This window comes from Rhodococcus sp. IEGM 1354 (assembly GCF_030056855.1).
Lineage (GTDB): Bacteria > Actinomycetota > Actinomycetes > Mycobacteriales > Mycobacteriaceae > Rhodococcoides.
In genome coordinates this window covers 1-57,378 of record NZ_JASHKT010000015.1, presented here as the reverse complement: position 1 = coordinate 57,378, position 57,378 = coordinate 1, and the positions used below count along the sequence as shown (strand labels likewise).

Annotated in this window: 58 protein-coding genes and 1 tRNA gene (1 of these 59 only partly in view); 31 read left to right on the top strand and 28 right to left on the bottom strand. The window is 65.1% G+C overall.

Translation table 11 applies throughout. The annotated features are described in order from the left end of the window. Both QM588_RS23160 and QM588_RS23155 read right to left on the bottom strand, forming a co-directional pair. Positions 1–663 carry the 5' portion of a class I SAM-dependent methyltransferase gene (locus QM588_RS23160; RefSeq protein WP_283316879.1) on the bottom strand. It extends 654 nt beyond the left edge of the window, so the window shows 663 of its 1,317 coding nt (coding positions 1–663); the start codon lies at positions 661–663; its stop codon lies off the left edge, out of view. Further along, on the bottom strand, positions 660–2,105 hold the full coding sequence (locus tag QM588_RS23155) for an FAD-binding oxidoreductase (protein ID WP_442972968.1): 1,446 nt from the start codon (positions 2,103–2,105) through the stop codon (positions 660–662). Before QM588_RS23155 ends, QM588_RS23160 begins: the two co-directional genes overlap by 4 nt. A gap of 258 nt (positions 2,106–2,363) precedes the next feature. Between QM588_RS23155 and QM588_RS23150 the strand changes: the two genes are divergently transcribed. After that, a complete protein-coding gene (locus QM588_RS23150) occupies positions 2,364–2,798 on the top strand; it encodes an SRPBCC family protein (protein ID WP_283316876.1) in 435 nt (144 codons plus the stop codon). Here QM588_RS23150 and QM588_RS23145 read toward each other — a convergent pair. Then, positions 2,795–3,445 carry a TetR/AcrR family transcriptional regulator gene (locus QM588_RS23145; protein ID WP_283316874.1) on the bottom strand — a complete coding sequence of 217 codons (651 nt, stop codon included), beginning with the start codon at positions 3,443–3,445 and terminating at the stop codon, positions 2,795–2,797. The genes QM588_RS23150 and QM588_RS23145 overlap by 4 nt on opposite strands. A gap of 132 nt (positions 3,446–3,577) precedes the next feature. Between QM588_RS23145 and QM588_RS23140 the strand changes: the two genes are divergently transcribed. From QM588_RS23140 to QM588_RS23130, 3 genes are all read left to right on the top strand, one after another. Further along, positions 3,578–3,916 carry a YbaB/EbfC family nucleoid-associated protein gene (locus tag QM588_RS23140; protein ID WP_283316872.1) on the top strand — a complete coding sequence of 113 codons (339 nt, stop codon included), beginning with the start codon at positions 3,578–3,580 and terminating at the stop codon, positions 3,914–3,916. A 9-nt stretch (positions 3,917–3,925) separates the two neighbouring features. Further along, positions 3,926–4,534 carry a recombination mediator RecR gene (gene recR, locus QM588_RS23135; protein WP_283316870.1) on the top strand — a complete coding sequence of 203 codons (609 nt, stop codon included), beginning with the start codon at positions 3,926–3,928 and terminating at the stop codon, positions 4,532–4,534. 126 nt (positions 4,535–4,660) lie between these two features. After that, positions 4,661–5,668: a type IV toxin-antitoxin system AbiEi family antitoxin domain-containing protein gene (locus tag QM588_RS23130; RefSeq protein ID WP_283316867.1), complete on the top strand. Its 1,008-nt coding sequence runs from the start codon at positions 4,661–4,663 to the stop codon at positions 5,666–5,668. Between the two features lie 32 nt (positions 5,669–5,700). Here the strand turns inward: QM588_RS23130 and QM588_RS23125 are convergent, their stop codons facing one another. The 3 genes from QM588_RS23125 to QM588_RS23115 form a co-directional block, all read right to left on the bottom strand. Next, a complete protein-coding gene (locus tag QM588_RS23125; RefSeq protein ID WP_283316865.1) occupies positions 5,701–6,411 on the bottom strand; it encodes a type 1 glutamine amidotransferase in 711 nt (236 codons plus the stop codon). Further along, positions 6,404–7,666, bottom strand: a complete 1,263-nt coding sequence (locus QM588_RS23120) for a Mur ligase family protein (protein WP_283316863.1) — start codon at positions 7,664–7,666, stop codon at positions 6,404–6,406. The genes QM588_RS23125 and QM588_RS23120 overlap by 8 nt, the downstream gene beginning before the upstream one ends. A 119-nt stretch (positions 7,667–7,785) precedes the next feature. After that, positions 7,786–8,682 (bottom strand): EamA family transporter, encoded by an 897-nt coding sequence (locus tag QM588_RS23115; RefSeq protein WP_283316862.1) that lies wholly within the window; start codon positions 8,680–8,682, stop codon positions 7,786–7,788. Between the two features lie 72 nt (positions 8,683–8,754). Here QM588_RS23115 and QM588_RS23110 point away from each other — a divergent pair, with 72 nt between their 5' ends. Beyond that, entirely contained in the window at positions 8,755–9,666 is a 912-nt protein-coding gene (locus tag QM588_RS23110; RefSeq protein WP_283316860.1) for a LysR family transcriptional regulator, read from the top strand. Here the strand turns inward: QM588_RS23110 and QM588_RS23105 are convergent. The 3 genes from QM588_RS23105 to QM588_RS23095 form a co-directional block, all read right to left on the bottom strand. Next, positions 9,635–10,012 carry an SHOCT domain-containing protein gene (locus tag QM588_RS23105; RefSeq protein ID WP_283316858.1) on the bottom strand — a complete coding sequence of 126 codons (378 nt, stop codon included), beginning with the start codon at positions 10,010–10,012 and terminating at the stop codon, positions 9,635–9,637. The two genes, QM588_RS23110 and QM588_RS23105, sit on opposite strands and share 32 nt — an antisense overlap. A gap of 208 nt (positions 10,013–10,220) precedes the next feature. Further along, the gene (leuA, locus tag QM588_RS23100; RefSeq protein ID WP_283316857.1) at positions 10,221–12,032 is read right to left on the bottom strand and encodes a 2-isopropylmalate synthase; all 1,812 of its coding nucleotides are present in this window, start codon (positions 12,030–12,032) and stop codon (positions 10,221–10,223) included. Positions 12,033–12,183: 151 nt separating this feature from the next. Further along, positions 12,184–13,905, bottom strand: a complete 1,722-nt coding sequence (locus tag QM588_RS23095) for an FUSC family protein (RefSeq protein ID WP_283316855.1) — start codon at positions 13,903–13,905, stop codon at positions 12,184–12,186. 136 nt (positions 13,906–14,041) lie between these two features. Between QM588_RS23095 and QM588_RS23090 the strand changes: the two genes are divergently transcribed. Together QM588_RS23090 and QM588_RS23085 are read left to right on the top strand one after the other, a co-directional pair. Continuing rightward, positions 14,042–15,307 (top strand): aspartate kinase, encoded by a 1,266-nt coding sequence (locus tag QM588_RS23090; RefSeq protein WP_283316854.1) that lies wholly within the window; start codon positions 14,042–14,044, stop codon positions 15,305–15,307. Positions 15,308–15,309: 2 nt separating this feature from the next. Further along, a complete protein-coding gene (locus tag QM588_RS23085) occupies positions 15,310–16,332 on the top strand; it encodes an aspartate-semialdehyde dehydrogenase (RefSeq protein ID WP_283316853.1) in 1,023 nt (340 codons plus the stop codon). Between the two features lie 51 nt (positions 16,333–16,383). Here the strand turns inward: QM588_RS23085 and QM588_RS23080 are convergent, their stop codons facing one another. Beyond that, positions 16,384–17,454, bottom strand: a complete 1,071-nt coding sequence (locus tag QM588_RS23080; RefSeq protein ID WP_283316852.1) for an ABC transporter ATP-binding protein — start codon at positions 17,452–17,454, stop codon at positions 16,384–16,386. 117 nt (positions 17,455–17,571) lie between these two features. Here QM588_RS23080 and QM588_RS23075 point away from each other — a divergent pair, with 117 nt between their 5' ends. From QM588_RS23075 to QM588_RS23065, 3 genes are all read left to right on the top strand, one after another. Further along, the gene (locus tag QM588_RS23075) at positions 17,572–19,389 is read left to right on the top strand and encodes a multicopper oxidase family protein (protein WP_283316851.1); all 1,818 of its coding nucleotides are present in this window, start codon (positions 17,572–17,574) and stop codon (positions 19,387–19,389) included. 148 nt (positions 19,390–19,537) lie between these two features. Further along, the gene (locus QM588_RS23070) at positions 19,538–19,942 is read left to right on the top strand and encodes a DUF6855 family protein (protein ID WP_283316850.1); all 405 of its coding nucleotides are present in this window, start codon (positions 19,538–19,540) and stop codon (positions 19,940–19,942) included. A gap of 48 nt (positions 19,943–19,990) precedes the next feature. After that, complete coding sequence (locus QM588_RS23065; RefSeq protein ID WP_283316849.1) at positions 19,991–21,739, top strand: HNH endonuclease signature motif containing protein; 1,749 nt, start codon at positions 19,991–19,993, stop codon at positions 21,737–21,739. A gap of 27 nt (positions 21,740–21,766) precedes the next feature. Here the strand turns inward: QM588_RS23065 and QM588_RS23060 are convergent, their stop codons facing one another. Continuing rightward, positions 21,767–22,654: a polysaccharide deacetylase family protein gene (locus tag QM588_RS23060; RefSeq protein WP_032400326.1), complete on the bottom strand. Its 888-nt coding sequence runs from the start codon at positions 22,652–22,654 to the stop codon at positions 21,767–21,769. A 41-nt stretch (positions 22,655–22,695) separates the two neighbouring features. After that, positions 22,696–22,974, bottom strand: a complete 279-nt coding sequence (locus tag QM588_RS23055) for a hypothetical protein (RefSeq protein ID WP_032400325.1) — start codon at positions 22,972–22,974, stop codon at positions 22,696–22,698. Between the two features lie 189 nt (positions 22,975–23,163). Here QM588_RS23055 and QM588_RS23050 point away from each other — a divergent pair, with 189 nt between their 5' ends. The 10 genes from QM588_RS23050 to QM588_RS23005 all read left to right on the top strand — a co-directional run bounded on the left by QM588_RS23050 (position 23,164) and on the right by QM588_RS23005 (position 34,299). Next, on the top strand, positions 23,164–23,769 hold the full coding sequence (locus tag QM588_RS23050) for a TetR/AcrR family transcriptional regulator (protein ID WP_371832586.1): 606 nt from the start codon (positions 23,164–23,166) through the stop codon (positions 23,767–23,769). Then, on the top strand, positions 23,766–25,274 hold the full coding sequence (locus QM588_RS23045; protein WP_283316847.1) for a flavin-containing monooxygenase: 1,509 nt from the start codon (positions 23,766–23,768) through the stop codon (positions 25,272–25,274). The genes QM588_RS23050 and QM588_RS23045 overlap by 4 nt, the downstream gene beginning before the upstream one ends. Beyond that, the gene (locus tag QM588_RS23040) at positions 25,271–26,962 is read left to right on the top strand and encodes a GMC oxidoreductase (RefSeq protein ID WP_032373786.1); all 1,692 of its coding nucleotides are present in this window, start codon (positions 25,271–25,273) and stop codon (positions 26,960–26,962) included. The genes QM588_RS23045 and QM588_RS23040 overlap by 4 nt, the downstream gene beginning before the upstream one ends. Further along, positions 26,962–27,597 (top strand): acetoacetate decarboxylase family protein, encoded by a 636-nt coding sequence (locus QM588_RS23035; protein ID WP_283316846.1) that lies wholly within the window; start codon positions 26,962–26,964, stop codon positions 27,595–27,597. Before QM588_RS23040 ends, QM588_RS23035 begins: the two co-directional genes overlap by 1 nt. Positions 27,598–27,771: 174 nt before the next feature. Continuing rightward, the gene (locus tag QM588_RS23030) at positions 27,772–29,304 is read left to right on the top strand and encodes a catalase (protein ID WP_283316844.1); all 1,533 of its coding nucleotides are present in this window, start codon (positions 27,772–27,774) and stop codon (positions 29,302–29,304) included. 140 nt (positions 29,305–29,444) lie between these two features. Then, positions 29,445–29,918 carry a Dps family protein gene (locus QM588_RS23025; protein ID WP_027494510.1) on the top strand — a complete coding sequence of 158 codons (474 nt, stop codon included), beginning with the start codon at positions 29,445–29,447 and terminating at the stop codon, positions 29,916–29,918. A gap of 83 nt (positions 29,919–30,001) precedes the next feature. Beyond that, complete coding sequence (locus QM588_RS23020; RefSeq protein ID WP_283316842.1) at positions 30,002–30,691, top strand: HAD family hydrolase; 690 nt, start codon at positions 30,002–30,004, stop codon at positions 30,689–30,691. Continuing rightward, entirely contained in the window at positions 30,688–32,487 is a 1,800-nt protein-coding gene (locus QM588_RS23015; RefSeq protein ID WP_283316840.1) for a glycoside hydrolase family 15 protein, read from the top strand. The genes QM588_RS23020 and QM588_RS23015 overlap by 4 nt, the downstream gene beginning before the upstream one ends. Before the next feature lie 30 nt (positions 32,488–32,517). Continuing rightward, positions 32,518–33,318, top strand: coding sequence for an SDR family NAD(P)-dependent oxidoreductase (locus QM588_RS23010; RefSeq protein ID WP_027494507.1), 801 nt, complete (start codon positions 32,518–32,520; stop codon positions 33,316–33,318). 9 nt (positions 33,319–33,327) lie between these two features. After that, positions 33,328–34,299: an LLM class F420-dependent oxidoreductase gene (locus QM588_RS23005; protein WP_027494506.1), complete on the top strand. Its 972-nt coding sequence runs from the start codon at positions 33,328–33,330 to the stop codon at positions 34,297–34,299. Positions 34,300–34,349: 50 nt separating this feature from the next. On the opposite strand, the gene QM588_RS23000 is transcribed toward QM588_RS23005, so the two are convergent. The 6 genes from QM588_RS23000 to QM588_RS22975 form a co-directional block, all read right to left on the bottom strand. Further along, positions 34,350–35,105: an ABC transporter permease gene (locus tag QM588_RS23000; protein ID WP_283316837.1), complete on the bottom strand. Its 756-nt coding sequence runs from the start codon at positions 35,103–35,105 to the stop codon at positions 34,350–34,352. Next, positions 35,102–35,848, bottom strand: coding sequence for an ABC transporter permease (locus tag QM588_RS22995; RefSeq protein ID WP_283316835.1), 747 nt, complete (start codon positions 35,846–35,848; stop codon positions 35,102–35,104). The genes QM588_RS23000 and QM588_RS22995 overlap by 4 nt, the downstream gene beginning before the upstream one ends. Continuing rightward, complete coding sequence (locus tag QM588_RS22990) at positions 35,845–36,747, bottom strand: ABC transporter ATP-binding protein (RefSeq protein ID WP_283316833.1); 903 nt, start codon at positions 36,745–36,747, stop codon at positions 35,845–35,847. The genes QM588_RS22995 and QM588_RS22990 overlap by 4 nt, the downstream gene beginning before the upstream one ends. A gap of 86 nt (positions 36,748–36,833) precedes the next feature. Then, entirely contained in the window at positions 36,834–37,259 is a 426-nt protein-coding gene (locus QM588_RS22985) for an SRPBCC family protein (protein ID WP_283316831.1), read from the bottom strand. A gap of 115 nt (positions 37,260–37,374) precedes the next feature. Beyond that, positions 37,375–37,448: transfer RNA gene (locus tag QM588_RS22980), tRNA-Pro, on the bottom strand. A 17-nt stretch (positions 37,449–37,465) separates the two neighbouring features. Continuing rightward, positions 37,466–38,392 (bottom strand): metallophosphoesterase, encoded by a 927-nt coding sequence (locus tag QM588_RS22975; RefSeq protein WP_283316931.1) that lies wholly within the window; start codon positions 38,390–38,392, stop codon positions 37,466–37,468. 197 nt (positions 38,393–38,589) lie between these two features. Here QM588_RS22975 and QM588_RS22970 point away from each other — a divergent pair, with 197 nt between their 5' ends. Beyond that, the gene (locus tag QM588_RS22970; RefSeq protein WP_027494503.1) at positions 38,590–39,054 is read left to right on the top strand and encodes a GatB/YqeY domain-containing protein; all 465 of its coding nucleotides are present in this window, start codon (positions 38,590–38,592) and stop codon (positions 39,052–39,054) included. A 66-nt stretch (positions 39,055–39,120) separates the two neighbouring features. On the opposite strand, the gene QM588_RS22965 is transcribed toward QM588_RS22970, so the two are convergent. Continuing rightward, positions 39,121–41,472, bottom strand: coding sequence for a penicillin-binding protein (locus QM588_RS22965; RefSeq protein WP_283316929.1), 2,352 nt, complete (start codon positions 41,470–41,472; stop codon positions 39,121–39,123). Positions 41,473–41,765: 293 nt separating this feature from the next. Between QM588_RS22965 and QM588_RS22960 the strand changes: the two genes are divergently transcribed. Beyond that, positions 41,766–42,089 (top strand): WhiB family transcriptional regulator, encoded by a 324-nt coding sequence (locus QM588_RS22960; protein ID WP_008712729.1) that lies wholly within the window; start codon positions 41,766–41,768, stop codon positions 42,087–42,089. Between the two features lie 21 nt (positions 42,090–42,110). Here the strand turns inward: QM588_RS22960 and QM588_RS22955 are convergent, their stop codons facing one another. Continuing rightward, positions 42,111–43,241: an ArsA family ATPase gene (locus QM588_RS22955; RefSeq protein WP_283316828.1), complete on the bottom strand. Its 1,131-nt coding sequence runs from the start codon at positions 43,239–43,241 to the stop codon at positions 42,111–42,113. Then, on the bottom strand, positions 43,238–44,245 hold the full coding sequence (locus QM588_RS22950; RefSeq protein WP_027494499.1) for an ArsA-related P-loop ATPase: 1,008 nt from the start codon (positions 44,243–44,245) through the stop codon (positions 43,238–43,240). The genes QM588_RS22955 and QM588_RS22950 overlap by 4 nt, the downstream gene beginning before the upstream one ends. A gap of 105 nt (positions 44,246–44,350) precedes the next feature. Between QM588_RS22950 and QM588_RS22945 the strand changes: the two genes are divergently transcribed. Further along, positions 44,351–44,518, top strand: a complete 168-nt coding sequence (locus QM588_RS22945; RefSeq protein WP_072691993.1) for a DUF4177 domain-containing protein — start codon at positions 44,351–44,353, stop codon at positions 44,516–44,518. A 34-nt stretch (positions 44,519–44,552) separates the two neighbouring features. Beyond that, complete coding sequence (locus tag QM588_RS22940; RefSeq protein ID WP_283316926.1) at positions 44,553–44,981, top strand: RidA family protein; 429 nt, start codon at positions 44,553–44,555, stop codon at positions 44,979–44,981. On the opposite strand, the gene QM588_RS22935 is transcribed toward QM588_RS22940, so the two are convergent. Further along, entirely contained in the window at positions 44,962–45,429 is a 468-nt protein-coding gene (locus tag QM588_RS22935) for a hypothetical protein (protein WP_283316826.1), read from the bottom strand. The genes QM588_RS22940 and QM588_RS22935 overlap by 20 nt on opposite strands. Before the next feature lie 4 nt (positions 45,430–45,433). Continuing rightward, entirely contained in the window at positions 45,434–46,294 is an 861-nt protein-coding gene (locus QM588_RS22930) for a Gfo/Idh/MocA family protein (RefSeq protein ID WP_283316825.1), read from the bottom strand. A 71-nt stretch (positions 46,295–46,365) separates the two neighbouring features. Here QM588_RS22930 and QM588_RS22925 point away from each other — a divergent pair, with 71 nt between their 5' ends. Continuing rightward, a complete protein-coding gene (locus QM588_RS22925; RefSeq protein WP_283316824.1) occupies positions 46,366–47,157 on the top strand; it encodes an MBL fold metallo-hydrolase in 792 nt (263 codons plus the stop codon). Here QM588_RS22925 and QM588_RS22920 read toward each other — a convergent pair whose 3' ends face one another. Next, the gene (locus QM588_RS22920; protein WP_027494494.1) at positions 47,158–47,832 is read right to left on the bottom strand and encodes a Crp/Fnr family transcriptional regulator; all 675 of its coding nucleotides are present in this window, start codon (positions 47,830–47,832) and stop codon (positions 47,158–47,160) included. 257 nt (positions 47,833–48,089) lie between these two features. Next, complete coding sequence (locus tag QM588_RS22915; RefSeq protein ID WP_283316823.1) at positions 48,090–48,359, bottom strand: hypothetical protein; 270 nt, start codon at positions 48,357–48,359, stop codon at positions 48,090–48,092. 92 nt (positions 48,360–48,451) lie between these two features. Between QM588_RS22915 and nth the strand changes: the two genes are divergently transcribed. From nth to marP, 4 genes are read left to right on the top strand one after another with little or no spacing between them, the layout of a single operon-like run. Beyond that, positions 48,452–49,219, top strand: coding sequence for an endonuclease III (nth, locus tag QM588_RS22910; RefSeq protein WP_442972967.1), 768 nt, complete (start codon positions 48,452–48,454; stop codon positions 49,217–49,219). Between the two features lie 50 nt (positions 49,220–49,269). Next, positions 49,270–49,878 carry a TlpA family protein disulfide reductase gene (locus QM588_RS22905; protein WP_283316923.1) on the top strand — a complete coding sequence of 203 codons (609 nt, stop codon included), beginning with the start codon at positions 49,270–49,272 and terminating at the stop codon, positions 49,876–49,878. Between the two features lie 23 nt (positions 49,879–49,901). After that, the gene (locus QM588_RS22900) at positions 49,902–50,588 is read left to right on the top strand and encodes an NUDIX hydrolase (RefSeq protein WP_283316921.1); all 687 of its coding nucleotides are present in this window, start codon (positions 49,902–49,904) and stop codon (positions 50,586–50,588) included. Next, the gene (gene marP, locus QM588_RS22895) at positions 50,585–51,775 is read left to right on the top strand and encodes an acid resistance serine protease MarP (RefSeq protein ID WP_283316821.1); all 1,191 of its coding nucleotides are present in this window, start codon (positions 50,585–50,587) and stop codon (positions 51,773–51,775) included. Before QM588_RS22900 ends, marP begins: the two co-directional genes overlap by 4 nt. Before the next feature lie 10 nt (positions 51,776–51,785). Here the strand turns inward: marP and QM588_RS22890 are convergent, their stop codons facing one another. Together QM588_RS22890 and QM588_RS22885 are read right to left on the bottom strand one after the other, a co-directional pair. After that, positions 51,786–52,718 (bottom strand): alpha/beta fold hydrolase, encoded by a 933-nt coding sequence (locus QM588_RS22890; protein ID WP_283316818.1) that lies wholly within the window; start codon positions 52,716–52,718, stop codon positions 51,786–51,788. A gap of 24 nt (positions 52,719–52,742) precedes the next feature. Then, positions 52,743–53,237 (bottom strand): phage holin family protein, encoded by a 495-nt coding sequence (locus QM588_RS22885; RefSeq protein WP_283316816.1) that lies wholly within the window; start codon positions 53,235–53,237, stop codon positions 52,743–52,745. 267 nt (positions 53,238–53,504) lie between these two features. Here QM588_RS22885 and QM588_RS22880 point away from each other — a divergent pair, with 267 nt between their 5' ends. Both QM588_RS22880 and QM588_RS22875 read left to right on the top strand, forming a co-directional pair. Beyond that, complete coding sequence (locus QM588_RS22880) at positions 53,505–54,875, top strand: MFS transporter (RefSeq protein ID WP_027494486.1); 1,371 nt, start codon at positions 53,505–53,507, stop codon at positions 54,873–54,875. Positions 54,876–55,041: 166 nt separating this feature from the next. After that, on the top strand, positions 55,042–56,961 hold the full coding sequence (locus QM588_RS22875) for a glycosyltransferase family 39 protein (protein WP_283316815.1): 1,920 nt from the start codon (positions 55,042–55,044) through the stop codon (positions 56,959–56,961). 31 nt (positions 56,962–56,992) lie between these two features. Here QM588_RS22875 and QM588_RS22870 read toward each other — a convergent pair. Next, positions 56,993–57,378 (bottom strand): AMP-binding enzyme (locus tag QM588_RS22870; RefSeq protein ID WP_442972966.1); only part of this gene is annotated, 386 nt, incomplete at its 5' end.

The window sequence follows — 57,378 nt, the reverse complement described above, 5'->3', positions numbered from 1 at the left end:
ACCCCAGCCGCATCCGATGTCGAGCAGGCGATCACCGGGCTGCAGACCCAGTTTGTCGAACACCAGCCGATACTTGTTCTCCTGCGCTGCCTCCAGAGACTGCTCGACGTTATCGAATGCTGCACAGGTGTACGTCATCGAGGGACCGAGGACCATCTCGTAGAACCTGTTGGACACGTCGTAGTGGTGGTGAATCGCTTCGGCATCGCGCGTCTTGGAATGCCGCAGACCCTCGGCGATGCGACGCCACCGCGGAATAGCCTCCTGGGGCGGAGGAGCGATGGGACGCAGCACGTCCCAGCCGAGCGACCGGGCGATCGAGGTCAAGGTCATGGCCGACGGGCGACGGAAGTGGAGCTCGTCGCCCATCAGCGCGAGCAGTTCGTACGGATCGCCGGGATGAACACCGGTGGCCTCGAGATCGCCGGACACATAAGCGCGGGCCATGCCGAGATCACCGGGAGCTGTTGCGAGATAGGTTGTTCCGCGTGGGCTCTTGAGGTTCAGGCCGATCTTGGCATCCTCGGGGCCGGCCACGCTGCCGTCGTACGCGGTGAAACGCAAAGGAATGTTGCCGTCGGAGATCAGCTCGAGGATCTCGGAGATCTTGAGCTTCTGTGGTCCGTTCACCGTGCGATTGCCGGAGTCCTTGAACGTCGTCATTTGCGCTGCACCGCCTTCGAGTACAAATCCAGCAATCGGGATTCGGGATCGTATTTCTTCTTCAATTCGCGATATTTCTCGCCGCCGTAGAGAACGGCGAACTCATCCTCGGTGTAGTAAGCATCCGAGTACAGCGATTTATGCCCCTCGAACTCGGTGACCTTGTTCTCGATGGCACGGTTCGCGGCACCCTCGGGTCGACCGGGCACGATCGGCACCGACGACCAGAAGCCGATGTTGACGTAAGTGCGCTTGGGCTCGAGCGGGTACAGCGGCCACGGCCTGGAGGGATCGGCTCCGGGGGCGGCCGGTTCGCGAAGACGCAAGGGACACAACCACAACGGCTCGATCGGAATCTCGTCGAGAAACCAGCGTACGAAGCCGGCGGTGTGTTCGATCGGAACCTCGACGTCCTGTACGACGCGTTCGCGCGGCGGATTTCCCTTGCGCTTCTCGAGCCGGTCCGCGATGTCGTACTTGCGATCGAGGCCGATCAACTTCCAATAGAAGCTGCTGCGCCGGTACTTGCGCGGCCAGAAGCGTCGAATCCGGGGGTTCTGGGTTCCGAACGCACGCGAGCACCAGAACCAGTCGGTGTCCCAGCGCCACAGGTAATCGTGGATGGTGAGACGATCGGTCTTCGGAGTGTCCGACGAATGCTGGATCGAGCGGTAGAAGATGTCGGCACCGGTGTAGTCGCTGACGGGGCCGGGCTCGTCGGTCTGGACCCCGAGAGTGAGGTAGCTTTCGTCGGCGCTGAACACGACGCCGTCCAGGTACTGAACCTCGATGCCGTCGTACTCACGTCGAGCCACGATGGTGTCCATCGTCGCTTGCAGCGTGTCCAGATCGTGGAATCGCACGTGGCGCAACGCAACGAACGGAAGTACCGGCTCGAGTTCGATCTTCAGTCGCGTCGAATAGCCGAGCGTGCCGTACGAGTTGGGAAAGCCCCAGTACAGGTCCGAGTGCTCGCCCCCGGGTGTCGCCGTGAGGATCTCACCGCTGCCGGTGAGGACGTCGATCTCGAGCACCGACTCGTGCGGAAGCCCGCTGCGGAACGACGTCGACTCGATGCCGAGTCCGGTGACCGCGCCGCCGAGGGTGATCGTCTTGAGCTGCGGAACGACAAGGGGGACGAGGCCGTAGGGGAGCGTCGCGTCGACCAGATCCTCGTACGTGCACATCCCCGCTACGTCGGCCGTGCGAGCCGCGGCATCGACGGTGACGACCTTGCTCAATCCCGAGACGTCGAGTCCCGGCGTCTTCGATGTCGTCCTGGCCCTAAACAGGTTGGACGTCTTCTTGGCCAGACGCACCGTCGCGTCGGTCGGTATTGCGCGATAGCTGCGAAGCAACCTCTCGACACCCGACCGATGCTCTGCGTAACCGCTCTCCCTCGGTTCCGGCCGTCGTCCGAGAAGAGCATTCACTGAAGCCACGGGTAGACGCTATATCTCGTACTGCTCGGTATCCACCGAAGCTGCCGTCGGTCCGGTGAAACTTCACGCAACTGTTGTCGAATCGGACGGCTCAAACAGAACTATTCGGACAAATGGTTGCAGCATGCATGTGTTTTTCGATGACGACATAATGTATGTGAACCACCTCACACCCCCTCGGCGGCGGTGCCGACATCCAGTGCGGCGCGAGGCAGGATGGAGAACGCAACCCCAATCGACTCGAAGGAGAACGTTCTCGTGGCTCAGGTCAGCGCATCCAGTTCAGCCACCATCGCCACCGCACCCGATCAGGTGCTCGCCGCGCTCGCCGACTACGAAACCGTGCGGCCCCGCATCCTTCCCGCGCAGTATCGGGACTACCGGGTGGTGCAGGGCGGACAAGGCGACGGCACCGTGGCCGAATGGACCCTGCAGGCGACCGAGAAGCGAGTGCGCAACGTGAGCGCATCCGTCACGGTCTCCGGCTCGACCATCACCGAACGCGACGCCAACTCCTCCATGGTCACCACCTGGACCGTCGCCCCCGAAGGCAACGGCACCGTCGTCACCACGACGACCGAGTGGACGGGTGCCGGAGGAATCGGCGGATTCTTCGAGAAGACGTTCGCGCCCCTCGGACTGAAGAAGATCCAGGCCGCGACCCTCGACAACCTGCGCCGCGAGTTGATCTAGACCCGCTCGAAATCCGGCTCTTCGATCAACGCCAACGTGCCGACCACCACGGTGCGCATCGACCACAGAAACATCCCGTCGGGTCCACGGTCGACCGTGTCGTAGGCCCCGGGCAGGGTGTCGAGGTCGGTGCGCGCCGCGATCGCGGCATCGATTTCGGGCGGCCGCCCGCCGGAGTGATGAACCATCGCCCCCAGCGCGAGCGCGTGTTCGGCGACATTGGTGACGGACCACGTTGCTTGCTTGGGGGTAAGGCCGTATCGAAGCCGGTAGCCGGTTTGCACCGCATCGATCATCCGAATTGTGTCGATCGCGCTGGGAACCAAGCCGACCAGATAGTCCGCGATGCCGGGATTTTTCTGCACCAGATCGCGCATTGCGATGCTGAACCTCAGTAACGCGTCTTGCATGGACTCGTCGTCACCGGGCATGGGAGGCGACCACCGGCGCAGAATTTCCTCCGCCACCAGGGCTTTGAGTGCGTACAGATCGTCGATGTTGTTGTAAATCGCGACGATCGACACGCCCAGAGCGTCGGCGACCGACTTCACCGTCACCTTGGGCAGCGTCAGGGTTATGCCCGCCTCGGCCATCGTTTCGGGAGTCACTCGACGCTTGCGAGGGGTCGGGCTCGCCGGCGCGTTCATGCCCTCAGGCTACGTCGGCTCAGAACTGACGGAACGTCAGCCGAGGTTCGAGCCCGATCGTGCGGCCGAACGTCGTCCGACACCGTGCGACTACGCTGGACTTCGCTTCGACCCACGCGAGAGGACGGCACAGTGCAACCCGGTGAACAGCCCGACATGGCCTCGATTCTGCAGCAGGCTCAGCAGATGCAGCAGCAACTGATGGCGGCACAGGCGGAGATCGCGGAAACCGAGGTCACCGGTCAGGCCGGCGGCGGACTCGTCGTCGCGACCGTCAAAGGAACGGGTGAAGTGGTCGGCCTGACTATCGACCCCAAGGTCGTCGACCCCGACGACGTCGAGACGCTGCAGGATCTGGTGATCGGTGCCATCGCCGACGCGTCGAAGGCAGCGCAGAACGTCGCGAGCGAGAAGCTCGGCCCCCTCGCAGGTGGTCTCGGCGGCGGCTCCCTCGGGCTACCCAGCTTCTAGGCGAGACGAGTGTACGAAGGTCCCGTACAGGATCTGATCGACGAGCTGGGAAAGTTCCCCGGGGTCGGTCCGAAGAGCGCTCAGCGCATAGCGTTCCACCTCCTGGCCGTCGAGCCACCCGAGGTCGATCGCCTCATGCGCGCGCTGCAGCGCATCCGCGACGGCGTGCAGTTCTGCATCGTCTGCGGGACCGTATCGGACAAGGATCTGTGCCGAATCTGCGCCGACTCCCGACGCGACAGGTCCATGATCTGCGTCGTCGAAGAGCCCAAAGACGTTCAGGCCGTGGAACGTACGCGCGAATTCAAAGGCCGGTACCACGTGCTCGGCGGAGCGCTCGACCCACTCAACGGAGTGGGCCCCGACCAGCTGCGCATCCGAGAGTTGTTGACCCGCGTGGGAACTCAGGACGACGGCGTCGACGTCACCGAGGTCATCATCGCCACCGACCCCAACACCGAGGGCGAAGCAACGGCTACGTATTTGGTGCGGATGATGCGCGATTTCCCCGGTCTCGCCATCACCCGTCTCGCCTCCGGCCTACCGATGGGCGGAGACCTCGAATTCGCCGACGAACTGACACTCGGCCGTGCTCTGACCGGCCGGCGCCGTATGTGAGAGCGGCTTCGCCGCACGTGCATGGAAGTTCGTAGCAGGGGTCGAGTTTCCACTCACGACCTCGTCTATCCACAGCCTGTGGATAGATCCTGACGCGGTCACCGTAAACCGGCCATCCTGGGGTACATGAGGACGAGACCGGCGGGTGCCTGGCAGCGACTACTGGACGATCAGCACGGAATCATCACCACGAAGCAAATGCACGAGAACGGGGTCAACAAGGACTCGATCGACCACTGCGTGGAAACCGGGCAGTGGCTCAGGGTGTTTCGCGGAGTCCTATCGGTGACCAACGGACCGCTGACTCGTGAGATGCATCTGTCGGCGGCATTGTTGTTCGCGGGCCGGGGAGCGTTGCTCAGCCACACCACCGCCGCTGAGGAGTGGGGGTGGCGGCGAGTCAGTTCTGGGCCGGTTCATCTCACCGTTCCCTACGGGTGCTCGGCAATCAGCAGGCCGCCGACAATGCGACACGCCAAGCAGAACTTCACGTCAGAGAGCAACGAACAAATTCATCCCGGCGTGATCGTGCACCGTTCCCGAGCCATGAGCCACATCGGCGTCGAGACGAATCCGGCGCGAACGAGCGCCGCCGACACGGTGCTGGATCTGGCAGTCGCGGAACCGTCGTCGAGGCAGGCCGTGATCACGTTGGTTTCAGCGATGTCGTCGGGCGGCGTGAACGTCGCGGCAATGACACGCAAGGTCGAAGTCCGACGGCCGATGCGCTACCTGAAGGCAATTCTGCACACATTGGCTCTCATGCGCGACGGGGTCCATTCTGCGCTCGAGCATCGCTACGTGCTCGATGTCGAACAGGCGCACGGACTTCCGGCCGGGAAGCGACAGGCACCGGTCTTCGTCGACGGGCGGCAACTCTTCGAGGACATTCGTTACGAAATATGCGACCTGATCGTCAGGCTGGACGGCCAGGCCTTCCACTCTGCCAAGCAGCGTCGTTTTCGCGATCGACGACGCGACAATGCCGCTGAGCTACGGAACCTGCCGCGGTTGATGTACGGCTGGCACGAAGTGGCCGAGGACCCGTGCGGTGTGTACCGCGAAGTCCGCGAGGTGCTGGTCAGAGAGGGATGGAACGACGCTTCGTACCCTTGTGAACGGTGCTCGTCGTGAGTGGGAAATCGTAGTGGGCTACGAAGTTTCACTCACGTGCGGCGGAGCCGCTCCCTGCGGAGTTGCGCAACCTCGGGGAGGTCGAGGGGAGCGAGAGTGGTGCCCAAAGCCCGTTCGAGTAGGTAGTCCGCCAACTCCGGGTTTCGGGCGAGTACCGGCCCGTGCATGTAGGTGCCCAACACCGAACCCTGCACGACGCCTTCACGCCCGTCGCCGACACCGTTGCCCACCCCGTGGGTGACCTTGGCGAGCGGTGCGGCATCAGGCCCGAGTGTCGTTCCGCCGCGGTGGTTCTCGAATCCGCTGAGCTTCTGGGTGAGACCGCCGAGCGTGGGTTCGGTGACGACTTCACCGATGGATCGAGTGGCCTGAGGCGCGGTGGTCACGTCGAAGAGGGAGATGCCGTCGACACGTTCGCCTGCGGAGGTCTCGTACCAGTGCCCGAGCACCTGGATCGCGGCGCAGATGGCGAGTACCGGCACACCGCGAGCAGCTGCGTTCTGCAGGCCCGGGTATCGGGTGAGGTGACGCGTCGCGAGGCGCTGAGCCGAATCCTCTGCTCCACCAAGGGTGTACACGTCCAGCGAATCCGGGACCGGGTCGTTGAGGGTGATGTGCACGACCTCGGCGTCGATGTCTCGCATCCGCAGTCGCTGGCGGAGAACGAGGGCGTTGCCGTTGTCGCCGTATGTGCCCATGACGTCGGGCAGAACGAGGCCGATGCGAACGGTGGACTCAGACATCCTTGCTCTCCCGTGCGAGTGCGCGACCGAGATCGCGAAACGCGGTGTAGTTGGCCAGCACTTCGACGCGTCCCGGAGGGCAGGATGCGATGGCTTGCAACGGATCTGCGATGGTGGTGTGTTGCGATCCGGCGTAGAGCAGGCGAACACCCAGATCGGTCGCCCGCTCGCCGGCGGCGACCACGGCGACGTTCTCGAAGTGCTCGAAGCGCACGTCCCACAGCCACGACAGGTCTTCACCGTCCGGCACCTGACCGTTGACGGCGATGACGAGGCCGTCGCAGGTGGGGTCGATCATCGACAACGCTTCTTGCCAGCCGGCGGGATTCTTGGCAAGAAGCATTCGGACGGAATGGGATCCGTACTGGACGGTGGAGTAGCGTCCGGCCACCTCGTCGACGCCCGACGCGGCCGCGACAGCATCTTCTGCACTGGTACCGAGGGTTACTGCAGCGGCGACAGCCTGGGCTGCGTTGCCACGGTTGGCTTTTCCGGGGAGCGCGAGCTTCATCGGCAGAACGAGCCCGTCGGGGCCGTAGAGATTCTCGTCGTCGAGCCACCAATCCGGCGTCGGACGCTTGAAGTCGCTGCCGGTGCTGTACCAGTGCTCGCCGTCCCAGACTATGGGTTCGCCTGTACGCGGGCAGCTGACGGAGTCGCCGGCCCAGCCGCCGCCCGCGGCGACCCACACGACGTTCGGAGCATCGAATGCCGCCGAGGTGACGAGGACGTCGTCGCAGTTCGCAATGACGACGGTGTCGGGATGACGGGCCAACCCGGCGCGCAGGGCTCGCTCGATCATGTTGATCTCGCCGACACGGTCGAGCTGGTCGCGACTGAGATTCAGGAGAACGATCGCCGCGGGATCGACCGCGTCGGAAACGTGGGGGACGTGGAGTTCGTCGACCTCGAGGGCGGCCAGCTCGGCGTCGAAATGAGCGTGCAGTGCCGCGACGATGCCGGCATCCATGTTCGCTCCGTCGGCCTGAGTAGCGACGTCGCCGAGAGTGGCCAATGCTGCCGCCGTCATCCGCGTCGTGGTGGATTTGCCGTTGGTGCCGGTGACGATGACGGTGCGCCGCCCACGACCAAGGCCGCCCAGAATGGTCGGATCGATCTTGAGCGCGACCAGACCACCGATCATCGAGCCCTTGCCTCGGCCCGCCTTGCGGGACGCCCACGTCGCCAGCTCCGCCGCGCGTAGTGCCACGCGGCCGCGGGCGCCGATACGTCTGCGCTCACCCAGTTCAGCCATCCGCCGAGTCTGGCACAGAACAGGGCGGCGTTTCATATCGGCGGCTCGCTACCGCATGGTCATTCCGCAGGTTCCACTCCCGTCACACTGGGTCATTCCGCAGGCTCCACACCCGTCACTCACACCGGTACTTTCTCCAGAACTTGCGCAGGCTTCCTGGCAGCCATTCCGCCCAGGCAGCCGCCGATGACGATGGCTCCGCCGAGCAGGGCCAACAGCGACGGGGTTTCGTCGAGAAACGCCCAGGCACCGGCGATACCGACGACGGGGACCAGTAGCGAGAACGGCGCGACGAGACCGGCCGGGTTGCGGCTCATCAGGATGCTCCACAGGCCGCTGCCCACGATCGTGGCGGGAATCACGATGTACGCCAACGCGACCAGACCGGGCCAGCCCTGCGATCCGAACGAGTCGGCCAGCGCATGCCAGCCCGTGCTCGGGCCCTCGACGACGGCCGACAGTGCCAACATGGGCACCGGCGGTACGACGGTCATCCAGAGCATCAGTGTCATCGGGGAGTCGGATTTGGCCAGTCGGTTTCCGAGATTGCCGAAGGCCCAGCCCAGACCGGCGAGCAGGGTGAGGACAACAGGGAGCAGGGTGGCGTTCTGGGCGCGATCCCACCCGATGAGGACCATGCCGAGGACGGCCACGCCGATGCCGATGGCCTGCCTGCGGCTAACGTGTTCGCGTAGCAAAAGCGCGCCGAGAACGACGGTGAACGGGGCCGACGACTGCAGCACGAGCGACGCCAATCCAGTGGGCATGCCTGCCGCCATCGCCGCGAACAGGAAGGCGAACTGCAGGAAGCCGAAGCCGAAACCGTAGAGCAGCAACCATTTCAGGGGCACCTTCGGTCGCGGGACGAACATCACGACCGGAACGGCGATGACCAGGAAACGCAGTGCCGCGAAGAAGAAGGGCGGAAAGTGGTCGAGCCCGACGCGGATGGCGAGGAAGTTCAGGCCCCACAGAACGGCGACAGTCAGTCCGAGGAGGCGGTCGCGAGTGGTCATGCCCATTATCGTGACGGGTGCAAAAGATCAGCACAATCGAATATATCCGCACCAACAGTTAAGATTTTCTGTATGAACGTGGAGCGGCTCCGGATCCTCGCCGAGCTTGCCGACCGCGGAACCGTCGCATCGGTTGCCGACGCGATGTCGATGACCCCGTCGGCGGTGTCTCAGCAGCTCAAATTGCTGGCTCGAGAGGCCGGCGTGACGCTGCTCGAACCCGACGGGCGTCGGCTACGACTCACCGACGCCGGACGGGCCCTGGTACTCAGAACCGACGATGTTCTCGCTGCACTCGCCCGCGCCACAGCAGAAATGGATCGTTATCGAGCGTCTCCGCGGGGACGCGTCCGAGTTGCCCTGTTCCCGTCGGGCGCGGCGCTGCTCCTACCCGGAGTCCTGACGCGGCTGGCGGATTCGGACGTCGACATCGATGCGCGCGACGAAGACCTGCCCGCCTCCTCGGTGCCCGAGCTACTCGCCGATTACGACGTGGTGCTCACCCACCGAGACGACCGAGCTCCGTCGACGGCGGGTCCACGGATCGAGGTGACGACCCTGATGCGCGAGCCCATCGATCTGGTGTTGCCTCTCGATCACGCACTGGCGCAGCAAGGCTCGATCGATCTGCGAGACCTGATCGACGAGCGGTGGATCAGCGTTCGCGGTGGTTTTCCGGTCGACGACGTATTGCTCTCCGTAGCTTCGGTGACCGGAGTGCAGCCGCGAGTTGTCCAACGTATCAACGACTTTCGGGTGACAGAAACCCTGGTCGCCGCCGGGCACGGAGTGGCGCTGATGCCGCGCTACGCCGTTGTGCATCCGGGCCTGGTGCGTCGAGAGCTCGCCGGTGTGCGAGCCGGGCGAATCTACGAACTCGCGACGAGGCCCGATGCGCGTCGACTACCCGCGATCGCCGCTGTGCTCGACGCGTTCGAAGCGGAGGCTACGTTCAGGACAGCGCTTTGGCCTTCAGCGTCGTGAACTCGTCCTGATCGATGGTTCCGTTGTCCAGCAACGCCTTTGCGTGTGCGATCTCTTCGGACGCAGATCGACCGGCGACGTGCTTGATGTAGTCCTCCTGCTGGTCCTGTGCGTGCTGCAGGGCAGCAACCTGACGCTTGGCCATGTTGCTGCCGTTCACGATGAGGTAGACCAGCGCGGTGAGGAACGGCGCAACGATGAGGAAGAGCACCCACAGGGCTTTGACGAACCCGGATGTCTTGTGGTCCCGGAAAAGATCTCCGATGATCGAGAACATCACCATCAGGTAGGCCACGAAGGCGAAACCGACGATGAGAAGCCAAAGAAAATCCCAGAAAGAATCCATCACGAACTTCCATTCTCTGAGGTGCCCCAACGGCTGATTCAGTGTGGCATTCACGGCACCCCGTGCACACGGGTCTTTGGTCCCTTTCGTCGACCGGAAATCCGCGTGAGCCACACGTCGACCGCGCCCGCTTCGTTTCGTGAGGGCTCCACAACGCAACACGCCGCCCACCCCTAAAGGTGAGCGGCGTGTCGTCGTGCAGAGAAAACTATTTCAGCGCGCGGTTCACGGCAGAAACCACAGCACGCAGTGACGCGGTGGTGATCGACGTCGCGATGCCGACGCCCCAGACCGTGGTGGCGACCCCCGTAGGCGAGGTGACCGAGGCTTCGACGTAGGCCGCGGCCTGGGCGTCGTCGCCTGCGGACAGTGCGTGCTCGGAGTAGTCGAGGACGCTGACGTCGTAACCGATGGTCGACAGCGCGTCGACGAACGAGGCGAGTGGCCCGTTGCCGGAGCCGGAGATCTCCTGCTCGACGCCGTCGACCTTGACAGTGGCGGTGATGGTGTCGGTTCCGCCGTCGACCTCGGCGGCCTGTACCGACTGCTTGATGCGCTCGAGCGGACGGATCGGCGTCAGGTACTCCTCGGCGAAGACGTCCCACATCTCCTTGGGCGAGACCTCGCCGCCCTCACCGTCGGTGATGCGTTGGACGGCCTGGGAGAACTCGATCTGCAGGCGCCGCGGCAGGTTCAGTCCGTGATCGGACTTCATGATGTACGCGACGCCGCCCTTGCCGGACTGCGAGTTGACGCGGATGACGGCCTCGTAGGTGCGTCCGACGTCCTTGGGGTCGATGGGCAGGTACGGCACCTGCCAGGTGATGTCACCGATGTCCGAACCCTGTTCGTCTGCGGTGACTTTCATGGCATCGAGGCCCTTGTTGATCGCGTCCTGATGGCTGCCCGAGAACGCGGTGTACACCAGATCTCCGCCGTAGGGGTGGCGTTCGGCGACGGGCAACTGGTTGCAGTACTCGACCGTGCGGCGAATCTCGTCGATGTTGGAGAAATCGATCTGCGGATCGACGCCGCGGGTGAACAGATTGAGGCCGAGCGTGACGAGGCAGACGTTGCCGGTGCGCTCACCGTTGCCGAACAGGCATCCCTCGATGCGATCGGCACCGGCCTGGTAGCCCAGTTCGGCTGCGGCAACACCGGTTCCGCGGTCGTTGTGCGGGTGCAGAGACAGCACGATGCTGTCGCGGCGATCGAGGTTGCGGCTCATCCACTCGATCGAGTCGGCGTAGACGTTCGGCGTCGCCATCTCGACGGTGGCCGGCAGGTTCAGGATCAGAGGCTTCTCGGGCGTCGGATCGATGACGGCGGTGACTGCGTCGCACACCTCTTTTGCGTAGCTGAGTTCGGTGCCGGTGTAGGACTCGGGCGAGTACTCGTAGCGCCAGTCGGTATCGGGGAACTTGGCTGCTTCTTCGAGTACCTTGCGAGCACCGTCGGTCGCGATCTTCTTGATCACATCACGATCGGCCCGGAACACCACTTTGCGCTGCAGGATCGACGTCGAGTTGTAGAAGTGCACGATGACGCTGCGAGCGCCCTCGCACGCGACGAACGTGCGCTCGATCAGCTCCGGGCGGCACTGCGTCAGAACCTGGATGGTGACGTCGTCGGGAATCGCGCCGTCCTCGATGATCTCGCGGACGAAGTCGAAGTCGGTCTGGCTGGCCGACGGGAAGCCGACCTCGATCTGCTTGTAGCCCATCCGGACCAGCAGGTCGAACATGCGGCGCTTGCGCGCAGGGCTCATCGGATCGATCAGCGCCTGGTTGCCGTCGCGCAGATCGACTGCACACCACTGCGGCGTCCGGTCGATGATCTTGTCCGGCCAGGTGCGGTCGGGGAGGGTGATGGGCTCCACTTCCTCGGCGAACGGCCGATAACGGAACGTGGGCATCGAAGAGTTCTTCTGGGTGTTCCACGCAGGCTGGTCGCTGGGCGCGGGCCGTGAGGGCGGGGTGATGGTGCGAGATCCCGAGGTGAATGCGTCGGCTGGTGACATGGTCTTCGTCTCTCCGTACAGATCAAAACAATGTGTTCGACCGGCGCAACGAACCCCGCGACGGGAAGCCAGTCTGGTCTCAGACCCCGTCGCGGCTGTTAAGAAGGAGAGCTCGCAGCATGGGGTGAGTGTACTACCGCAGACCGACCGCCTACCCCAGGGTTCGGGAGTCGACTTTGTCGGCGACGGTGTCGTGCCTGCGCTGCCACTCGTCGATGTCGTTCAGTCGTCCGACATCGGCCGCGGACCAACACCGTGCGAGCAGTTCGTATCCGAGGTGATCGACCTCCGCATGCCGGTCCCATACTCGATGCGCCCAGCGGCGATCGTTGTGCGCGGCTTCGGCTCCCGCGAGCGCTGCGCCGACCAACTCGAACTGCACGTCTCGTCGAAGCGTCAGAGTGGCTGCCGCAGTGACCTTTTCGGTTCGCAGAGTCGTCAACAATCGGTCGGTCAGGTCGAGAACCCGCCGATCGGACCACAGCAGCGCCCGCCGAAAAGCGCCCGGTAACAACAACCACAGCGCCGCGAAGGCAAGGGCGACACCCACCGCGGTCTCCACCACCCGATCGACGACGATACCGCCGAGCGGAGCACCCGGATGCGAGATGGTGCCCATCAGCAACGCGAGTGGGGTGATGAACGTGACGGCGAGACCGTAATTGCGCGCAACACTGATCTCGATCGCGAACTGCAGCACCATCAACACCACGATTACCGCGAGACCGGTCAGCGGCGAGAGATAGATCGCCGAGAACAACACCACCCCGGCCAGAGTGCCGCCGAGTCGCTGCATGCCGCGATACGTCCCATGGACGCGATCGGGCCCCTGTTGGAGCACCAGGACCGCGCCGAGGATCGCCCAATCCGGCCTGCTCAGCCCCAGTGCCACACTGATGCCGCCGGCGGCTGCCGCCGCGCAGAACACCCGGATTGCCGTGGACGCCGCGTGTGAATCTCGATGCAACGAGCGCGTCAACCGATAGCCGATGCTCGGACGCGCCAGCGGCAGCTGGTCGCGCAGGAGTGCAGCCTGCGGAATGACCCAATCGGACGGCGATTCGACTTCATTCTCGGGATCCGGCACGGTGCCGGCGCGCGCCGACGTAGCGGCCGCAAACGCGAGATGGGCGTCGAACAGTGTCTGTACCAGCGCTGTGCGCGAGGTTGGTTTCACCGATCCGGCCTCGTACACCGCGGCCCATGCCGCATGCAGACGAGCGCCGGCGGTGTGCCGATCGGCGACGGACGCCGTCGGCGATGTCGTGTATCTCTCGATTGCGGCCACGGCCGCACCGACGGCCGCCCGTTCGGGACCACTCGCGTCGCCAACCACCCCGGACATCGCGACCACCAGCGCCGACGCCACCCCGATGGCCGCGCACACGGCACCGCGGGTCGCGCTGATGTCGGCGGCAGGGAGGTACGACGCCACCGCGCACACCAGCACGAAGAAGAAGGCTCCAGGCGGGCCGAGTCGCAGCGCCGCCACGACGTAGACCGCGACGAGAGCGAGAACCGACAACACGGCCACCGGGATCATCCGCGCCCACCCGGTCTCGCCGAAGTCGAGGGCGAGCCGGCCGGCCGTCGCGCCCAGCCACACCGACGCCACCAGGGCGGCACCTGCCGTCAGCACCACCCACCAGCGCGATCGATAGGGACGGCCCTCGCCATAGATCACCGCGAAACTGCCCGAGACCACCAGCAGCGCCTCGGTGTGGAATCCGAGCAGCCACGCCAGGATCGCCGGAACACCGAACGCCAGCGCCGAACGCAGTCCACCGGGCCAACGCCGGCCGACAGCGGGGAGCCCGAAGAGCACTTTCAGACCTCGTGCCGGCGGTGGTGGGCGATGTTCTGGAACGGTCACTCGAACATGTTAAGGCAGGCGAGAGGCCCTAAAGTCCCAGCTCGGAGCTACCCGGCCCACTGCTCGGGGCATTCGCTCGGTAAGGTGACCCGCGGACAATCGAACGATTGTCGGCTATCCAGCGGAGGTAAAACGCGTGGCTCTCATCGTCCAGAAGTACGGTGGATCGTCGGTGGGGACCGCCGAACGTATCCGACGCGTCGCTGAACGAATCGTCGAGACCAAGAAGGCGGGCAACGACGTTGTCGTCGTCGTATCGGCGATGGGCGACACCACCGACGAACTGCTCGACCTGGCACAGCAGGTGTGCCCGGCCCCGCCTGCTCGCGAGATGGACATGCTGCTCACCTCGGGTGAACGCATCTCCAACGCACTGGTTGCGATGGCCATCCACTCGCTCGGCGCCGAGGCGCGGTCGTTCACGGGTTCCCAGGCAGGCGTCGTCACCACCAGCGTGCACGGCAACGCCAAGATCATCGACGTCACCCCGGGCCGCGTCCGCAGTGCACTCGACGAGGGTTCGATCGTGCTCGTCGCCGGCTTCCAGGGCGTCAGCCAGGACAGCAAGGACGTCACGACGCTCGGTCGTGGTGGGTCCGACACCACCGCCGTCGCGCTCGCCGCAGCGCTGAACGCCGACGTCTGCGAGATCTACACCGACGTCGACGGCATCTTCACCGCAGACCCGCGCATCGTCCCCAACGCACGCCACCTCGAGACCGTCTCGTTCGAGGAGATGCTCGAAATGGCAGCCTGCGGCGCGAAGGTGCTCATGCTGCGGTGCGTCGAATATGCCCGTCGTTACAACGTTCCCGTTCACGTGCGCTCGTCGTACACCACCAAACCCGGAACGATCGTCTCCGGATCTATGGAGGACATTCCAGTGGAAGAAGCAATTCTCACCGGCGTCGCACACGATCGCAGCGAGGCGAAGGTCACCGTCGTCGGTCTGCCCGACACACCGGGCTACGCCGCCAAGGTCTTTCGCGCCGTGGCCGACTCCGAGATCAACATCGACATGGTGTTGCAGAACGTCTCCAAGATCGACACCGGCAAGACCGACATCACCTTCACCTGCCCCAAGGCCGACGGCCCGACGGCAGTGGAGAAGCTTACCAAGCTGCAGGCCGAGATCGGCTTCGCGCAGGTGCTCTACGACGACCACATCGGCAAGGTTTCGCTCGTCGGTGCCGGTATGAAGAGCCACCCCGGCGTCACCGCGACGTTCTGTGAGGCCCTCGCCGACGCCGGCATCAACATCGATCTCATCAGCACCTCCGAGATCCGTATCTCGGTGCTGTGCAGCGACACTCAGCTCGACGACGCCGTGCGCGCGCTGCACGCCGCCTTCGATCTCGGCGGCGACGAAGAAGCCGTCGTACACGCAGGAACAGGACGATAGTCATGACCACAGTTGCAGTCGTAGGAGCCACCGGCCAGGTCGGTGCCGTCATGCGAACCCTGTTGGAGGAGCGCAACTTTCCCGCCGACACGGTTCGATTCTTCGCCTCCGCACGCTCGGCGGGCAAGAAGCTGCCGTTCCGCGGCGAGGAGATCATCGTCGAGGACGCGTCCACCGCGGACCTCACCGGTATCGACATCGCTCTGTTCTCGGCCGGTGCCACGCTCTCGCGTGAGCAGGCACCGCGATTCGCTGCCGCAGGTGCCACCGTCATCGACAACTCGTCGGCGTTCCGCAAGGACTCCGATGTGCCGCTGGTGGTCAGCGAGGTCAACCCCGAGGCAGCGAAGAACCCGCCCCGCGGCATCATCGCCAACCCCAACTGCACCACGATGGCCGCCATGCCGGTGCTCAAGGTGCTGCACGACGAAGCAGGCCTGCAGCGCTTGATCGTCTCGAGTTACCAGGCGGTGTCCGGTAGCGGACTCGCCGGCGTCGACGAGCTCGCCACGCAGGCACGCGCCGTCATCGACGACGTCGAAAAGCTGGTGCACGACGGTTCGTCGGTGGATTTCCCGGCTCCGAACAAGTACGTCGCGCCTATCGCCTTCAACGTTCTTCCGCTGGCAGGCGCTCTGGTCGACGACGGATCCGGCGAAACGGACGAGGACCAGAAGCTGCGCAACGAATCGCGCAAGATCCTCGGCCTGCCGGACCTGCTGGTGAGCGGAACGTGCGTGCGCGTGCCCGTGTTCACCGGTCACTCGCTGTCGATCAATGCCGAGTTCGCCAACCCGCTGTCGGTGGAACGCGCTCGTGAGCTGCTGGCCTCCGCCCCCGGCGTCTCGTTGGTCGACGTGCCGACCCCGCTGGAAGCCGCAGGCAAGGACGACTCCCTCGTCGGCCGCATCCGCCAGGATCCGGGCGTCCCCGAGGGTCGCGGACTCGCCCTGTTCGTCTCGGGCGATAACCTGCGTAAGGGTGCGGCGCTCAACACGATTCAGATCGCCGAGCTGCTGGTCTGACCTCGTGCGCGTTTTGCGTATCTGGAGGTACGCAAAACGCGCACGAGGGGGTCAGTTGAGGCGGCGACCCTCGGCGGAGGCGTCGAAGATATGCGCATGGGCCTCGTCGATGCGGACGTGAACGCGGTCGCCCTTCTCGGGTGGGCTGCGCCAATCTGCCCGAGCGACAATGGTTTCGGTCCGGCCGTTGATGTCCGCGCGGCCGAACACGAAGGCCTCGGAACCGAGTTCTTCGACGACGTCGATCTCGAGTGCGATACCGCTGTTGGCAATCTCGATGTGCTCGGGCCGAATACCGAACATCACCTCGGTCGCGGAACCGAGGGTCTGACGCGGCACCGGAATCACCTGATCGGCCAGGCGGACGCCGCCGTCGGTGACCGGAGCGCGGAACAGGTTCATCGACGGTGAGCCCATGAACCCGGCGACGAACGCATTGACCGGGGTGCGGTAGAGCTCACGCGGTGTGGCGCACTGTTGCAGCACACCACCTTTCAGGACGGCGACGCGATCACCCATAGTCATGGCCTCGACCTGATCGTGGGTGACGTAGACGGTGGTGGTGCCGAGCCGACGCTGCAACTGCGCGATCTGCGTTCGCGTCTGGACCCTCAGTTTGGCGTCGAGGTTGCTCAGTGGCTCGTCCATCAGGAACACCTGGGGCTGACGAACGATGGCGCGGCCCATGGCAACTCGCTGCCGCTGGCCGCCGGAGAGCGCCTTCGGCTTGCGGTCGAGGTACGGCTCGAGGTCGAGCAGCTTGGCGGCTTCCTCGACGCGAGTGCGAATGTCTTCCTTGTTCGCCTTCGCCAGCTTGAGGGCGAACCCCATGTTCTCGGCGACGGTCATGTGGGGGTACAGCGCGTAGTTCTGGAACACCATCGCGATGTCGCGATCCTTGGGTTCGGAATTGGTGACGTCCTTGCCGCCGATGAGGATGCGGCCCGAGTTGACCTCTTCGAGGCCTGCGAGCATCCGGAGCGACGTCGACTTGCCGCAGCCGGACGGGCCGACCAGAACGAGGAACTCACCGTCCTCGATGTGCAGGTCGAGCTCGTTCACCGCGGGGGTGTCGGAGCCGGGAAAAAGCCTGGTCGTGCGCTCGAACGAGATTGTTGCCATGACGAAATAGATCCCTCCACCGGCAGGAACGTGCCGGACGATCCGAGTGTGGGGTGTCGGCGGGAGCCGACCAGCACATAGTATGGGCCCCATCACAACCAGGAGGAAGGTGGCCGGGTGAGCGGCTCCGTGTCCAGACGAACCGCCCTACGTGGGCTGGCGGCGGCCGCAGTGGCAGCCGGAGCAGCGGCGATACCCGTGGCGTCGACGACTCGTCGAGCGCTGGCCGACGACTTCTTCCGCGGGCAGAGTCCATTGCTGTTCCATTCGCCGCCGCTGACGCCGTTCCGCGACGAGCTACCGCGCTTGCCGCTGATCAGCGGAACCGAGGTGAGCCTGGACGCGCACAGCGCCACCCACGCATTCCACGCCGATCTCAGGCCCGCGCCTACGTTCGGTTACGGACAGTGCGACTACCTCGGGCCCACCATCGAATCGCAGCAGGGCCAGCCGTGGACGCTGAAGTACTCGAACACCACCGCGGGGAATCCGCTCGCCGCCGACATCGACACCTCGCTGCACGGCATGAGCGAGATGGATCGCACGATGACGCCGACAGCACTACACCTGCACGGTGCCGTCACCGAACCGGCGAGCGACGGGCACTCCGAGATGCTGGTGCGCCCGGGTGAGTCCATGACGCACAACTTTTCCGGGCTCAACGACGCTGCCGGGCTGTGGTACCACGACCACGCCATGTCGATGACGCGCATCAACGTCTACGCTGGCCTGCTCGGGATGAACCTCGTCCGTGATCGTTGGGACACCGGCACTTCCGATAATGCGCTCGGCCTGCCCTCGGGCGAATTCGAGTTGCCGCTGGTGCTGCAGGAAAAGATCATGAACCCCGACGGCAGCATGAGCATCCGCTCCAATATCACCGTGCCGCAGGGTAAATGGGAAGGCGGCGGCACCGGAGACGTCGGCGTCGTCAACGGCAAGATCTGGCCGACGATGGAAGTCGCACGGGGTATGTACCGGCTGCGGCTCGTCAACGCCGGGTCGTACAGCGTGTGGAACCTGTTCTTCACCAACAAGTTACGATTCTGGGTCATCGGAAACGACGGCGGACTGCTCGATGCGCCGGTGGAAACCACCAGTATTCGACTCGCACCCGCCGAACGCGCCGACATTCTCGTCGACTTCGCCGCAGTCGAGTCGGGTGCTCTCGTCGAGCTCCTCAACGACGAGCCGCCGCCGGCGCAGGCCGCATCGCTCGGAGCCGTCCCGATGCCGATGTTCTGTCAGTTCCGCGTAGCGTCCGCGGCGGGCTTCCGGGGCGGCATGCCGTCGTTGCTGCGCGGAGGTAAGGGGCAGCCGGATCTGTTGCCCGCGTTGCCGACCCCCACCTTCACCCGCACCGTCACCGTGAACCAGCCATCCGGCGGGTTGAACCTCGACATGACGCTGATGAACCTGAACAACCTGCGGTACTCCGACCCGGACATCGAGATGCCCAAGCAGGGCACCGTGGAGATGTGGAACATCGTCAACACGACGGTCGAGCCACACCCGATTCACCTGCACCTGGCGCACTTTCGGACGTTGGGACGCATCCCCATCGACCTCGCGGCGTACCAACGCGACTTCCCGCGGCCGACGTTCGGCACCAAATGGGCTCCGCCGGTGGAGAAGTTCCTCACCGGACCCTCGTTGCCGCCGGCCACCTGGGAAGCCGGGTGGAAGGACACCGTCAACACGTACCCGGGCACCGTCACCCAGATCCTCGTCCGATTCCCGACGGCCGACGAACTCGGCTTCGATCCCGACGCCACGTTCGCGGGACCGGCCGCCCACCACGGCGGTCACGATATGAGTGGTCACGACATGCCGGCTCCGGGGCCGACCGAACTGCAGGGGTACATGTGGCACTGCCACATGCTCGACCACGAGGACCACGAAATGATGCTGCGGTACCGCACCGTCGCTCCGTGACGCACATACCCGGACCCCTGCGGGGTCGGGAGCGGGGTTGCGCTCATGGTCCGGCCGGTCCACACTGACCGAGCCTGTACGGCAATCCCCGCAGGCGGCCGACATTCCTGCCTGTCGGCTGACTGCGACAACGGAACGGACACCGCCCATGACCAGCAGCGGAACCAGATCCGACCCCTGGGCTCTCACCACCGCCCCCGGCACCTCGGCGTACACCATGCACCGCGATCCCGACCACGAGCCACCTGCCCTCGTGTGCCAGGTGGGGTCGACGACCTTGCGATACCGCATCGAGGCAATCGAAGACCTGCACGGTTGGCTCACCGAACGCGCCGACTGGGTATTGCTCGGTGCTGCGGACGAAAAGAAGCCGGCTGCGCCGGACACGGTCGAAGCGTGGGGGCGTTCGCCCGACAATCCGGTCGGCGGTTGGTACGGACTCAGGAACGGATACCGCGGCCGCTTCGGAATGTACTTGCCGCCGCTACTCGAAGAGCTCGGCCTGGCCGAGCTGACCCACAATGCGCGCAACAACAGCGTGCGTGCGTTGTAAGGGGCTCGTCGAAAAAGTCTGTCGGTGGGTGGGTATAGCTTTCGTGGTGTGAAGACATGGGGGGATGTGTTCGGGCTCGGGGACCAGGAGTTGGTCTCCGAGCTCGCCGACGTGGCTTCACTTGAAAATTCCCTCGCCGCAACCAGATTGACGTTGCTCGCCGAGATCGACCGCCGCGGCTTGGCAATGAAACTCGGGCACTCGTCCGTCACCCGCTGGTACGCGAAGTCGGTTCGGATCACCGACGGGTCAGCCGCCCGCCAGAACGCACTGGGGTACTGGCTGTTCGATCACCCCACCGTGCTCGACGCCCTCGCCGACGGCCGGATCCATGCCGCGCATGCCGCCGCCATCGCCGAGGGATACGACGTCGTGCTGGTGGCCGACCCGACGTTGAATCAGGACCGGCGCGACGGAATAGTCGCCGAATTGCTCGACACCGCGATGCGCAACACCGCCGGCCAAGTGACCTCCCACGCGCAGGCTTTGGCGCATGCTGCCGCCGACGACGCCCGAGCACGACACGCGAAAGCCGAGAAACAACGCCGAGAGCAGGAACAGCAGGAACAGGAACGCCACGATCAGGAGCGGCGGAAAGACGATACAGCGACCACTAACGGCACGCCTCCCGATCCGAAACCACCTGCGCCCGAGCCTGTTCCGCCGACACCCGCACCGCGACCGGTGTCGGAGAACCCGGACCTGAACCGATTCGACCTGCATGCTCTGGCCAACGGCCGCTTCCAGGTCGGCGGCAACATCGACCGACTCCTCGCCGAGAAGCTTCTCACCGCTCTGTCGCCGTTGACGGCACCGCGACCCGGTCCCGGCGGTGAACGCGATCCACGTAGCCCGTCGAAGCGCCGGGCAGATGCACTAGATCAGATCCTCGACCGGCACCTCCGCGGCGGCACCCGCGGGTCGGCGGGCGGGTCGCGGGCGTCGGTGCACCTGATCGTTCCCCTGCGGGACTTGCTCGCCCACGGCGGTGACAAGCAATCAGATAGCGGTGCAACGGATTCGGGTGACAAGGGTTCGGTCTCGAATGGTTCCTCGAGCGGCAGCGATAGCAACGCCTCGCGTCCGGATGGATCTGCTCGAGGGGATATCGCTGCTCACGGCGATGCGGCATCCAGTCGTGATGGTGTCGGTGGCAGTAGCGCCGGGCATGGGACTGCCCCCAACCCAGGGAGTATGGCTGCTCGCGGCGCAGCAGCGTCCGGTGGTGACGGTGGCGATGTCGGCCGTGCCGGGCAGGAGTCTGCGTCCGCCCCGGACGACGCTGGTCCTCGCGGCGATGCCGCGGCCGGTCGTGGCGGTGGCAGTCACGCCGGGCAGAAGTCTGTGCCCGAGCCGGGTGACGCTGACTGGCCGTTCCATTTCGACTGGACCGGCCCGATCAGTCGATCCCTCGCCGAGCTGGTCACCTGCGACGCCGACTTGGCCCCCGTCATCGTCGACGACCACGGCGTACCACTCGCGCTCGGACGAACCACCAGACTCGCCAGCGACGACCAACGCATCGCCCTGACCATCCGCGACACCTGCTGCGTCATGTGCGGCCGCCCAGCCCAGTGGTGCCAAGCCCACCACATCGAATTCTGGGAACACGGCGGCCACACCGACCTGATCAACCTTGCGCTGGTCTGCGGAGAATGCCACCGCCTCGTCCACCACGGCGACTGGCAACTGATCATGGGCGACGACGGACACCCCTACGCCATCCCACCCGAATCCGTCGACCCCAGACAGCACCCCCTCCCGAGCTACCACCGACGAAAACAGCGAGCCGCCTGACTCCAGGTCGGTTGTGATCCTGCCGATCTATCGGACGGGAGGTGCAACCGTGCGGTAATGCGCCGCGATGTCGCCGGGGGTGGTGAACCAGACGCCGTCGCTGTTGTCGGTCAGGTGCTGCAGCGCTGCGCGGAACCGTCGCAGCCGGTAGGGCTGACCCGTCAGGAAGGTGTGCACGGAGACGGCGAGCACCACCGGTTGCCTCGCCGAGTTCTCCTTCAGTTCGTCGAAGCTGCCGATGATGTTGTGCTCGAACGCTTCTGCGGTCTGATGGTGATGGACGAACATCGGCAGATCGTTGATCTCGTGCGGATACGGGACGCTGAGCAGCGGGCCGCCGCGGGTTTGTAGCCACACCGGTTGGTCGTCGACGGGCCAGTCCAAGGTGTACTGGTAACCGCGCTCCGCGAGGAGGTCCTCGGTGACGCGGCTCGGATTCGCGCCGGGGCTCATCCATCCTCGGGGCGGTGTTCCCTCGTGTCGTTCGATCGTGGCGGTGACATCCTCGATGGAGCGGCGTTCGGTGTCTTCATCTTGATCGTTCGGTTGCACCGCGTTCGTTCGGCCGTGCGCGACGACCTCGGCGTCGAGGGCTCGGAACGCCGCAGTCAGCTGCGGGGCGTGCTCGTACACCTCGGTGTTGACCAGCAATGTCGGCCGAATCCCGGACTGCTGCAGTGTCTCTGCGATCCGGAAGCCACCGACGCGATTGCCGTATTCACGCCAGCCCCAGTTGTACGTGTTGGGCTGGTCCATCGCGGGTGTGTAACCCAACCCGGGCTGCCCGTCGTCGTACGGAAAGTGCTCGCAGTTGACCGCGACGTACACCGCGAGCCGCGCCCCGCCCGGCCACTCGAACTGAGGCCGATCGACGATGGGGGAGTACTCGAAGCGGCCGTGCGAGGGGAGAGCCATGGCCGGGGTATTGCCCGCGGCGAGTCGGCACAAACTGTCGGTCAGTCGGTCTGAGTCGCGGCGTCCACCAGGTGGGCGATCTGCGGGTCCCGTGGCTCGAACACCTCGAACACTCCGATGGCTGCCAGCTGCGGTGCCAGCTCTTTCAGCGTCGCGATCAGTTCGTCGTGGGCCGCGGTTCCAGGTTCCACGTCGCGGAGCGCTTGCGCATTCGCGATGAACGCCGCCACCGTGCCTTTCCGTATCGGGTGACCGTCGAACGTGGCTCTCTCGGCTCCGTCGGGAAGTACGTCCTCGGGACGTACCGAATGGCTCGTCATGTTGATCCTTTCCGTCGAACAACGCGCTTTCTGCGCGCGAAGGCCAGTGTGCCCACGACGGCGCGACAGGGTGGTGCGACGGTCGGCGGTCGGGCTGAGCAAACGCCTGTCGGCGGTCTCGAAGGCGGATGAGCGGGGTTGTGACAAAACTTAAAGTCAGGCTGGACTGTTTGTTGTTTTGACGCTACTGTGCAAAGTGTGACTACCGACACAGAGCTCAGCGACGGCGCACCGACCCCGCGCCGCACGCAGGCGGAACGCACCGCGGGGACTCGCGCGAAGTTGCTCGATGCAGCCATCGAGTGCCTCGTCGAGTTGGGTTTCGCGAAGACCAGCACGCAGGAGATCGCGCGGCGTGCCGGTGTGTCCCGCGGAGCGCAGCTGCACCACTTCCCGACCAAGGAGACGTTGGTGACCGCTGCCGTCGAGCATCTCGTGGACCGCCGCCTCTCCGAGATTCTGGAAGCCGAGCCCGACCCGGAACGCGGACCGGAGATCCTCGTCGACGCGTTCTCGGGCCCGCTGTTCTATGCCGCACTCGAGCTGTGGGTCGCGGCCCGTACCGATCCGGCTCTGCACGAGGCAATGGTTCCGCTCGAACGACGCGTCGCCGAGGCGATTCAGAGCGGCGCTCAGATCGTCATGGGTAGCCGCATGTCCACGGAGTCCATCGAGCTCAGCGTCGAGCTGGCACGCGGGCTCGCTGTCTCTGCTCTGTTCCGTACCCCCGAAGCCGACGCGCAGCTGCGCGGACGGCTCCTCCCTGTCTGGTCCGAAAAGGTGATGGACTCGTGAATTCTGCACTGCCCCAACAACTGGACGTGCTCGTCGTCGGGGCCGGTTTCGCCGGCCTCGCCGCGGTGGCGAAGATCATCGCCGCCGATCCGAGTGCCGACGTGACCGTCATCGAGCGAGCGTCGGAGGTGGGCGGCACGTGGCGGGACAACACCTACCCCGGGTGTGCGTGCGATGTCCCGACGTCGCTGTACTCGTTCTCGTTCGCGCCGAGCCCCAAGTGGAGCCACACCTTCGCGCGCCAACCGGAGCTGTTCGACTACCTCCGCTCCGTAGTCGACCGCCTGAACCTGCGGGACCGCATCGTCACCGATTGTGAACTCCTGTCGGCCGATTGGAGCGACACGGACCAGCGGTGGACCGTGCAGACCTCCCAGGGTGCGACGAGCGCCAGAGTTCTCGTAGCGGCGACCGGCGCACTGTCGACGCCCAAGATCCCGGACGTCCCGGGCATCGACACATTCCAGGGAACTGTGTTCCACTCCGCGACGTGGAACCACGAGCACGATCTGACCGGAGAGCGCGTCGCCGTGATCGGCACCGGTGCGTCGGCGGTGCAGTTCGTGCCAGAGATAGTGGACAAAGCTCAGCGGCTCACCGTCTTTCAGCGCACACCGGCGTGGGTCATCCCGCGTCTGGACCGCACCATCGGCCGGGTCGAGCGGGCTCTGTACGAGAAGGTTCCCGCGGCCCACCGCGCGGTTCGCGGCATCATCTACGGGTACCGCGAGGCGTACGTGACCGTGCTGGCCGACAACCCGTGGATGCTGCCCGCGGTGAAGGTGTTCGCCAAAGCGAACCTGAAGCGTCAGGTCAAGAACCCGACGAAGCGGGCGGCTCTGACCCCCGACTACGCACCCGGCTGCAAACGTCTTCTGCTGTCCAACGATTGGCTGCGAACACTGGACCGACCCGACGTCGACCTGGTGACATCGGGCCTCACGTCGGTGACCGAGAACGGCGTCGTCGACGCATCGGGTCGCAACCACGAGGTGGACACCATCATCTTCGCGACGGGGTTCACCCCCACCGAACCGCCGGTGTCACATCTGTTGCACGGCAGCGACGGCCGGACTCTCGCGCAGCACTGGGGCGGTAGCCCGCAGGCGCACCTGGGTACCACCGTCGCCGGCTTCCCGAACCTCTTCCTGATGTACGGCCCCAACACCAACCTCGGGCACAGTTCGATCGTCTACATGCTCGAATCGCAGGCCAATTACGTCGTCTCGGCGCTCAGTGAGATGCGGGACCATCGGGCAACTGCCGTCGAGGTGTCCGAATCCGCTCAGCAGCAGCATAACTCGTGGGTCGACTCGTCTCTCGACGGCACCGTCTGGAATGCCGGCGGTTGCTCGAGTTGGTACCTCGACGCCAACGGACGTAACTCGACGATGTGGCCCACGTACACATTCCGGTTCCGCAACAAGACGCGAACGTTCGACACCTCGAATTATCGACTCGTCTCCGACACCCGTGAATCAGACAAGAAGGCGGTTTCCGCATGAGCGACTACGACGTACTGATCATCGGCTCCGGTTTCGGCGGCAGCGTCGCCGCGCTGCGGGCCGTGGAGAAGGGCTACCGGGTGGCGGTGCTGGAATCCGGCCGACGGTTCGCCGATCACGAATTGCCCAAGACCAGTTGGCGTTTGCGCAAGTACCTGTGGGCTCCGGCGCTCGGCTGCTACGGCGTCCAACGTATCCACCTGTTGCCCGACGTGCTGGTGATGGCGGGTGCAGGCGTCGGCGGAGGCTCGCTCAATTACGCCAACACGCTGTATCAGCCACCGACGAAGTTCTTCGAGGATCCGCAGTGGGGCGCCATCACGGACTGGAAGCGTGAGCTGAATCCGTATTACGACCAGGCTCGTCGGATGCTCGGTGTCGAGACCAACCCGACGATCACCGCCTCGGACAAGGTCATGAAGGAGGTCGCCGAGGACATGGGCGTGGGCGACACGTTCACCTCGACTCCGGTCGGCGTGTACTTCGGTGACCGTGGCAAGACTGCACCCGACCCGTTCTTCGGTGGTGCCGGCCCCGAGCGGACCGGGTGCACCGAGTGTGGTTCGTGCATGACGGGTTGCCGCGTCGGCGCGAAGAACACCCTCGTCAAGAATTACCTCTACCTGGCCGAACGTGCAGGTGCGCACATACTTCCGCTGACGACCGTCGTGGACGTCCGCCCGAACGGCAGCGGCTACGACGTCGTGACGCGCAGGACCGGGGGCAAGCTGCGGCGCAAGGAGAAGACGATCACCGCCGATCAGGTGGTCTTCTCGGCGGGCACCTACGGAACACAGAAGCTCATGCTCGCCGCCAAGGAGAAGGGTTCGTTGCCGCGGCTGTCGAACAAGATCGGTTCGTTGGTACGTACCAACTCCGAGGCCGTGCTGGCCGCAACGGCGCGCGGACGCGAGGTGGACTACCACGAGGGAGTGGCGATCACGTCGTCGTTCCACCCGGACGATCACACGCACATCGAACCGGTGCGATACGGCAAGGGCAGCAACGCGATCGGCCTGTTGCAGACCGTTCTCAGCGACGGCGGCGGCAAGGTGCCGCGGATTCTCAAGACGCTGGGAGTGGCGCTGCGTCACCCCGGCGCGGCGGCCCGCAGCCTGTCGGTCCATCGGTGGTCCGAACGCACCGTCATCGCTCTGGTGATGCAGACCGACGACAACTCTCTCGAGCTGGGCTCGAAGAAGGGGCCGTTCGGGCGTCGTCTGACGAGTCGGCCCGGGGCGGGCGATCCGCCGCCGCAGTGGATTCCGCAGGGGCACACGGCCATCAGGTTGCTCGCCGACAAGATCGGCGGCGACCCGGGCGGGTCGATCGCGGAGATAGTCAACATCCCGATGACCGCGCACTTCCTCGGCGGCTGCGCCATCGGCGATTCACCGAATACCGGCGTGATCGACGGCTATCAGCGGGTGTACGGCTACGAGGGCCTGCATGTGCTCGACGGGTCTGCCGTGAGCGCCAACCTCGGCGTCAATCCGTCTCTGACCATCACCGCGCAAGCCGAGCGGGCAATGGCGTTGTGGCCCAACAAGGGTGAGCCGGACCGCAGGCCTGCTGTCGGCTCGGGTTATGTCGAGGTGGCACCGGTGCAGCCGTCGAACCCCGTGGTGCCGGTGACAGCGCCGGGCGCGCTGCGCCTGCCGCTGACCGTCGTGGGGAGGGATTCCTGATGTGGAGTGTCGTCGAGTCGGAGACGGAGCGCACCGACTGGCCGGTCAGCCCCGCCGCGCCGTGGCCCGCGAATGTCCGGGCCACGATCTGGTGGCACCGAGCCCGGTCGTCCGATTTCGCGCCTGCCGGTGCGAAGACGCTGCCGATCACGATGTGCATGGTCGTCGACTACATGACGTCACCCGTCGGCCCCTACCGCGAGATACTGGCGAGCCCGGTGCTACGTCGGGACGTCGGGAAGATTCCGCGGATGTCGGTGCCGTTCATCGCGGTCGATTCCGCGACGTCGGTGCACGGCGGTCGAACCAACTGGCATCTGCCCAAGGTGCTGGCCGAGTTCGACGGCGACGTGCTGAACAAGGCGGGGGTCAGTGGAGGGGAGTGGTCGGTACGGACCGACTCCCGTGGGTTCGGTCCGGCATTTCCGATGCGCGGTTCGATCGGGTTCGCGCAACCGGTGACCGGCGGATCGGCTCTCGGCGTCGCGAGTTTGAAGGGAAAAGCCAGGTTGGCCAGGGTGCAGGTGGACGCTGGAGGGCCGACGCTCGATCGCTGGTTGCCGTCGGGCACGTATTTCGGGTTGCAGATCGTGTCGGGTTCGATGCGGACGGGCGAGGCGCGGCTGGTGCCCTGAGGCCGATCCTTTTCTTGACTTAGTACAGATTGATGGCATGCTGGTGGTCGAGCTCGAGGGTTTATGCCGCGTGAGTACGGGCATCCCCAACGAGAACCCGGCCGCGCCCTCGGCCGCATAGTTTCCGTCCGGGACAGCCCTCTCGGACTCGACACAGCCATCAGGAGGCTTCGTATGACCAAGCCGACCACCAGCAAGCCCACCACCAGCAATTCGGGAATCCCCGTCGCCAGCGACGACCAGTCGCTCACCGCCGGCGCGCAGGGCCCGATCCTGCTGCACGATCACTACCTGATCGAGAAGATGGCGCAGTTCAACCGCGAGCGGGTCCCGGAGCGCGTCGTGCACGCCAAGGGCGCAGGAGCATTCGGTGAGCTCGAGATCACCGGCGACATCAGCAAGTACACCAAGGCCAAGGTGCTGCAGCCCGGTGCCAAGACCGAGATGCTGGCGCGCTTCTCGACCGTCGCCGGCGAGCAGGGCAGCCCCGATACTTGGCGCGATCCTCGCGGCTTCTCGCTGAAGTTCTACACCGACGAAGGCAACTGGGACCTGGTCGGCAACAACACGCCGATCTTTTTCGTCAAGGACCCGATCAAGTTCCAGGACTTCATCCGTAGCCAGAAGCGTATGCCCGATTCCGGTCTCCGTGACAACAACATGCAGTGGGACTTCTGGACCCTCTCGCCCGAGTCGGCACACCAGGTGACCTGGTTGATGGGTGACCGCGGCATCCCGAAGTCGTTCCGCCACATGGACGGATTCGGCTCGCATACATACCAGCTCATCGCCGAGGACGGCACGAAGACCTGGGTGAAGTTCCACTTCAAGACCGATCAGGGTATCGACTTCCTGACGCAGGACAAGGCCGACGAGGTCGCCGGTACGTCCCCCGACCACCACCGCCAGGACCTCTTCGGATCCATCAAGAACGGCGACTTCCCCAGCTGGACTCTCAAGGTGCAGCTCATGCCGTACGACGATGCCGAGAACTACAAGTACAACCCGTTCGACCTCACGAAGGTCTGGTCGCAGAAGGACTACCCGCTGATCGAGGTCGGCAAGATGACCTTGAACCGCAACCCGGAGAACTTCTTCGCCCAGATCGAGCAGAGTTCGTTCGAGCCGTCCAACACCGTGCCCGGCATCGGCTTCAGCCCCGACAAGATGCTGCTCGGCCGTGTCTTCTCCTACGCCGACGCGCACCGGTACCGCATCGGTGCGAACTACGCGCAGCTGCCGGTCAACGCCCCGAAGTCCGAGGTCAACTCGTACTCCAAGGACGGCAACATGCGGTACTCGTTCAACTCCCCGGAGACGCCCGTCTACGCCCCCAACTCGTTCGGCGGCCCATCGGCAGACACGAACAAGTACGGCGACGACGGAGCGTGGGACTTCGAGCCTCGTTTCGTCCGCACCGGGTACATCGAGCATCCGGAGGACGGCGACTTCGTCCAGGCCGGCAACCTGGTCCGCGAGACGATGGACGACGCGCAGCGTGAACGTCTGGTCGGCAACATCGTGGGTCACGTCCTCAACGGCGTCAGCGAGCCCGTCCTGAGCCGAGTGTTCGAGTACTGGACCAACGTCGACCCCGATCTCGGCAAGAAGGTCGAGGAAGGTGTTCGTTCGCAGCAGAACGAGACTGCCCCGACCACAGGTGCAGGCGCGATCGACGATCCTGCCGACGAAGCCGCCAAGGTCTGACCCGTAGCCGCTCTGGGATCGGCGTCACAACGACGCCGATCCCGGAACAACCGGCACGGTGCCGCCGTTGTGCAATACAGACGGAAGCACAATAATGGCGTGCGATGCACACCGTCGTACAACGGCAGGGAGGCCACATCATGACGAACCCCATCACCAGCACCCTCGACGCAGGTCAGCAGAAGATCGCGGGCGACGCTCTGCAGGGAACCGTGGTCGATCTAATCGACCTCTCGCTCATCGCGAAGCAGGCGCACTGGAACGTGATCGGTAAGAATTTCCGGTCCGTGCACCTCGAGCTCGACGAACTGGTCACTGCTGCACGGGAATTCACCGATCAGGCGGCCGAGCGCGCCACCGCCATCGGGGTCAGCCCGGACGGTCGGGCAGCCACCGTCTCCTCGACGGCCGGAACCAAGGGATTCGGTGCCGGGTGGACGCAGGACAGTGAAGTGGTGCCGGCCATCGTCGACAACATCGCTGCCGTCGTCGACCGTCTGCGTGGACGCGTCGCCGATACCGCAGAAGCCGACCCGGTGACGCAGGACCTGCTCATCGCCATCACTGCTCGGCTCGAGCAGTTGCATTGGATGTGGCAGGCCCAGGCCAGCTGAGCCCTGAATTCGATGCGGGCCCCTCACCGGTGGTGAGGGGCCCGTTTTGTTTGCGTGTAGAGCCCACGGGTATTCCCCGGCCCATGTCACAAAGTGCTCCGAAGGTCGACGCGGTGTTGTTCGATATCGACGGCACACTCGTCGATTCCAATTACGTCCACGTCGACGCGTGGTCCCGTGCATTCCGCGACGCCGGTTACGAGGTGTCGTCGTGGCGCATTCATCGCAGCATCGGGATGGACGGGTCGAAGTTGTTGGAGGCGTTGGTCGGTTCGTCCGACAGCGCGCTCGCGCAGGAAGCGAAGACCCTGCACGGGGAGTACTACGCGGCGGCGTCGAAGACCCTGGAAATTCTGCCGGGTGCGCGGGAGCTGTTGGCAGAGCTGAGTACTCGCGATGTCACCGTGGTGCTCGCGACGTCCGCTCCGGAGTCCGAGCTGTCGACGTTGCGTGATCTGCTCGAGATCGAGGATTCGGTGGCGGTGGTGACGTCCGGCGAGGACGCCGAGGTGGCGAAGCCGGAGCCCGACATCATCGGTGTTGCGCTCGAGCGCGCCGGCGTCGACGCAGACAACGCCATCATGGTGGGAGACAGCGTGTGGGACATCGAATCCGCCGGTCGAGCAGGAGTGCGGGCCGTCGGCGTGCTGAGCGGTGGGATCTCCCGCGCAGAGTTGCTCGACGCGGGTGCTGTGGCAGTGTTCGACGACCCGGCCGACCTGCTCGAGCACCTCGCCGATAGCCCCATCTTCGACGACGAGGCAAGTGCTTGAGCAACTTCCGAAAGCCTTGTCCGAGGGTCGACGGGTACGTCCCCATCGAAAGTTACGGCGCGATCGGTGACGGTCGAACCGTCGCCATGATCGCCGACGACGGCCGCATCGATTGGTTCCCGGTACCGAATCTCGATTCACCACCGCCGTTCGCTTCGCTGCTCGACGCTCCGCACGGTGGTTACATCGAACTCACGCCCAGAGACGAGTTCACCGTCGAGCGTGAATTCGTGCCCGGCACAAACGTTTTGAGTACCACGTTTCGGACCGATGCTGGCACCGTTCGGATTACCGATTCCCTCAACACCGGCGTGGCCGGGCGATTGCCGTGGGTGGAGTTGGCGCGTCGCATCGACGGACTCGACGGAACGGTGGACATGACCTGGTCGGTCGCACCGGGGACCATGCTCGGTATCGCGTCGCCGTGGGCGTACGACACCGAGCACGGAACCGTTCTGCGCGTCGACGGATTGACCCTGGCAGTGCGGACTCTGGGGATCGAGGACGTGCAGCTCGCGGATCGCGACATCAGTGGCGTCTTCACCACCCACTCGGGTTCTCGGCACGTCATCGGTGTGGTCGGAACCGAGAACGAACCGCTACCGCTGCCCGATCCGCAGCACCTCGACGAGGGCATCGACCGGACCATCGACAATTGGCGTGTCTGGTCGGACGAGTTCTCGTACGAGGGCCCGTGGGCGGAGCACGTCGCTCGCAGCGCGTTGGCGCTGAAACTGCTGCTGCACAGTCCATCCGGAGCTATCGCTGCGGCAGCAACCACGTCATTGCCCGAGAATCGCACCGGTGGAAAGAACTGGGACTACCGCTATGCCTGGGTTCGCGACGCCGCGTACACGATTCGCGCCTTGCAGCGTTTCGGGCTGCGGGAGGAAATCCATGCGGCGGTCGCCTGGCTGCTGAAAGTCATCCGATCCAACGATCCCTTGGTGAACGTGTTCTACACGCTCGGCGGCGAATTGCCCGGCGGGACGGAGCAGCCCGACGTACCCGGCTGGCGAGGCATCGGGCCGGTGGTGAACGGTAACGCCGCAGCGGACCAACTCCAGCTGATGATCTTCGGAGACCTGTTCTCCATCATCCGGCAGTACGTGGACGCGGGGAACATCCTCGACGCACAGACCGGTCGGCTGCTCGCGACCATCGCGGACGAGGCCTGCGATTCGTGGCAGCGCAAGGATGCCGGTATCTGGGAGCTCGAGGTGGAGCAGCACTACACGAGCTCCAAGCTCGGGTGCTGGCAGGCGCTGGACTGCGCGGTGCACCTGGCCGAAGCCGGTGAGATCCCGGGCATACCGGATCGGTGGAAGGCCGAAAAGGAGTGCATACGGCGGTACATCGAAACCGAGTGCTGGTCCGAGGAGCGGCAGGCCTACCTCGCGTACCCGGGTGCCGATGGGCTCGACGCGTCGGTGCTGTTGGCGGCCGAGATGAATTTCGATCGTGGAGAACGTATTTCGTCTACTATCGATGCGCTCGGCGACGAGCTCGGTGCCGGGCCGCTGATGTACCGCTACAGCGGCGTGTCCGAGGAAGAGGTCACGTTCGTGGCCTGCGCGTTCTGGCGAGTGTCGGCGCTGTCGTGCGTCGGCCGAGACGACGAGGCCACAGCCCTGATGGACCAGCTGGTGGAGATGTCCAACGACGTCGGACTGTACAGCGAAATGATCGATGCTTCGGATGGGTCGTTTCTGGGTAATTTCCCGCAGGGCTTGAGCCACCTGGCCCTGGTGAATGCAGCGCTGACCATCGCGCGCTCGCACGACGCCACTGCCTGACAACCGACCTCTAGCGCAAAGTGGGATCGAATGGATTTGGGAATCGACGGTAGAGCCGCACTGGTCACCGGAGCCGACTCCGGCATCGGGTGGCACACTGCGAAGCTGCTGCTGGCCGAGGGTGTCCGTGTGGTCGTCAGCGACAAGGACCAGAGTTCGCTCGACGAGGCCGCCGCGAAACTCGGTGCCGCGGAAGGGCAACTGTTCGCGTTCGCCGCGGACGTGACCGATACCGAGGCCGTCGAGAACCTGGCAGTGCGCACGCAGCAGGCCGTGGGCGACATCGACATTCTGGTGCAGTCCTCAGGTGTCACCGGTGCCCAGGGGCTGTTCCACGAGATCGACGAGGAAGGGTGGCGCTCCACCCTCGACATCGACCTCATGGGCCCGGTCCGCCTACTGCGCGCGTTTCTCCCCGCGCTCCGGCGCGGTGGCTGGGGACGCATCGTGCTGTTGACGTCCGAGGACGCCGTACAGCCGTACGACGACGAATTGCCGTACTGCTCGGCCAAAGCCGGGGTTCTGGCTCTGGCCAAGGGGCTTTCGCGCAGTTACGCGTCCGAGGGCCTACTTGTCAACGCGGTCTCACCCGCATTCATCCACACCCCGATGACCGACGCGATGATGGACAAACGAGCCGAGGAGAAGGGCACCGACAGAGACGGCGCCATCGAGAGTTTCCTCGACGAGGAGCGTCCGTACATGGAACTGGGACGCCGCGGCGAACCCGAGGAAGTGGCCTCGGTGATCACGTTCCTGTGCTCGGACCGCGCGTCGTTCGTCAACGGATCCAACTACCGAGTCGACGCCGGTTCCGTCGCAACAATTTAGGAGAACAGCATGACCAATTTCGGATACACGTTGATGACCGAGCAGAGCGGCCCCAAAGAGCTGGTGAAGTACGCCGTCGGAGCCGAGAAGGTCGGCTTCGACTTCGAGGTCAGCAGTGACCACTACTCGCCGTGGCTCTCGTCCATGGGCCACTCTCCCTACGCCTGGACCACTTTGGGTGCTGTCGCGCAGGCCACCGAGCGCGTCGAGCTCATGACGTACGTGACGTGCCCGATCATCCGGTACCACCCGGCCGTCGTCGCCCAGAAGGCCGCGACGTTGCAGATTTTGGCCGACGGACGTTTCACCCTTGGCCTCGGTAGCGGCGAGAACCTCAACGAGCACGTCGTGGGCGAGGGTTGGCCGTCCATCGACAAGCGACAGGACATGTTCGTCGAGGCACTCGAGATCATCCGCGCACTGCACGCCGGTGGCCTGGTCACGTACGAGGGCAAGCATTTTCGCGTCGACTCGGCTCGGATCTGGGACCTACCCGAGGGTGGGGTCCCGATCGGTATCGCCGCCGGCGGTGAGAAGGCAGTGGCGCGGTTCGCCGAGTACGGCGATCACCTCATCGCCACTGAGCCGGACGCCGACCTCGTCAAGGCGTGGTCCGACAACCACGAGGGCCCGGCCCGCTCCATCGGCCAAATCCCCATTTCGTGGGATCCGGACAAGGACGCCGCCATCGATCGCGCACACGACCGATTCCGCTGGTTCGCCGGTGGCTGGGCCGTCAACGCCGATCTGCCGACGACCGCCGGGTTCGCAGGAGCCACCAAGTTCGTGCGGAAAGAGGATGTGGCCGATACGATTCCGTGCGGACCGGACCTGGACGCCATCGTCGAGGCCGTGAAGCCCTATTGGGAGGCCGGTTACACCGACATCGCCCTCGTGCAGGTGGGCGACGAGACCCAGGAGCGTTTCCTCGCCGAGGCTGCAGGCCCGCTGTTGGAGAAGCTGCGCGCTGCGTCCAGCTGAGCACAAGCCACGAGACCCCGATCGAGACCGTCGATCGGGGTCTTGCGCTGTCACCGAACGTGAATGTCCTTGCGGTCGAGCGCCCTACCGGTCAGTGCTACAACTGCGACAGTGAGCAGTGCCGTGGCCGTGACGATCGACAGTGCGGCTCCGGTGGTCAGCGAACCCGAATCACCGAAGGTCCCCGACGCCAGTTGGGTTGCACGAGTTGCCAGGGCATAGGGCAACACGAAGAGTGCCCCGGTCACTTCGGCGGTGAGGAGGACTACCGAGATACCGGCACCGACGACAGCGATGGCAATCGGCACCGCAAACGACCTGATCGCCATCGACAGACCGGATTGCAGAGCCGCCACCGGGAGCGACCCCACCACGACGAGTGCACCGGTCGCGAAGAGCTCGGACGGGATCATGCCGTCGAGCGAGAAGACCGCTTTGCCGACAGCGACGACGGCTGCCAGCATGACGATGTTCATCGCCGCGGTCAGCGTTGCCACCACAGCGGTCTTGGCGATCACGATGCGCAACGACGGAACCGGCCCACTCATCAGGGCATTCCAGTTTCCTCCTCGGTGTTCGGATTGCCACGCCAGCGAGGCCAGTACGGCAACGCCGAGTGCGAGTGGGAACAGGCCGTAGAACACGACTGTGCGCAACCACAAGGTGCGCCACCCCTCTGCCAACTCTGCGCCGGACGCGATCGTGTTGAACGTTCCGACCCCTGCGATGATCAGCGGGAGGAGAACGACGACCGCCCATGCCTGCGAGCGCCTGAGCTTGATCATTTCGGCCGAAAACTCGTTCATGCTCGTACCTCCTGTCGATCGAGTCGAACGGTCATGAGCCAGAACAACACTGCCCCGACAACTCCGAGCGCGACGATGCTGGCGTAGGACGGGTTCAGCGTCACCACCTGCTCGCCTCGGTAGTCGGCGGCAGACGCCAAGGAGTAATACCCCCACGGCGTCAGGTGTGCTGCCCAGGAGGGGAATCCGGAGGCGCAGATCGCAATGACGGTACCCACGATGCCGATTCCCAGCGCGACCAGTTGGTTGTCCACTCGCGCTGAGATCAGCAGGTGCAGACCGAGTATCACGAGGTTGGCAGTCACCGTCGCCGCCGTGAAGCCCAACCACAGGCCGGCAGGCAACGGTTGGGTCACTCCGATGGCGGTCCCCAGAAATACACCTGCAGCACTGGCGGCCACCGTCGCGCCGCCGACAACGAAGCCCGTGGAGACGAGCTTCGCGCGGACGAGTGCTCCGCGGTCGGCTCCAGTGGTCTGGTTCAGCAGCCAGCCGTTGGACTGGTGCTCGACTTCCACTGTGCGGCTGGCTATCACTGCGATCAGCAGCGGCGACGCGATGGGGACGGCAAGGGACAGACCGGCCAGTGGCAGTGCCCAGGAGACCGCGGTCGAATCGTTCGACGTCGCCGCGGTGAGAGCGCCGACGAAGGTCAACCCGACGATCGCGGCGACCAACACTGCGGCGATCGCGCCGATGTGCAGGTGCCTGAGTTTGGCGAATTCGTTGCGTACCGCAGTCACAATCGGCCGCCCTTCGTCAGATTCATGAATACGTCTTCGAGCGATTGATCGTCGCGCCGAACGCCGAAGACGCCTACGTTGGCACCGACGAGTTCTGCCACCACCTGTGCGGTACCTCGATCGTCGATGCCGGAGAGCCTCAACGTGTGGTCTTCGACCTGAACCGGGAGCTTCTGTTGCAGAACCGAATTCGCGCGTTGGGGATCGGTCGCGTCGATGAGTACGTCCGGAGTGGAGGCGGCGAACAGCTCGTCGCGGGTGCCTTGGAAAATCAGGCGGCCCTGGCTCAGGATTCCGAGCATGTTCGCCGTCTTGTCGATCTCGCCGAGCAAATGGCTCGAGACCATCACCGTCACACCGTGTTCGGCGAGATGACGGAGCAGGCCGCGGATCTCCTCGATACCGGCCGGGTCCAATCCGTTGGTGGGCTCGTCCAGAATCAGAAGTCGTGGTTCGCGCGCGAGCGCCATCGCGATACCCAGGCGCTGCTTCATCCCCAGTGAGTAGTTCTTCACCTTCTTGTCGAGATGTTCCTGCAGGCGGACGGTCGCCACTGCGCGTTCGATCTGCTCGGCGGGCAATCCGAGCGAGCGTTGCACGATACGGAGGTTCTCCGCACCCGTGAGATGACCGTATCCGGGTGGGGATTCGATGAGTGATCCGATGTGGGAGAGCACTTCGCGGCGGGTGCCATGATTCATCGGCCTGCCCAGGATCTCCACCTCACCGGAGGTCGGTCGGATCAGGGACAGCAGCATCTTCATGGTCGTCGACTTTCCGGATCCGTTCGGACCGAGAAAGCCGTAGACGCAGCCCTCGGGAATGCGAAGGTTCACGTCGTCGACGACGGCATGCGTGTCGTAGCGTTTGCCGAGTCTGTGAGTTCTGACGATGTCCATGCCTCGACTCTGGCGCGTCGATCACGGAGAGTCGTCGCACGAGAGTATCGAGATCGTCATACTCGAGGATGACGCCGCACGTACTGCTACGGAGCCAGGCGCGACAGGTTCTTCGAGATGCTCGACGTCAGTGCCTTGCCGACGATCGCGGCGAGTCCGGGGATCGGGGCGTCGAATCCAATTGTGTAGTCGAGTTCGGTGCCGCCGTCAGAGGTGGGTGTCAGCTTCTGCACACCCCAATGACCGCGTAGCGGGCCACCTTTGGTGATGCGGTACTCGATGAGGGTGTTCGGCTCGGAGACGGTGGTGGTCTCCTCGAACGCGGGGAGTGGCCCCAGCTTCAGGCTACGAACCGATCCGACGCCGTTGCGTGCGGTGTCTCCGTCGCGCACACGGCGGATCGTGGCCAGGAACAACGGACCGAGGTTCTCGTGTTCGGACAGCGCCGCGAAGACGACGTCGGGAGACGAAGCGAACCGATGGGTGACATGAACGCGGGTGGGGGTCGGCATGGGGCGTGAGATCCGTTCGCTGGTTCCGAGCAAGGACGATTCACAGTACGCCGACCCGACAACGGAAAAGGACCCGCTCGAGTGAATCGAGCGGGTCCTGATCGTCATCCAACTGTCGGGGTGGCGGGATTCGAACCCACGACCTCTTCGTCCCGAACGAAGCGCGCTACCAAGCTGCGCCACACCCCGTGTACCGCTGCAGAAGTCTAACTCACGACTGCCTCAGAACGCGAAACGCCCTCGTCGGAGGCGTCCTTCGGGCCCTTTCTGGGGGCAGGAGTGAGCGTGATCAGGGTTGCTTCGGGGCGGCAGCAGAAGCGGGCAGGCGCGTACGGCGACGTCCCGAGACCGGCAGACACGTGGAGCTGCGTGTGCGCGCCCCACTTGGACGGACCCTTGACCCGAGAGCGATCGATCTCGCAGTTCGTCACCAGCGCACCGTAGAACGGCAGGCACAGCTGGCCGCCGTGGGTGTGCCCGGCGAGGACGAGGTCGTAACCGTCCTGTGCGAACTTGTCCAACACCCGGGGCTCGGGGGAGTGCGTGATGCCGAGGCGCAAATCTGCCAACGGGTTCGGCTGGCCAGCGATGGTGTCGTAGCGATCGCGCTTCAGGTGCGGATCGTCGACGCCCGCCGATGCGATCCGGACTCCGGCGACCTCGAGTTCGCGGCGGACATGCGTCACGTCGAGCCAACCGCGTTCGGAGAACGCAGCCCGCAGGTCACGCCACGGCAGCGACTCGCCCGTCGTGCGCTTGTGGTTCTTGTCGAAGTACTTGAAGGGGTTCTTCGGCTTGGGCGCGAAGTAGTCGTTGCTGCCGAACACGAACAGCCCGGGCCGCGACAAGAGGGGCCCGAGGGCCTGCACGACGCTGGGAACGGCGCGTTGGTGAGACAAATTGTCGCCGGTGTTGACCACGAGGTCGGGTTCGAGGCGGTCCAGCTCGCGGAGCCAGTTCTGCTTCATCCGCTGGCCCGGCATCATGTGCAGGTCGCTGATGTGCAGTACGCGCAGCGTTGCGGAGCCGGGCTCGAGCACCGCCATCGACGTCTCACGGAGCGTGAACGCGTTGCGCTCGACGAGGGTGGCGTAGCCGATGCCCAAGGCCGCAGCACCCGCCGTCCCGATCACCGAACTCTTGAGCGGTGCCGCTCTGACGACGTCGCGCGTGTGCTCGGCAACGGAGCGCAGTTGCGTGGAGGCGTTGCGCAGTTGCGTCGAGGTTGGCAGTAACGAGGAACTGAAGTGAACGGCCACCCAGTCCACGATACGGCAGCAAGCCGATATGGACGCGCGAGCCGACCGCTGGGCCGCGTAGCGTTTCTGCCATGTCCGAACTCAAGGCCCGTATCCGAACCGACCTGACCACAGCGATGAAAGCGAAGGACAAGCTCCGGCTGGCAACGCTGCGCATGATCCTCGCCGCCATTCAGACCGAGGAGGTCTCCGGCAAGGAGGCCCACGAACTGACCGACGACGACGTCCTGAAGGTGCTGGCGAAGGAATCGAAGAAGCGCGGCGAATCGGCCGAGATCTACACCCAGAACGGCCGCGGTGAACTTGCCGCCAACGAGCACGCCGAGGCGCAGATCATCAACGAGTACCTGCCCACTCCGCTGACGGACGAGGAACTGGCCACCATCGTCGACACCGCGATCGCCCAGGTTGCCGAAGAATTGGGCGAGCGACCGGCCATGAAGCAGATGGGTCAGGTCATGAAGATCGCGTCGGGCCTCGCCGCAGGCAAGGCCGATGGATCCCGCCTGTCGAAGGCCGTCAAGGACCGCCTGTAGTGCGCTCCGCGCAGTGGTGCGGTTATGTGCCCCAGGAGGGCCGTAACCACACCACTGCCGCAGGCACTAGCGAGGAGCGGTGAGCCCGGGGATCGCCGGTATCTGGATACCCGGCGGCAGGTCCGGTATCTGGATACCCGGCGGCAGGGCAGGGGCCGGAGCCGGTGCCGGGCGAACCGATCCGTCACTGACATAGATCGTGATGTTCGATCCGGGAACCGCGCTGCCCGACGGTGACGTCGACACCACGGTCCCGCGCGCAGCCTGATCGGCCGTCGTCACCGCTGTCACCTGGAAGCCCGCACCCTGCAGCGTGGACGTCGCGGACGACTGGCTCTGGCCGGTGACGTCGGGTACCTGTCCGTTGGCCGAGCCGCGGACGTACTTCTGATCGACCGGTGGAAGTTGGACGGGCCCGTAGTTGGTGGCGATCGGGCTCATGGCGTCGAACCAGGTTCTCGCGGGTTCGTTACCGCCGTACAGGTTTCCCGAACCGCAGGGCCGCAACGGGAACGAGCAGATCTCGCTAGGCGTCGGTGAGTCGCCGTAGGTGTACACGGCGGCGGCGTAGTTGTTGGTGAACCCGAGGAAGCCCGAGGACCGGTTCGACTCGGTGGTGCCGGTCTTACCGGACATCGGCAGGTTCCAGCCGGCCGAGGCAGCGGCGGAAGCAGACGTGCCACCTGCCTGGTCGTCCTTGCTCATCGCGTTGGCGAGGGTGTTCGCCAGACCGGGTTCGACGACCTGCTCACAGGCCTGGTGAGCGACAGGAACGGGCTTGCCGTCGCGGTCGAAGATCGAGTCGATCGGGGTGGGCGGGCACCACTTGCCGCCCGAAGCCAACGTGGCAGCCACGTTGGACAGCTCCAGCGGGTTCACCCACGTGGGTCCGAGGGTGAACGAGCCGAGGTTCTGACTCTTCTGGAAATCGGCCATCGACTGCTCGGCACCCGAGGAACCCGGGTCGTTGTACGAGCGGAGGCCGAGGCGAACGGCCATGTCGACCGTCGGCGTGACGCCGACGGACTCGATCAGTTTGACGAAAGCCGTGTTGGGAGACTGAGCCAGCGCGTCGGTGATGGACAGCGCGGGTGGGTAGTTGCCCGCGTTCTCCACGCAGTAGGTGGAGGCCGGGCAGTTACGGGCACCACCGTCGCCGACGCCCTTGACCTCCACGCGCTTGGGGACCTGCAGCGTTGCGTTGGTGCCCAGTCCGCGTTCCATGGCGGCGGCCGTGGTGAAGATCTTGAAGATGGAGCCGGCTCCGTTGCCCACGAGGGAGTGTGGTTGCGGCTGCACGGTCTCGTCGGCGTCGGCGTTGAGGCCGTAGGTGCGGCTGCTGCCCATCGCCAGGACGCGGTGCTGGTCCTGGCCCGGGGCGACGACGTTCATCACCGTCGCCACGCCGTCGAGCGAGGGGCTGGTGTTGCTGACCAGGGCGGCCTTGGTGGAGTTCTGCACCGCGGGGTCGAGCGTCGTGCGGATGAGGTACCCGCCCTTGTCGATCTGCTCCTGGCTGATTCCGGCCTGAGCGAGGTACTGCAACGCGTAGTCGCAGAAGAATCCTCGGTCTCCTGCCGCGATACAGCCGCGGGGCAGGGTCTGGGGGACCGGCAGCACGCCGAGGGGCTCGGCTTTGAGTGCGGTGAGCTCGGCCGCACGCTCGGGGAGGTTCTGGATCATCGTGTCGAGCACGGTGTTCCTGCGCTCGATCACACCCTCCTCGTTGGTGTACGGGTTGAGGGCCGAGCTGGACTGGACCATGCCGGCGAGCATCGCGGCCTGGACGGCGCTGAGCTGGCTGGCATCGATGCCGAAGTATGTCTGAGCCGCGTCCTGGATGCCGAAGGAGGCATTACCGAACGGCACCAGGTTGAGGTAGCGGGTGAGGATCTCGTCCTTGGTCAGTTCCTTGTCGAGCGTCAACGCCATCCGGATCTCACGGATCTTGCGGGCGGGCGTCGTCTCGATGGCGGCGCGTCGCTCGGCGTCGGTCTTCGCCACGACCAGCAGCTGGTAGTTCTTCACGTACTGCTGGTCGATGGTCGATGCACCCTGCTGGACCTGGCCGCTCGTGGTGTTGGTCAGGAACGCGCGCAGCGTGCCCTGCCAGTCGACGCCCTGGTGCTCCGCGAAGCGCCGGTCCTCGATGGAGACGATGGCCAGCTTCATCTCGTTGGAGATCTTGTCGCTCGGTACCTCGAAGCGGCGCTGCTCGTACAGCCACGCGATCGGGTTGCCGTTGACGTCGGTCATCGTCGAAACAGCAGGTACGGCACCCTCGACCAACTCGGCCGAGACGTTGTCGACGGTATCGGCGGCGCGGTTGGACGCGAACCCGAACCCACCGGCCAAGGGGAACATCACGCCGGCGAGCAATGCACCGGCGAGTGCTGAACATCCGGCGAGCTTCGCCACGGTTTTTCCAACTGACACAGAGCACAGCGTACGTGTGCCTCGTTCGGATCGGCAGTGCCCCGCATGCGTTGTGCGCTGCGCCCCTGCTCGGGACGCCCGTACCAGAAATGTGACCTCACCGTCTTGCATTCGGGGCCGGGTTTACCTAAATTATGAGCACAGTGTGATTCGCATAACACTTGATAATGAATGTGGGGCAGCTCCTAGAATTTGTGCTTCGACATCGAGGTACAAACTGCTCGGAGCCTCCAGGACGCCCAGTGAGGGCGACCGAGACGCAAAGGGGATCCGCCATGCACACGACAACCGCGCCGACGCGACTCGATGTAGAGGAAGCCGAAGCACGTATCGCTTGGGTGTCACACGCTCGGTGCAAGGGCACGGATCCGGACCAGCTGTTCGTCCGGGGTGCAGCGCAGCGCAAGGCCGCGACCATCTGCCGGCACTGCCCGGTTCTGATGCAGTGCGGTGCGGATGCGCTCGACAATCGCGTCGAGTTCGGTGTGTGGGGCGGCATGACCGAGCGTCAGCGCAGGGCACTGCTCAAGCAGCACCCCGAGGTCGACTCCTGGTCCGAATTCTTCGAGACCCAGCGTCAGCAGCAGGCGGCGATCTAGCCGCCTGCCGGTACGGCCGATTCAGCCTCTGCGGGTCAGCTGATCGGCCACCGCGCGTAGTGCGGCGAGGTCGGAGACCTCGAACGGCAGGGACGGAACACCGACGATGGGCACGCGGGGGTGCGCGCCGGTGAAGCGTTTGAGCAACCGCACCTCGCGCGCCGCGGTCACAGCGCGCTGAGCGTGGATACGCAGCACCGCAGCAGTCAGTTCGGCACCGGGGTCGTCGATCCGGTCCAACAGATCGGCGGCCGTGGCCGCATGATCGGCCTGCACCGACGACAACGTCGGATGCGTCCGGTTCACCACCAGTCCGGCCAGCGGCATGTCCTCGGCGGAGAGTCGCTCGACGAAGAACGCGGCCTCGCGCAACGCGTCGGGCTCGGCAGCGGCGACGACGAGGAAACTGGTGCCGTCCTCGCGGAGCAATTGGTATGTGCGCGTAGCGCGTTCGCGAAAACCGCCGAACATCGAATCCAGTGACTGCACGAAAGCCGAAGCGTCGGAAAGCATTTGGCTTCCGATGACGGTCGAGACGCCGCGCATCGCCAGGCTCATCGCGCTGGTGACGACGCGGGTGATTCCTCGTCCGGGAGCGGTCAGCAGCCGGATGAAACGACCGTCGAGAAACGACCCGAGCCGTTGCGGTGCGTCGAGGAAGTCCAACGCGTTGCGCGACGGCGGAGTGTCCACGACGATCAGATCCCACGACGCGTCGAGGGACAGCTGCCCCAGCTTCTCCATCGCCATGTACTCCTGCGTGCCCGAAAAGGACGACGCCACAGTCTGATAGAACGGGTTGGCCAGAACCTGAGCCGCTTTTTCCGGCGTCGAATGTTCGATGACCATCTCGTCGAACGTGCGCCGCATGTTCAGCATCATCGCGTGCAGTTCGCCCTTGGCGTCGGCACCCAATTTCACGGGCTGCGGACTGTTGTCGAGGTCGCCGAGCCCGAGGGCCTGAGCCAGCCGGCGAGCCGGATCGATGGTCAGCACGACAACACGCCTGCCCTGTTCGGCGGCACGCAGAGCCATCGCCGCTGCGGTGGTCGTCTTCCCGACGCCTCCTGCGCCGCAGACCACGACGATTCGTGACGCGGGGTCGGTGAGGATGCGGTCGACGTCGAGTTCGGTTGCTGCTGGTCGAGTCATCGGACACCCTGTTCTGCGAGCGTGGCGGCGAGCTCGTACAAGCCGCCGAGGTCGACGCCGTCGGCCAACATCGGCAGCGTCATGCGTGCGACGTCGAGTTCGTCGAGTTGTGTTGCGCTCTCGACCTGAGCGGACAGCGTCGACGCGTGCTCGATCGATTCGGTCAGTAGACCGGCGAAATCGGCCTCGGACAACGTGATTCCCGTCTTGGCCAGACCCTCCTGAATTGCGACGGCGTCGATCTCGCCCTCGGCGATGGGCTCGAGGGAGTCGGCAGGCAGGTACGTCGGCTCGGTGCGGTTGACGATCACCGTGCCCAGTCGGAGGTCGGCTGCTTCGAGCTCGCGTACCGCATCTGCCGTCTCCTGCACCGGCAATGCTTCGAGCAGGGTGACCAGGTGCACGACGGTGTCCGACGAATGCAACAACCGCACCACGCCCTCGCTCTGCGAGCGGACCGGCCCGCCTTTGGCCAGGTCGGCCATGGCCTTGGTGACGTCGAGGAAGTTCCCGATGCGGCCGGTGGGCGGCGAGTCGACGACCACCTCGTCGTACGCGCGGTTGCCCTTCTTGTCGGTCCGCACCACGCACTCCTTGACCTTGCCGGTCAGCAGTACGTCACGCAGGCCCGGCGCGATGGTCGTCGCGAACTCGATGGCACCGATCTTGCGCATCGCGCGGCCCGCGAAACCGAGGTTGTAGAACATGTCGAGATACTCGAGGAACGCGGTCTCGATGTCGATCGCCAGCGCGTAGACCTCGCCGCCGCCGTCCGCCGAGGCGACGCGGGTCTCCACCGGCGGTAGCTGCGGCACGTCGAACAGCTGCGCGATGCCCTGCCTGCCCTCGACCTCCACCAACAACACTCGCCGGCCACCTGCGGCCAGCGCCAACGCCAGCGCGGCAGCGACCGTCGACTTACCGGTACCGCCCTTGCCGGACACGAAATGCAGCCGCGCGGCGTCCGCCTTCGCCGGCCATCCCTCTTGCTTCGATGTACCCACGCCTCGACCATATAGAGACGCGATGCCGGTCGTCCGACAGAACCGATAATCACCCGATCGCAGTGACGCACCCCTCGTACTCCGGTGGGCGATAGGCTTCGAGTCATGAGCGAAAAGATCATCTGGGAGTACTTCACCGCACCGGTGCTGATTCACGCCACCAAGCAGATTCTCGACAACTACGGCTCCGAGGGCTGGGAGCTCGTGACGATCATGGCGGGACCGAACGGCGGCGACACGCTGGTCGCGTACTTCAAGCGTCCGAAGGGCTGACGCTGTGGCGAACTGGAGCGAACGCCTCTCCGAGATGGGCATCGAGCTGCCCGACGTCGTTCCGCCGCTGGCCGCGTACGTACCCGCCGTACAGGTGGGTTCGCTCGTCCACACCTCCGGTCAGTTGCCGATCGTGGACGGAAACCTGACCTCCGTGGGCAAAGTCGGAGCCGAGGTCTCGGCCGAGGACGCCACTGTAGCCGCACGGGTCTGCGCGTTGAACGCGCTCGCCGCGGTGCATGCGCTGGTCGGGATCGACTCGGTCGCGCGCGTGATCAAGGCTGTTGGCTTCGTCGCATCTGCGCCGGGGTTCACCGGTCAGCCCGGGGTGATCAACGGAGCATCGAACGTCATCGGTGAGATCTTCGGTGACGCGGGCAAGCACGCCCGCTCTGCCGTCGGCGTCGCGGAACTTCCGCTCGGTGCGTCGGTGGAAGTGGAGCTCATCGTCGAACTGCGGTAGTCGACGTGCCGTGGAAGGCGGAGCAGGTCTCGTCGATCGCGGAACGCAGCAGGTCTGCATTCGCGGCGTGATCGGGGATCGTCGTCGGACAGGCCGTCGTACAGACGGTGACGACGTCTCCGTTCACGCACCCTGGGCTCAGCGATGCGACGCCCGCGCACAGGGCTGCCCGGCTGGACCCCAACTCGAGGTCCAGACCGGGTCGGTCGACGGTGGTCACCACGGTATGGCCGGTGACACGCTCGGTCGTACCGGTGCGAGGGGCGTCGAGCCGGGCGCGGCGTCGGGTCCCTGATCCAACGCGGGTACTCCAACAGACCCACCGCATCGTCGATGCGAATCTGCAGTCTCGGAACGAGTCGAAGACGAACGCCGTGTACTCGTCCATCGAGCGATGCGGCGCCGACGTGTAGTGGAACATCGCATCTTCGACGTCCATCGTGGTCACACGATCAGGGTGCCCACTCCCGCGCCCGATCGATCACCCTTTGCAAGTGCAGTCCTCGGTGTACCGAGCATTCGTGGTCGACACCCGATTCCACCGACTCGAGGAACTCGTCCAGCAGTACGGCGTAGCAGTCGGTCGACGACGTGGATCGGTCGGTGAAGGTGTCGACTCCGGCGGGCCCGGACAGCTCGATTCGCATCAGCGACGGCATGACCGGTGTCCGCAGCGACAATTGGACGGTGCTACGCGCGCCGCCCTCGTGTTCGAGCAGAACGGTCCAACTGTCGGACGGCGTATCACGGTGCGAATAGGCAACGTGGGCAATGGTTCCCAGTGCCGCGTCGAGGAGATCGAAGACGTGCGGCCCGATGTCGAGGATCGCCCCGTCGTCGTGTCGCCACTGCGATTCCGAGTACGCCCCGCCGAGGGTGGCGCCGGAGAACCAGGTTCCGGAGCCGGCTGCCCAGGGGCGGCCCGCTGTGGAGGCGAGGAATTGCCTTGTCTCCGGAGCGAATCGGAGTGTCAGCGTCACCATCGAACGAACTCCGGCGGTGGTGACGGCCTCGGCCAGTTCCTCGGCCTCTGCCACGGTGGCGGCAATGGGCTTGTCCAGCAACACATGTTTGCCTGCCCGCGCGGCGCGGAGGGCGAACCCGGCTTGCACGGCCGGGGGCACGGCGAACGCCACCGTGTCGACGGCATCGAGCAGGGCGTCGAAAGACTCGTAGACGGGTGCACCCAATTCGGCCGCGGCGTCCGGTCTGCGAGCCCACACTCCGGTGAAGTCCACTCCCGGATGAGCGAGTAGCGAGGGGGCCTGAGTCTTGCGAGCCCAGGGGCCGGCTCCGACGAGTCCGATCTTCATACGCGTCGACGTTAGTCGTCGTCACCGGTCCTGTTCCACCTCGAGAACAGTGGGCGTCCTACAGTGTTTCAATGGCCGACTCGAAGTTGACGCATCCCGCCTACGGACTGGTCCGATATGTGACGCCCTCGGCGTCGGTCCTGCTCGCGGAGAACCCGGGCAAGATGACGCTCGACGGAACGAACACGTGGATTCTGCGGGCACCGGGTTCCGAGGAGTGCATCGTCGTCGACCCGGGTCCGAAGGACAAGGCCCATCTCGACGCCGTCGCCGCGTCGGGCACGGTGGTGCTGACCCTGGTGACCCACCGCCATGCCGATCACACAGCGGGGTTGAAGCGGTTTCACCGCAAGACGGGGGCACCGGTGCGGGCGGTGGGGGAGAAGTTCCTGCACGGCGGCGGCGAGCGGTTGGCCGACGGCGAGGTTATCGATGCGGCGGGTCTACGGATCCGGGTGCTGCACACGCCCGGTCACACGGCGGATTCGGTGAGCTTCGTGCTCGACGATGCGGTCCTGACGGGAGATACGATCCTCGGCCGCGGCACCACGGTGCTCGATCCGAAGGACGGCTCGCTCGCGGACTATCTGAATTCGCTCGATCGACTCGAGGCCGCCGGTGCGGGCAAGACGGTGTTGCCGGGGCACGGGGCCGAGGTGCCGGACACCGCCGAGGTGGCGCGACTGTATCGCGCTCACCGTCGGCAGCGGCTGGATCAGGTGCGGGCGGCGTTGGCCGAGATCGGAGACGACGCCAAACCGATGCAGGTGGTACGCCACGTCTATTCGGACGTGGACAAGAAGTTGTGGCCGGCTGCGCGGATGTCGGTCAAGACGCAGCTGGCCTACCTCAGGGAGAACTAGCTAGCGAGCTCGGCGAGCCAGGCGCTCGGAGTCCGAGATCAGCACGGACTTGCCCTCGAGGCGCAGCCATCCGCGGTGTGCGAAATCGGCCAGTGCCTTGTTGACGGTCTCGCGAGAGGCACCGACGAGCTGAGCGATCTCTTCCTGCGTCAGGTCGTGGGTCACGCGAAGCGATCCCGCTTCCTGCGTGCCGAAGCGCTGCGCGAGCTGCAGCAGCGCCTTGGCCACGCGTCCGGGGACGTCGGTGAAGATGAGGTCGGCCAGGTTGTTGTTGGTGCGACGCAAGCGGCGAGCCAGGACGCGCAGCAGCTGCTCGGCGATCTCGGGGCGCTGATCGATCCAGTCCTTGAGGGCAGCGCGATCCATGCTGACCGCGCGCACCTCGGTGACCGTGGTGGCCGAGGAGGTTCGGGGGCCGGGGTCGAAGATGGAGAGCTCACCGAACATGTCCGACGGTCCCATGATCGTCAGCAGGTTCTCGCGGCCGTCGGGAGAGCGTCGCCCGAGCTTGATCTTGCCGGAAACGATGATGTAGAGCCGGTCTCCGGGCTCACCCTCGTTGAACACCACGTGTCCCCGGGGGAAATCGACAGGCTGCAGCTGCTTCGTCAGTGCCGCAACCGCAGAGGGTTCGACTCCTTGGAAGATGCCGGCCCGTGCCAGGACGTCGTCCACTTGCGCTCCTTTTGGGATGTCGGCGATGCGGTGACCCGCACCCCCGAAGGCGTTTGTACACACTCGTCTCACCCACCGAATCGCGTGTGCGATTCAGGCGTCGATGCCGATGCAATGTTCAAACACAACAATTACCTCAGGGGAGTCTACTTCGACTCGGCCGAAACCGAGTGATCGACGCCACCACAGGTTGCCAGAGGAACCGGGCGTCTGTTCGCGTTCACCATAAATTCATCCGAATGCGGACAAATGGGTGCTCAACTGGCCCGTTGGTCGATCATGCCGTCGCGCGTGTCGATCGTGCGCGGAGGGGTCTGGTGACGCTTGCGGTTGTTGAACCGAGCGAGGGCGTGGGGGAAGCCCTCGTTCGCCAGTGTGGCGACCTCGGACTTGCTCGCCTGATCGAGGAATTCCTCTACTTCGTGCTCCCGGACGCCGAGCTTGCTGAGCCGGAACTCGACGCGCTCCATCGCGAGTGCGAAGAGCATGAGTAGTACCGGAAAGAGCACCACGGCGAGTCCTTGCATACCGGCCAGTTAACACCGAAAAGGTCTCGATACAAACACAGCTCGGCGCGCTCGCGTAGTTCGTTACGCATTCTTGTCCGTACAGTTGTGGCGTGGAATCGACAGCCCCGAAACGCCCCGACGTGCGCAAACGCGAGGAGACGCGACTCGGCCTCGTGCGTCGGGCCCGGCGGATGAACCGAACGCTCGGGGTCGCGTTTCCGCACGTCTACTGCGAACTCGACTTCACCACGCCCCTCGAACTCGCCGTCGCGACCATCCTGTCTGCGCAGTGCACCGACAAGCGCGTCAACATGGTCACTCCGGCCCTGTTCGTGAGATACCGCACAGCCCGCGACTACGCCGAGGCCGACCGGACCGAACTCGAGGAGTTCATTCGCACCACGGGGTTCTATCGGAACAAGGCCAACTCGTTGATCGGTCTCGGCCAGAAGTTGCTGGAGAACTTCGACGGCGAAGTCCCCGCTTCGTTGAAGGATCTGGTGACGTTGCCCGGAATCGGCCGCAAGACGGCCAACGTCGTGCTCGGCAATGCGTTCGACGTCCCCGGCATCACGGTCGACACCCACTTCGGCCGGCTGGTGCGGCGCTGGCAGTGGACGGCGGAGGAGGACCCGGTCAAGGTGGAGCACGCGGTCGGCGAGCTGATCGAGCGGAAAGAGTGGACTCTGCTTTCCCATCGCGTCATCTTCCATGGTCGACGCGTCTGCCACTCCCGCACGCCGGCGTGCGGGGTGTGCGTCCTGGCCAAGGACTGCCCGTCGTTCGGCCTCGGCCCGACCGATCCGGCGACCGCTGCAGCCCTGGTGAGGGGTCCCGAGACCGATCATCTGCTCGCTCTCGCCGGAATCGTGTCGTGAACAAGGCCGCTCTTCGCTGGTCTCTGGTCGCGCTCATCCTCGTCGTCGGCATGGTCTATGCCCTCTGGCCACGCAATGAAGCTCCGGCAACGCAGCCCGCCGCCGGGCCCGGTCTGGGACAGCAAGGCCCGTCGACGGCCGAGCGTCGTGCAGCCGACACCCCTGAAGCACTTGCACCTCTGCGGGAGAACGCGGGCCTCGCCGCATGTCCGACGCCGTCTGGCACATCGACGGGTCCGTTGACGGGCATGACCCTCGAATGCATCGGCGACGGCTCGTCCGTCGACCTCGGCCAGGCTCTGGCCGGGCGACCCGCACTGCTGAACATCTGGGCCTACTGGTGTGGCCCGTGCGCGGAGGAGCTGCCGTACTTGCAGCAATACGCGCAGCGGGCGGGTGATGCCATCACCGTGTTGACCGTCCACAACGACGCCAACGAGTCCAATGGGCTGACCCGTCTGGCCGAGTACGGCGTCACGCTGCCCGGCGTTCAGGACGGTGCAGGACGCGTCGCAGCGGCCTTGGGAGCGCCGAACGTGCTGCCCGTATCCGTTTTGATATCTGCGGATGGCACTGTCGCCAAGGTGCTACCTCAACCCTTTCGTAGCGTCGACGACATCGCCGACGCAGTCCGTGAGAACCTCGGGGTCTCGTCGTGAGCGCACCCGAGTGGCTCGGGCGCATGCTCGACGTCGCCGGCGGCGCGAACGGACTGACCGACACCACCGGAATCAACCCGGTGCTGCAACGACAGGCGCAGCCCGCCGATCGAACCCGTTCGGCGGCCGTGTTGGTGCTGTTCGGCGGCCCCGCGGCCGCCGACCCGACCGCGCCCGGTGGACTACCCGCCGAGGCCGACGTACTGCTGACCCAGCGCGCGTCGACCTTGCGCGACCACAGTGGGCAGATCGCCTTCCCCGGCGGTGCCACCGACCCGGGTGACGACGGGCCCATCGGAACTGCGCTGCGCGAGGCTCAGGAAGAGACCGGTCTCGACCCGGCCGGCGTCGTGCCGCTGGCGACGATGCCCGGCATCTACGTGCCGCCGTCCCGATTCGACGTGGTCCCCGTGCTCTCGTACTGGCAGGAGCCGAGTCCGGTTCGGGTGGTCGACGTGGGTGAGACCGAACGGGTGGTACGAGTTCCGTTGCGAGAGTTGCTCGATCCGGCCAACCGATTCCAGGTGCGGCACCCCGCCGGCTACCAGGGCCCGGCCTTCTCGGCACAGGGAATGCTGGTGTGGGGATTCACGGGCGGTATTCTGGCGGGCCTGCTCGCTGTGTCGGGCTGGGAGTCCGAGTGGGACACGGGGGACATACGCGATCTGGAGGCCAGCTTGACTGCGGTAGGAGCGAGGCTCGATCGGTGACGGGTTCAGGGTGGGTCGATATCGCGGTGGTCGCCGTCGCGCTGCTGGCGGCTACGTCGGGATGGCGACAGGGTGCGGTGGCGTCGGCGCTGGCGTTTCTCGGCGTTGTGCTCGGGGCTGTCGCCGGCATTCTGGTGGCACCGCACGTGCTCGAACACGTCGACGGTTCGCGCATGCGGGTGTTCGTCGGCATCGCGTTGATCGTGGTGTTGGTGATCGTCGGTGAAGTAGCAGGCATGGTTCTGGGGCGGGCGTTGCGCAGCGGAATACATTCGCGCGGAGCCAGATCCGTGGACAGCACAATCGGGGCCGGGTTGCAGGCCGCGGCCGTGCTCGCGGCCGCGTGGCTGCTGGCGATTCCGCTGACGTCCTCATCGCAACCCGAGGTGGCCAGTGCCGTGCGTGGCTCGACGGTCCTGGGCAAGGTGGACGAGGTGGCACCCGACTGGTTGCGTCAGGTGCCCAAGGAATTCTCGGCGCTGCTCGACACGTCCGGGCTGCCGGACGTCATCGGTCCGTTCGGACGCACTCCGGTCGCCGAGGTCGCCGCTCCCGACTCCGGGATCGCCGCAGGCCCCGTCCCGGTGGCGCTGCGGGCAAGCGTGATCAAGATCAACGGAATCGCCCCGAGTTGCCAGAAGGCGCTCGAGGGTTCGGGATTCGTCGTCGGGCCGGATCTGGTGATGACCAACGCCCACGTGGTGGCCGGTACCTCCCAGGTGACCGTCGATTCTCCGGACGGCCCTCTCGATGCCGACGTCGTCCTGTTCGATCCCGAAGAAGATGTTGCAGTGCTTCGTGTTTCGCAGTTGCAGGCTCCGGTGCTGCCGTTCGCGCCGGCACCCGCCGAATCCGGATCCGACGCCATCGTGCTCGGCTACCCGGGCGGCGGTCCGTACACGGCGAGCCCAGCGCGCATTCGCGAGATCATCAATCTCAGCGGACCGGACATCTACCGCACCGGAACTGTTCAACGCGAGGTCTACACGGTGCGCGGATCGGTGCGGCAGGGCAATTCCGGTGGGCCACTGGTCAATTCGAACGGTGAGGTGCTCGGTGTGGTGTTCGGTGCCGCCGTCGACGACCCCGACACCGGATTCGTCTTGACCGCAACCGAGATCGCGGACGAGCTCGCTCGCAGCTTCGATGCGCCGGTCAGTGTGGGTACCGGCGACTGCATCGTCTGACGGCGGGACGTCAGCTTTCGAGCGCGACGCGCAGGATTTCCTCGGACACGACGTCGGGGGCTTCCTGGTGCACGTAGTGCCCCACGTCCCGCACCGTTCGACGGGTCAGCCCCGGTGCCCAGTGCCGATCGCGATCGAGGGTGGTGGGTAGGACGTACGGATCGAGGTCACCGCTGATCTGCGCGACGGGGATCGAGGTCTTCACATCCACGGCGTCCATGAAGCGTCGGCCCTCGGCGCGGAACTGGCTACGGAACGCCCAGCGCTGATATTCGAGTGCGCTGTGCGCGGCCCCGGGAATTCGGATGGCGGAGCGCATCTTGCCTGCGGTATCGGCGAAATCGTCGGTGCGCTGCCACTGCGACCCGGCGCGGCTGCGCATCAACTCCTCGACTGCCGCGCCCCCTCGACGCGTGAGCAGCTTTTCGGGGCGCAGCGGAACCTGATACCGAACGAAGTGCGGCAGCAGGGCACCGCGCTGTTCGGAATCCTTCAGGACGGCGCGGCGCAGCGAGATCGGGTGCGGTGCGTTGATCAGGACCATCGAGCGGACCATTCGCGGATGCAGAGCCGAGCTCGCCCAGCACACCAGGCCGCCGTCGGCATGGCCGACGAACGTCGCGTGCGGGTAACCCAGCGCGCGAACGAGACCGACGATGTCGCCGGCCAGGGTCCATCCGTCGTAGCCACGTGGAGGCTTGTCGGAGTCGCCGTAGCCGCGGAGGTCGACAGCGACCGCACGCACTCCGGAACGCGCGAGCGAATCGAGCTGGTGATGCCAGGAGTACCAGAAGTCGGCGAAGCCGTGCAGCAATACCACCAGCGGGGCGTCGGGAGCATGCTCGCCGACCTCCACGGTGTGGAACCGGATTCCGTTGGCATGGATGTCGCGATGGATCCACTGTCCCGGGTAGCGGACCGTGGACGGATCGGGATGATTCATACTGCTCGACTCGCCGGGCGTCGTCTACTTCTTGTAGCCGGGGATTCCGGGAACGCTCTCGTGCTGGTTCGGCAGCACGGACGACGCCTGCTTCAGCGAGTCGATGGTCTTCTCGGGCTTACGCAGTTTCTTGACCCTGCGGTATCCGAGGAACCCGAACAGTCCTGCAACCAGCACCATGAACACGAAGACGATCAGAAACGCGGCCCAACGGTATAGCCACACGTCGAGAAGCTCGGCGGCGAAGAAGAAGAAGAAGAACGAGCTGAACAGCAGCACCGTCAGCGCGACGATGAAGAAGACGCTGCCCTGCAGTCCCTTCTTGACCTCGCCGGTGACCTCGGCTTTGGCGAGGGCCACCTCGGCACGCACCAGCGTCGAGACCTGAGTCGTGGCGTCCTTGACGAGGTTTCCGATGCTCGCGCTACCGGGTGTGCGGGCATCGACATCGGTGAGAGGTATCGACGAAATCGTGTTCGGGACGCCGTTGCCGTATCCCTTGTCATTGCTGACGCTCAACTCTCGACCCCTTGTAATCGCTGTGCTCGGTGTTGCGGTGATCGCTCTGCTCGGTGTTGCGGAAGATCGTATCGACAGTAGTGCCTAAGTAGCAGATTATCTGTCCCGCGGCGGCCGAGCGACGCTCGGCCCTTCGTCGGTTACCTCTCCGCCCGTCGGCACAAACACGGGAATGTTGCACGAATCGGCAACGAACGGCCCGGGGGCGTGAAATTCTCAGGTGTTCATCAGGTAATTTTCAGGGAACTTTCCCCTTCAGGAGCACTCGTGAGTTCACCACACGCCGTCACGGACGACGGCGCAATTCCCGCACCTCAGGTGCCTCGGTCCCGCATCGTCATCGCCTCGATGGTCGGTACGTCCATCGAGTTCTTCGACTTCTACATCTATGCCACGGCCGCAGTGCTCGTCTTCCCCCGCCTGTTCTTCCCCGCGGGCAACGACACGACCGCGCTGCTGGCGTCGTTCGCGACGTTCGGTTTGGCGTTCGTCGCGCGACCCATCGGCTCGATTCTGTTCGGCCACTTCGGTGATCGCATCGGACGCAAGGCCACCCTCGTCGGGTCCCTGCTGACGATGGGTGTCGCGACATTCGCGATCGGGCTTCTGCCGACCTACGCCGCGGCGGGTCTGTGGGCGCCGGCTCTGCTGGCGCTGATGCGCTTCACCCAGGGCGTCGGCCTCGGCGGCGAATGGAGCGGTGCGGCGTTGCTGGCCACCGAGACCGCCAAGCCGGGCAAGCGCGCCTGGGCGGCGATGTACCCGCAGTTGGGTGCGCCGATCGGCTTCTTCTTCGCCAACGGCATCTTCCTGCTCATCGTCATCGCGACCGGCTACGACTCCGCCAACTCCGGCACCGACCATGCGTTCCTCACGTGGGGCTGGCGCATTCCGTTCCTGCTCAGCGCGATCATGGTGATCATCGGCCTGTACGTCCGCCTCAAGCTCGAGGAGACGCCGGTGTTCAAGCTGGCCGTCGAGCGCGGGCAGAAGGTGAAGACCCCGTTGGCTCAGGTGTTCAAGACGAGCTGGCGTCAGCTGATCATCGGCACGTTCGTCATGCTCGCCACCTACACGCTCTTCTACATCATGACGACGTGGGTGGTCAGTTACGGAACAGGCAAGGTGGCCGACGTCAACGGGCCGAAGCTCGCGATTCCGTACACGGACTTCCTCGAGCTCCAGCTCATCGCGGTGCTGTTCTTCGCCGCCCTGATCCCGGTCGCCGGGCTGCTCGCCGACAAGTACGGCCGACGCCCGACGCTCATCGTCATCACCGCGGCGATCGTGCTGTTCGGACTCTCGTTCCACTGGTTCGCCGACCCGTCGTCCGCGTCGGCAGGCAAGATGCTGGTGTTCATGTGCGTCGGCCTCGGACTGATGGGCCTGACATTCGGACCCATGAGTGCCGTTCTGCCCGAACTCTTTCCGACCAACGTGCGCTACACGGGCTCGGGAATTTCGTACAACACCGCGTCGATCCTCGGAGCTGCAGTGGCTCCGTTCATCGCAACCTGGCTGGTGAGTTCCTACGGCGTCGGCTGGGTGGGCGTCTATCTCGCCATCGCCGCTGCGCTGACCCTGATCTCGCTGATCATCATGAAGGAAACGCGAGACCAGTCGCTCGACAGCGTGTAGAGCGGCTGCGCCGCACGTGAGTGGAAACTCGTAGCAGGGGTCGAGTTTCCACTCACCTGCGTAGCTCGTTTCGGTGATCGCTGGACACAGACAGGCGATTGCCAGGAAGTCGGCAGCGGACCCTCAGGGTCGAGGGCAACAGTGATCGTTTGTGACCATCCTTCCTGTGACCGCCGTTTCAGAGCGCGACGTGAGTCGACCGCGCTGGGCGTTGCCCGGTCTGACCGCCCTTCTCGTCGGAACAGCAGGGGCCTATGCCCTCGATCTGAACCGCGAACATTGGGGTAATTCCTTCTACGCGGCGGCCGTGCAGGCCGGTTCGATCAGTTGGAAGGCGTTTCTGTTCGGTTCGTCCGATGCCGCGAACTCCATCACGGTGGACAAGCCGCCGGCATCGCTGTGGATCATGGAGCTCTCGGTACGAATCTTCGGCCTCAACTCGTGGTCGCTGTTGTTGCCGCAGGTGCTGATGGCCGTGCTGAGCGTGGGAATCATGTACGCGACCGTCGCCCGTCGATTCGGATACGGGGCCGCGCTGATTGCGGGCGCGATCTTGGCCACCACGCCGACCTTCGCGCTGATGTTCCGCTACGACAATCCCGACGCCTTGCTCACCCTCACCCTGTTGGGGGCAGCGTGGGCGATGCTGCGTGCTCTCGAAGACGGACGCACTCGCTGGCTGGTGCTGACGGGCGCTGTCGTGGGTCTCGGATTTCTGACCAAACAGCTGCAGGCCTTCCTCGTCGTTCCCGCTCTTGCCGTGGCCTACGCAGCGTTCGGTCCGCGAAAGCTCGGAACCCGACTTCTGCAGTTGCTGGCCGCCGGTGCCGCCGTGCTCGTCTCCGCTGGATGGTGGGTTGCGATCGTGCAACTGGTGCCGGCGGAGGACCGCCCCTGGGTCGGTGGATCGAAAACCGACAGCATTCTGGATCTGACCTTCGGTTACAACGGACTGGGCAGGTTGACCGGTAACGAACACGCGGGCACCGCCGGATCGTCTGCCGGTGATGCAGTGCAGGCCAGCGGTTTCGGGCCGGGTGGGCACGGACCGCAGACGGGCATCACCCGGATGTTCGCGGCTGCCCAGGGCGGTCAGATCTCGTGGCTGATTCCGGCCGCGCTGGTGCTCCTGGTCGCGGGAATCGTGGTGCGCGGCAGAGCTCCTCGGGGGGACTTTCAACGCGCCTGGTTCGTGATGTGGGGACTGTGGCTCGTCGGGTGCTCGCTGGTGTTCAGCTTCATGTCGGGCACCTTCCACCCGTATTACACGATCGTCGTCGCTCCGGCGATTGCCGCCATCGTCGGAGCGGCTCTCCGTGAGCTGTGGATGCGGCGTGAAAAGGCCACGTGGCGCGCGGTTCTCGTGCTGGCATCGGCGATCACGACGGCTACCTCGTTCGTCTTTCTCGCCCGCACCCCCGAATTTCTGCCGTGGCTGCGGTGGGTGGTGCTGGGAGTCGGGGTTTTCGTCGCAGTGGCCCTGGTGTTCCGCCGGTCCCGATCGATCTCGATTGCACTGGGGGCGATGGCAATTGCGGTCGCTCTTGCCGGCCCCGTCGCCTACGTCGCCGATACCGTGGTCACTCCGCACACGGGAGGTGGCCCGTCGGCCGGGCCTGCCGTTGCGTTCGACCAGGCTGCGTATCGAAGTGGTCGAGGGGGTGAAGATGCCGAGCGGTCGACGCAATTCGGCTCCCCACCGGCTCCCGACGAGGAGCTGACCGGACTCCTCGAGGCCGATCCGCAGAAGTACACCTGGGCCGCGGCGACGATCGGATCCAATGCCGCCGCGGTTCTACAGCTCGCGACCGACGACCCGGTGATGCCGGTGGGCGGATTCTCCGGAACCGACCCGTCGCCCACACTCGCTCAATTCCAGGCCGACGTGGCCGCGGGAAAGATCCATTACTTCATCGCGGGAACGGGCAAGTCCAGGCCGTCGGTGATCGGTGACTGGGTGGCTGCGACTTTCTCACCGAGGACCGTCGGCGATTACACGGTGTTCGATCTGAGTGCTGGAGCGGCTGCGCCGCATGTGAGTGCGGAGCCTGCGGTCGTTCCGCAGGCTCCACTCCGAGCTTCGTAGCCCACTACGTAGTTCCACTCACATGGGAGCGCTAGCGACCCTTCTTGATCGCCTCGAACACCTTCGGGTCGACGAGGGTGGAGACGTCGCCGAGTTCGCGGCCTTCGGCCACGTCACGGAGCAGGCGGCGCATGATCTTGCCGGAGCGGGTCTTCGGCAACTCGGGGACGATGGAGATCTCACGCGGTCGGGCGATCGGTGAGATTTCCTTGGAGACCTGGGCTTTGAGTTCGGCGATCAACGCGTCGCCGGTGTTCTCCTCGCCGGCGCGCAGGATGACGAACGCGACGATGCCCTGACCGGTGGTCTCGTCAGCGGCTCCGACGACGGCGGCTTCGGCGACGCTGTGGTGGGTGACGAGCGCCGATTCGACTTCGGAGGTGGAGATGCGGTGGCCGGAGACGTTCATGACATCGT

Coding starts and splice junctions, on each gene's coding strand:
- QM588_RS23145 (WP_283316874.1), bottom strand. CDS start 3,445: ATGAACGCGCCGGCGAGCCCGACCCCTCGCAAGCGTCGAGTGACTCCC.
- QM588_RS23130 (WP_283316867.1), top strand. CDS start 4,661: ATGAGGACGAGACCGGCGGGTGCCTGGCAGCGACTACTGGACGATCAG.
- QM588_RS23125 (WP_283316865.1), bottom strand. CDS start 6,411: ATGTCTGAGTCCACCGTTCGCATCGGCCTCGTTCTGCCCGACGTCATG.
- QM588_RS23120 (WP_283316863.1), bottom strand. CDS start 7,666: ATGGCTGAACTGGGTGAGCGCAGACGTATCGGCGCCCGCGGCCGCGTG.
- QM588_RS23115 (WP_283316862.1), bottom strand. CDS start 8,682: ATGACCACTCGCGACCGCCTCCTCGGACTGACTGTCGCCGTTCTGTGG.
- QM588_RS23110 (WP_283316860.1), top strand. CDS start 8,755: ATGAACGTGGAGCGGCTCCGGATCCTCGCCGAGCTTGCCGACCGCGGA.
- QM588_RS23105 (WP_283316858.1), bottom strand. CDS start 10,012: ATGGATTCTTTCTGGGATTTTCTTTGGCTTCTCATCGTCGGTTTCGCC.
- leuA (WP_283316857.1), bottom strand. CDS start 12,032: ATGTCACCAGCCGACGCATTCACCTCGGGATCTCGCACCATCACCCCG.
- QM588_RS23085 (WP_283316853.1), top strand. CDS start 15,310: ATGACCACAGTTGCAGTCGTAGGAGCCACCGGCCAGGTCGGTGCCGTC.
- QM588_RS23080 (WP_283316852.1), bottom strand. CDS start 17,454: ATGGCAACAATCTCGTTCGAGCGCACGACCAGGCTTTTTCCCGGCTCC.
- QM588_RS23070 (WP_283316850.1), top strand. CDS start 19,538: ATGACCAGCAGCGGAACCAGATCCGACCCCTGGGCTCTCACCACCGCC.
- QM588_RS23060 (WP_032400326.1), bottom strand. CDS start 22,654: ATGGCTCTCCCCTCGCACGGCCGCTTCGAGTACTCCCCCATCGTCGAT.
- QM588_RS23055 (WP_032400325.1), bottom strand. CDS start 22,974: ATGACGAGCCATTCGGTACGTCCCGAGGACGTACTTCCCGACGGAGCC.
- QM588_RS23040 (WP_032373786.1), top strand. CDS start 25,271: ATGAGCGACTACGACGTACTGATCATCGGCTCCGGTTTCGGCGGCAGC.
- QM588_RS23035 (WP_283316846.1), top strand. CDS start 26,962: ATGTGGAGTGTCGTCGAGTCGGAGACGGAGCGCACCGACTGGCCGGTC.
- QM588_RS23030 (WP_283316844.1), top strand. CDS start 27,772: ATGACCAAGCCGACCACCAGCAAGCCCACCACCAGCAATTCGGGAATC.
- QM588_RS23025 (WP_027494510.1), top strand. CDS start 29,445: ATGACGAACCCCATCACCAGCACCCTCGACGCAGGTCAGCAGAAGATC.
- QM588_RS23020 (WP_283316842.1), top strand. CDS start 30,002: ATGTCACAAAGTGCTCCGAAGGTCGACGCGGTGTTGTTCGATATCGAC.
- QM588_RS23010 (WP_027494507.1), top strand. CDS start 32,518: ATGGATTTGGGAATCGACGGTAGAGCCGCACTGGTCACCGGAGCCGAC.
- QM588_RS23005 (WP_027494506.1), top strand. CDS start 33,328: ATGACCAATTTCGGATACACGTTGATGACCGAGCAGAGCGGCCCCAAA.
- QM588_RS23000 (WP_283316837.1), bottom strand. CDS start 35,105: ATGAACGAGTTTTCGGCCGAAATGATCAAGCTCAGGCGCTCGCAGGCA.
- QM588_RS22990 (WP_283316833.1), bottom strand. CDS start 36,747: ATGGACATCGTCAGAACTCACAGACTCGGCAAACGCTACGACACGCAT.
- QM588_RS22985 (WP_283316831.1), bottom strand. CDS start 37,259: ATGCCGACCCCCACCCGCGTTCATGTCACCCATCGGTTCGCTTCGTCT.
- QM588_RS22970 (WP_027494503.1), top strand. CDS start 38,590: ATGTCCGAACTCAAGGCCCGTATCCGAACCGACCTGACCACAGCGATG.
- QM588_RS22960 (WP_008712729.1), top strand. CDS start 41,766: ATGCACACGACAACCGCGCCGACGCGACTCGATGTAGAGGAAGCCGAA.
- QM588_RS22955 (WP_283316828.1), bottom strand. CDS start 43,241: ATGACTCGACCAGCAGCAACCGAACTCGACGTCGACCGCATCCTCACC.
- QM588_RS22945 (WP_072691993.1), top strand. CDS start 44,351: ATGAGCGAAAAGATCATCTGGGAGTACTTCACCGCACCGGTGCTGATT.
- QM588_RS22940 (WP_283316926.1), top strand. CDS start 44,553: ATGGGCATCGAGCTGCCCGACGTCGTTCCGCCGCTGGCCGCGTACGTA.
- QM588_RS22930 (WP_283316825.1), bottom strand. CDS start 46,294: ATGAAGATCGGACTCGTCGGAGCCGGCCCCTGGGCTCGCAAGACTCAG.
- QM588_RS22925 (WP_283316824.1), top strand. CDS start 46,366: ATGGCCGACTCGAAGTTGACGCATCCCGCCTACGGACTGGTCCGATAT.
- QM588_RS22915 (WP_283316823.1), bottom strand. CDS start 48,359: ATGCAAGGACTCGCCGTGGTGCTCTTTCCGGTACTACTCATGCTCTTC.
- QM588_RS22905 (WP_283316923.1), top strand. CDS start 49,270: ATGGTCTATGCCCTCTGGCCACGCAATGAAGCTCCGGCAACGCAGCCC.
- QM588_RS22900 (WP_283316921.1), top strand. CDS start 49,902: ATGCTCGACGTCGCCGGCGGCGCGAACGGACTGACCGACACCACCGGA.
- QM588_RS22890 (WP_283316818.1), bottom strand. CDS start 52,718: ATGAATCATCCCGATCCGTCCACGGTCCGCTACCCGGGACAGTGGATC.